The organism is Lactococcus sp. (genome assembly GCF_036648155.1).
Lineage (GTDB): Bacteria > Bacillota > Bacilli > Lactobacillales > Streptococcaceae > Lactococcus > Lactococcus cremoris.
Window position 1 is genome coordinate 1 of record NZ_JAVXIY010000006.1, and the last position, 57,671, is coordinate 57,671.

The following is a 57,671-nucleotide window of genomic DNA, read 5'->3' on the forward strand; positions in this document are numbered from 1 at the left end:
CAGAAGCACTTTCTGAAATCGCTCAAAACCTTGCTGTAAAACTTTATGAACAAGCAAACGCAGCTCAAGGAGAAGCGGGTGAAGCAACAGATTCTCAAGAAGGACCAAAAGATGCTAATACATTTGATGGCGACTTTGAAGAAAGCAAATAATATTTTAAAAAAGTACTGATCATTTCGTCAGTACTTTTTTTATATAAAAATATGGAGAATTTAGACAAAATGGACAAGGTGTCCAAAAAACGTTTCAGATTCTTGCAATCGTTTTACTCTTGTACTATGATGAAATTAGTAAGAGATTGGAGGAGAATTAAAAAAGAAAGGCTAAAATTTTAGCCGAAATATGTTGTTTAGAATTCGAGGAGGTTAATTATTATGCGTTATACAAATGGAAATTATGAAGCTTTCGTTCACCCAAGAAAACCAGAAAATGTTGATGGAAAATCAGCTTATATCATTGGGGCAGGTCTTGCTGGCCTTGCAACAGCAGTATTTTTAATTCGTGACGGTCAAATGTCTGGTGACCGTATTCATATTTTAGAAGAATTACCTTTGTCAGGTGGCTCCTTAGACGGTTCATTTATTCCACATGATGGCTTTGTTGTACGTGGTGGTCGTGAAATGGAAAATCATTTTGAATGTCTTTGGGATTTATTCCGCTCAGTTCCATCTCTAGAAGTGGACAATGCGTCTGTTTTAGACGAATTTTATCGTATTGACCGTGATGACCCTAATTCATCTAATTGTCGGATTATTCATAATCGTGGTGAACGAGTGGATGATGACGGGAAATTTACATTAAGTCCGAAGGCCCAAGAAGAAATTGTCAAATTATTTATGACAAAAGAAGAATTACTTGTAGGTAAAACCATTGAAGATTGTTTTACCGACGAATTTTTCGAATCAAATTTCTGGCTTTACTGGTGCTCAATGTTTGCTTTTGAAAAATGGCATTCAGCCATTGAAATGCGTCGTTATATCATGAGATTTATTCATCATATTAAAGGATTGCCTGATTTTTCAGCTCTAAAATTCACGAAATATAATCAATATGAATCCCTTGTTAAACCATTACTTTCATATCTGAAAGAACATAGCGTCGATTTTAAATATGGTGCTCAAGTCGAAAATGTTGAAGTTGATTTTTCAAATGGTAAAAAAGTCGCTAAGTCCATTATTTTTGCTGACAAAAAAACAATAGAACTGACAGAAAATGATTTGGTTTTCGTTACAAATGGTTCAATTACTGAAAGTTCAACACAAGGTTCGCCAACACAAGCTGCACCAAAAACAAATGAATTAGGTGGCTCTTGGAAACTTTGGCAAAATTTGGCTAAACAATCAGAAGAATTCGGACATCCAGATGTTTTTTGTAAGGATATTCCTAAAGAAGCTTGGGTTGTGTCAGCAACTGTTACTTGGAAAAATTTGAAAATCCAACCTTATTTTGAAAAATTAACACATCGTCAATTACGTTCAGGAAAAGTAGTGACAGGTGGTATCATCACTGTAAAAGATTCAAATTGGTTACTTTCATTTACAACACACCGCCAACCTCACTTTAAGGAACAAAATGACGAAGAATCAGTCACTTGGGTCTATGGTCTTCTTTCAAATACACCAGGTAATTACATCAAAAAACCTATTGAAGATTGTACAGGTGAAGAAATTACTCAAGAATTACTCTATCATTTAGGGATGCCAGAAGACGAGATTGAAGCATTTGTGAAAGAAAATACCAATACAATTCCAGTTTATATGCCTTTCATTACTTCATATTTCATGCTTCGTGAACCCGGTGACCGCCCACTTGTTGTACCTGAACAATCAGTAAATTTAGCTTTTCTAGGTAATTTTGCTGAAACAGCCCGCGATACCGTTTTTACTACAGAATATTCAGTGAGAACAGCCATGGAAGCTGTATATCAATTATTGAATGTTGATCGAGGAATTCCTGAAGTGTATGCTTCAGCTTATGATTTGCGAACTTTGGCTAGTTCAGTCTACTATCTATCAGATAAACAAAAATTAGAAGATTTGGATTTGTCATTCATCAAGAAACAAGCTTTGAAAGTTGGTCTCAAAAAACTCAAAGGAACCTATCTTGAAGAGGTTTTAGAAGAGGCTGGATTGATTTAAAATTTAAATGGGGTCAATAGAAATAGCGAAGTCTAATGCTTCGCTATTTTTGCTACAATTATTTTTATGATTAAAGAAAAATTATATAAGGAACTTGTTGAGATTCGTCATTACCTTCATGCTCACCCTGAAGTATCAGAAGAAGAATTCGAAACTACAAAGTTCATTCGTGAAAAATTATTAGACTGGCAAATCGAGATACTAGAAAGTAACCTAAAAACAGGACTTGTTGCCAAGATAGGTTCTGGAAAACCAGTGATTGCATTAAGAGCAGATATTGATGCCCTACCAATTTTAGAAGAAACAGGTCTAGAGTTTGAATCTAAAAATAAAGGAGCAATGCATGCTTGTGGTCATGATTTGCATATGACAAGTCTCCTTGGTGCAGCTCAATTATTAAAAAAACAGGAGCAGGAGTTAAAAGGGACAATAAAACTTATATTTCAACCTGCTGAAGAAATCGGTGAAGGGGCTAAGCAAGTTTTACAAACCGGTCTACTATCAGACGTACAAGCTTTTTTGGGTTATCATAATATGCCAACTTTACCAACCGGACTCATTGGATTGCGCGAAGGAGGGGTCATGGCTGCAGTCGAACGTTTCGAAATTATTGTTAAAGGACAAGGAAGTCATGCAGCGTATCCTCAAGAAGGAAGAGACCTTATTTTAGCCAGCTCTGCAATCGTCCAAAATCTCCAACAAATTGTATCCAGAAATATTTCACCTCAAAAAACGGCGGTTGTCTCAATAACCCATATTGAATCGGGCAATACTTGGAATGTCTTACCAAATAATGCCAGATTAGAAGGGACAATAAGAACGTTTGAGAATGAAGTGCGGACTTTGACTAAAAGAAGGTTTAGCGAAATTATTGAAGCAACCGCAAAAGCGTATGATGTTCAAGTAGAAATTAAGTGGCTTATGGAAGCAGAACCGACCTTTAACGATTTTGAACTGACAGAACAAATCAGGCAAAGAACAGAACAATGGTACGATAAAGTGATTTATCCTGAACCTTCGAGCGCTGGGGAAGATTTTGCTAATTATCAAAAACAAGCACCAAGTTTCTTTGCATTTATTGGTTCAAATGGACCGGAGGCTTCTGGTCTTCACTTTCCTGATATGCTTGTCCAAGATGAGACATTAAAAGTTGCTGTTGAATACTACATACAATCTGCTCAGCACTTACTCGAATATCTTAAATAAAGCCGTATTTTTGAACGGTTTTTTATTTTTGAACATTTTTGAAAGAAAATGATAGTTAATGATTGATTTTGATAGATAAAGGTGTTATAATAATTTTTGTAAACGAATTCAGGAGATGGAAATGTTAGCAAATGAAAGAAAAAAAAGGATTGTTGACTATCTAAAAATAAATAGGAGAGCAACAATAGAAGAACTTCTCACCCTGATGGATTGCTCTATTTCAACACTTAGGCGTGATTTGAATGAATTGGAGAAAGAAAAGAGTTTAAGGCGGGTCCATGGTGGAGCCGAACTTACACAGGATTTATCAGAAGAGTTAAGTATTTCTGAAAAAACGTCCAAAAACATTCAAGAAAAAGAAGAAATCGCGCAAATTGCCTTATCAAAAATTAAAGATGGAGATATTGTCTTTCTAGATGCTGGAACAACAACTGGTCTTTTAGCAGAACTTATCAATCAATCACATCTTTATCTAACGATTGTAACTAACTCTGTCACGCATTTAGCAAAATTGACAGATGACCGATTGATTGTTTATTTACTCGGTGGACGAGTGAAAAAGGTAACAGATGCAATCATTGGAAGTCAGGCCTTGGAACAACTATCTGCCTATCAATTTAATGTGGCCTTTGTGGGTGCGAACGGTTTTGATACCGAGCATGGCGCAATGACGCCAGACCATGAAGAAGCAGCAATTAAAGGATTAGCGGTTAAACAAAGTCAGAATGCTTATGTTTTGGCTGACTCTTCCAAATTAGGCCAAATGAGTTTCGTAAAATTTGCTAATTCTGAAGAGGTTGAATTAATTACCGAGAATAATTAGAGTATGTTTTTTTATAAATAAAAGTGAAAAGATTTCACTAAATGTTAATATTTCAAACTTACGTCTTAAATAAAAGGAGAACTATGATTTATACAGTAACACTCAATCCAGCGCTTGACTACTTCATGAACTATGAGGCTATATCACTGGGTGAGGTTAACAGAACAGGAAAAACACAGATTTCAGCAGGTGGTAAAGGAATTATGGAAAGCCGCATGCTCAGTCTTTTAGGAGCCGAGAGTAAGGCTTTGGGATTTCTAGGTGGTTTTTCTGGTCAATATATTAAAGATTTTTTAAATGAGAATCAAATTGATTCGGATTTTACAGAAATAGCAGATTTGACTAGAATTAATGTGAAACTTAAGAGTCAAGAAAATGAAACCAGCCTAGATGCTACTGGACCGAAACTTGAAGAAAAAGAAATCAATCATTTTCTTGAAAAATTTAATCATTTGACCCCAAATGATATTGTCGTTTTTGCGGGAACAATTCCTAAAACTTTAGGTGAAGATTTCTATGAGCGTTTGATTGAAAAAGTACAAGAGTGCGGGGCAACATTCGTTATGGATGTTGATGGTAAAAAACTACTTGATTCGCTCCCAGCTCATCCCTTGCTTATCAAACCAAATCGTGAAGAATTAGAAGCGATTTTTGGGACAAGCTTTGAAAATAATGAGCAAATTATACCTTATGGTAAAAAACTATTAGACATGGGTGCTCAAAATGTTATTGTTTCAATGGCTGGAGATGGAGCCCTCCTCTTTACGAATGAGAAAGTTTATTTTGCTCAAGGGATTAAGGGAGAATTAAAAAATTCTATTGGAGCTGGTGATTCGACTGTTGCAGGATTTTTGGCCGAATATAGTCAATCTAAAGATCCACTCTTAGCATTCAGACAAGCGATTGCTTGCGGAACTTCAAAGGCATTCTCAGATGATATGCCAAGCCGAGCATTTTTGGAAGATATTTATAAAAAAGTTAATATTTCAGAGGTGAAATGATGGAAATTAAAGATTTATTAAAAACAGAGGTTATGATTCTTGACCTCCAAGCAACTAGCAAAGAAGCCGTTATTGATGAAATGGTCAATAAATTAGTTTCTGAAGGTTATGTCAGTGATTTTGCAACTTTTAAAGCAGGAATTATGGCACGTGAAGCGCAAACTTCAACTGGACTTGGTGACGGGATTGCCATGCCTCACAGTAAAAATACCGCTGTTAATGAACCGGTTGTTCTATTTGCAAAATCAAAAACTGGTGTTGATTACGCGGCATTAGATGGTCAACCTGTCAATCTTTTCTTCATGATTGCAGCCCCAGATGGTGCTAATGATACTCACTTAGAAGCTTTGGCACAACTTTCCACTTATCTTCTTAAAGACGGTTTCCAAGACCGTTTGAGAAAAGTTGAATACCCACGCGAAGTCATTCAACTCTTTTCTGAAAAACAAGAAGAAGTTGCAACTCTTGAAAATGCTGAACATTACATTGTAGCTGTAACAGCATGTACAACAGGAATTGCCCATACTTACATGGCTGAAGAAGCACTTAAAAAACAAGCCTTGGAAATGGGTGTTGGTATAAAGGTTGAAACCAATGGTGCGCGTGGAATTGATAATAAATTAACTTCAGCTGATATTCAAAAAGCTGATGCTGTTATCGTAGCTGCGGACAAAAAAGTCGAAATGAATCGTTTTGCTGGTAAAGAAATGGTTCAAGTTCCAGTTGCACACGCCATTCGAGATACGGAAGAATTAATTAATCGTGCGCTTTCAGGAAATGCACCAATCTATGAAGCAGATGGAACGGATGAAGTAAAAGAAGAATCATCTGGTGGCTTAGGTAAAGCTTTCTATAAACACTTAATGGGTGGTGTTTCTGCAATGCTTCCATTCGTTGTCGGAGGTGGGATTCTTATCGCTCTTGCTTTCTTGATTGACCAAGCGATGGGGGTTCCTCAAAGTCAATTGGCCAACCTTGGAGTTTATCATCCTTTAGCTGCTTACTTTAAAAATGTTGGGGGCGCGGCTTTTGCCTTTATGTTACCTGTTTTAGCCGGTTTCATTGCAAACTCAATCGCTGATAAGCCTGGTTTAGTTGCTGGTTTTGTCGCTGGTTCTATGGCATCTTCTGGTTTGGCTTTTGGTCATTTAGACCCTGCTAAAATGATTCCGTCTGGTTTCTTAGGAGCCTTGGTTGGTGGTTTCCTTGCTGGTGGAGTGATTATTCTTCTTCGTAAAGTCTTCGCAAAACTTCCGCGTTCACTTGATGGGATTAAAGCCATATTGATTTATCCATTAGTTGGAACATTTATCACAGGTTTCTTAATGCTTTTTGTCAATATCCCAATGGCCGCAATTAATACCGGACTTTCTAACTTCCTAGCAAGCTTATCAGGCGCATCTGCCCTTGTTCTTGGTCTAGTCGTTGGTGGAATGATGGCTATTGACCTTGGTGGTCCAATCAACAAAGCTGCTTATATCTTTGCAACTGGTACTTTAGCAGCAACAGTTTCAACTGGTGGTTCAGTAACAATGGCAGCAGTTATGGCTGGTGGGATGGTTCCACCACTCGCAACTACAGTAGCTGTTATCTTGTTTAAAAATAAATTTACCAAAGAAGAACGTAATGCTGGTTTGACAAACATTGTGATGGGGCTTTCATTCATCACTGAAGGTTCAATTCCATTTGGAGCAGCTGACCCAGCACGCGCAATTCCATCATTTATGATTGGAGCAGCAGTAGCCGGTGGTTTGACTGGTATGGCAAACATTAAATTGATGGCACCACATGGTGGAGTCTTCGTACTTGCTTTGACAAATAATCCTTTACTTTATCTATTGTTCATCTTGATTGGAGCAATTGTTTCAGGCCTATTGTTTGGAGCTTTGAAAAAGGCTAAATAGAATTGAATAAAATGAAAAAAGCGGATAATCCCGCTTTTTTTTGTTTATAAAAGAACCAAAATAAACTTCAAAGAATGGGGACTCAGTTTTTTTATTGACAGAAATCAATTTTATTCTTTTGTTTTTGAACTATACTGTAATTATAAAAATAAAAGGATGATTGGAAAATGGCTTTTCAAAAATGGTTACAAAAAAATGCAAATCGCTTGATGCTGGTATCAGCAATATTGATTGGGTTTGGTTTCTTGGGGAAATATGTTTTTGCTAATGAATTAGCTTGGAATTTAACAATGCTCATCGCTTCAATTTTGGGTGGGTTACCGATTGGAATCCACGCTTATCAGGCTTTAAAATTCAAACAAATTTCGATTGACTTGTTGGTTACGATTGCGGTAGTGGGTGCGATTTTCATTAGAGAATTTGAAGAATCTGCTATCGTAACTTTCTTATTTACTTTCGGAACTTATCTGGAAAAAAGAACGCTTGAAAAAACGCGGTCATCAATTAAAGAACTGTCGCAAATGGCGCCGACAAGAGCGCTTTTTGCGGATGGAAGAGAGATTGATATTGACAAAGTCAAAGTAGGCGATAAGCTTCTGATAAAAACAGGAAGTCAGGTGCCTGTAGATGGTCGAGTTTACAGCGGTTCTGCTTTTGTCAATGAATCGGCTATTACAGGGGAGTCACAGGAAGTTAAGAAAAACAGTGGCGAGCAAGTATTTTCAGGGAGTATTTTAGTAAATGGAAGCCTCTATGTGACTGCTGAAAAAGTGGGCGAAGATACAACTTTTGGAAAAATCATCGAATTAGTTGAAGAAGCACAAGATACTAAATCACCTGCTGAAAAATTTATTGACCGTTTTGCAAAATATTACACACCAATCGTACTTTTGATAGCGATTATAACTTGGCTCATGAGTCAAAATTTGGAGCTTGCTATTACGATTTTGGTATTGGGTTGCCCGGGGGCCTTAGTGATTGGTGCGCCGGTATCTAATGTTGCTGCGATTGGTAATGGTGCGAAAAATGGTCTATTGATCAAAGGAGGAGAGGTGATGGACACTTTTAGTCGGACCGATACCTTACTTTTTGATAAAACAGGAACACTGACAAAAGGTGAAACAGAGGTTGTATTAGTAAAAAAATATGGCGAAATCTCAGAAAATTTACTGACGAAAATATCGACAATTGAAACTCAATCTAATCATCCACTCGCGACTGCGATTGTTAGATTTATTGGGAGTCAGAAAAAGGAAAAAATTAACGAGCTAGATGTGGTTAGAGGTCAGGGAATTATTGCTGATGACCTATTGATTGGAAATGAAAAATTACTGACAGCCCATGAAATTTTACTGACAGATTCTCAAAAACAAAGTTTGAGAGAAGTAGAAGAAAAAGGGATGTCGATCGTGCTTGTTGCAAAAGCTGGTCAGCTCAAATTAATCTATGGAATTGCTGACGAAATCCGTCCTGATGTTAAAAAAGCGCTGAGAGCCCTAAGGCGTAATGGAATGAAGAAAATGGTGATGTTGACCGGCGATAATGAAGTGACTGCCAGAAATGTTGCAAAGGAATTGGGAATTGATGAAGTTCATGCGAATCTGCTGCCAGAAGATAAAGCAAGAATTGTCAGTGAATTTAAATCGTCAGGACATAAGCTTGCTTTTATTGGTGATGGAATTAATGATAGTCCGTCGCTTGCCCTTGCCGATATTGGGATTGCCATGGGTTCTGGTACAGATATTGCGATTGAAACGTCTGACGTTGTGTTGATGAAGTCTAGTTTTGCTGAGTTAGTTCAGGCTTATGGATTGGCAAAAAATACTGTGAGAAATATGCGTCAAAATATTGGGCTTGCGATTGCTGTCGTTATTTTTCTACTTGTCAGCTTGATTTTAGGTGGGACAGGATTTGTTCCAAATTTTGTCAATATGGGTACGGGAATGTTTGTTCATGAAGCGTCGATTTTGGTGGTTATTTTAAATGGGATGCGTTTGATTTCTTATAAAAATAAAAAGATTAATTGATACAAATCAATTTTTTATGATTAGAATAGCGGTAAAATAAGAGAAAAGTTAAAGAAAGAAGGAAAGAAGATGTCTAAAATAATTATGAAACTTGGTGAGCTAAGTTGCCCATCTTGTCTTGCAAAAATCGAAGGGGCAATGACTGGGACAAAGGGAGTGATTTCTGCCAAAGTTTTGTTTAATGCCTCAAAAGTCAAAGCTGAGTTTGACGAAAATATCGTCAAATCTGACGAATTGGTCACTAAAGTTGAAAAGCTCGGATATCCCGTGCAAAGCTCAAAAGTTACGCTAGTTTGAGCAAGGAGGGAAAAATGATTGAAGTAAGTATTGATGAAAAATATGAAGCAGAAGTCAAAAAAACTGAGATTGACCACCATAAACCAACTGCTGGTGCGATGTTGAGTCATGTTTTGTCTAATATTTTTTATGAAAAAATAAGTTTGATGCAGGCAGGGCTTTATGCCAAAAGTGCAGATTATCGCATAAAATTTCGTGAAATTGCCCTAAAAGAAGACGAATGGTTTTATCTTATTTCTGAGCAGTTACTTGATGAAAATGAATTGGTCCCAACGACGCTTGACGAATTTGTCAGCAATCATAAATTCATTGAAAATGACCCCAAAGCCAAGTATTGGACAGATGAAGCATTGATAGAAAACTTTATCAATGATTTTCAGAACCAAAATTTATTTATCGGACGAGCGATTAAACTAGCACAAAAGGAAGAAAAATTTAGCTTAGAACTTGTAATTCGCAAGCTTTACGGCTATAATTTGTCTATTATTCGCTATTTTGCAGGAGAACTTGGAAAAATGATAGGCGAATTTATTGAGGAGGAAGATGACGATTAAAGATTTTGATGAGCATTTAAGTGACCACCATTGTATCCAGCTAGTCCCACTTTTTTCTGACTTGAGTCCAGATGAGCTTGCTCAAGTTGAAGAAATTGTTCAACATAAAAAAGTCAAAAAAGGTGAAACGGTTATTCAACCATCGGCAGAGCCACTTCTGACAATAGTTGCCAAAGGAAGTTTAAAAATATATCAAATCTCATCCACTGGAAAAGAACAGCTATTAAGAGTGATTGAACCTGGTGGATATGAAGGAGAAAAATCTATTTTCGGCCTTGTCAATAAAAACTTATTTGGCGAAGCGCTATCGGATAGTACGATTTGTTTTGTCAGAAAATCCGATTTTACAAAACTCTTACTCGCTAAACCTCAACTTTCCCTCCGTCTTCTTGAAATGAACGCTGTGAAACAAAATGAAACGGAGCAACAAGCCAAGTTTTTGATGATGGAATCTGTAGAAATGCGTCTTGCTAACTATTTATTGGATTTGGCTAAAATTACTGACGGATCTTATGTACAAATTCCAATGACTTTGAAGGATTTGTCAGCATTTATTGGCACGACTCATGAAACAATCAGCCGAAAACTTCGTCTCTTAGAAGAGAAGGGATTGGTCGAGCATTACGGAAAATCTTTCAAAATTTTAGATTATGAAAGACTTGAAGATGAATATGCTTAGACAAATTTCTGTCAGTAAATTTATTTACTGACGGAAAAAATATAATCAAAAAAATACTGACGAATTGATTCTGTCAGTATTTTATTTTTAATGAAAAAATGAAACCTAAGTAAACAATGAGGATTATCAACAAAAGGGCTTGTTTTTTGATATAATGGAAGGAGTAAACTGGGGGATTGGGAGAAATTATTATGAGTTTTATTGCACTTTTTGAGCTGGCACTTTTTTTTCTTAATGTTATTTTATCCTTTGTCATTATTTTTAGGGAAAGAAAATCAACAGCAGCAACTTGGTCATGGCTCTTTGTAGTTAATTTATTGCCGATTATCGGCTTTATTTTATATTTACTCATTGGTCGTGGAATTTCACATTATCGTATTTTTAAAGACCGTAAAAGGTTTCAACTTGGCTTTGAAAAACAACTTGAACATGCGGAAAAATCATATACAGATAGATTGTTTATTGAAAAAATGAGAAAAAATCATGTGATTGGTCAACTAATTCACATGCTTTATGTTGAAGAAAAATCGATTATTTCAACAAATACTGGTGTCAAAATTTTTAATGATGGACGCCAGAAATTTAACGCTTTGATAGAAGATATAAATCAAGCCAAGCATCATGTCCATATGGAATATTATATTTTTAGAATGGATCGAATGGGTCATGAAATCTACGATGCCTTACTGGCAGCCGCAAAACGTGGAGTAGAGGTGAAACTTTTAATTGACGCTTGGGGTTCAAATAAGACTAAAATGTCCAGCTTTAAAGAGCTTCAAGAAGCTGGTGGACATGTGGCTCAATTTTTCCCCTTGATTATGCCCTTAGTTAATCCCCGAACAAATTACCGTTTGCACCGTAAAATCGTTGTGATTGATGGTGTGGTTGGCTATACAGGTGGATTCAATGTCGGTGATGAATATGCTTCAATTACGAAAAAATTTGGATATTGGCGTGACAATCATTTACGATTGACTGGTGATATTGTTTATAGCTTACAGCATCGTTTTATTTTAGACTGGAATTCACAACATCATTTTGAAGTGACTGAGGGAGAGCCTTATTTTCCAGATTCTATTGTTGAAGGACATGTAGCGACTCAACTTGTGACTTCTGGTCCAGATGAGGATAAAGAGCAAATCAAATTGACTTACATGAAGATGATTTCTGGTGCTGAACGAGAAATTATCATTCAAACGCCCTATTATATTCCTTCTGATGCCTTGCATGAGTCAATAAAATTGGCCCTTTTATCAGGTGTACAAGTTAAAATGTTAATTCCTAACAAGCCAGACCATCCGCTGGTTTACTGGGCGACATATTTCCATGCCGCTGATTTAGTTAAATATGGTGCCAAGGTTTATACTTATGAAAATGGATTTGTTCATTCTAAAACGTTAATTATTGATGGAGAGTATGCCTCAGTTGGTTCGGCAAATTTGGATTATCGAAGCTTACAATTATGTTTTGAAGCAAATGTTGTTATTTATGATTATGATATTTCACAAAAATTGCGAAATGATTTTATGAAAGACTTGAAGTTAAGCCGTCCATTGACTTTAGAGCGTTATGAAGAAAGATCAAAACTGATTCGTTTTAAAGAAGGACTGGCTCGCTTAATTGCACCAATGCTTTGATTTAGAAACTAAGATAGAGCAAAAATTATCATTTGGAATGATAAGATGAAAATGGAGGAAAGAGATGGACAATAAACTCAATATTGTAATCATTACAGGAATGTCTGGCGCAGGCAAAACAGTTGCGATTCAATCCTTTGAAGATATGGGCTATTTTACAGTGGACAATATGCCACCAAATTTAATTGAAAAATTTGTTGGGCTATTGAATACACCTGATAATAAAATTGATAAAGTGGCCTTAGTCGTTGATATGCGTTCGCGTGCTTTCTTTGAAGATATTCAAAGTATTGTGACCGAATTGACAGATAACACGAGTGTGAACTTTAAATTGTTGTTTTTAGATGCCAATGATACTGAATTGGTTTCCCGTTATAAAGAGACTAGACGAAGCCACCCACTGGCAATTGATGGTCGAACACTGGATGGAATTACTAAAGAGCGTGAGATTTTAGCTGATTTAAAAAATTTATCAGAAGTAGTGATTGATACCAGTGAATTAACACCAAGAAATCTTCGAGCAAGAATTTTGCAAAAATTTGCGACAAGTACAGAATCAACTTTCCGAATTGAAGTGATGTCTTTTGGTTTTAAGTACGGTTTGCCATTGGATGCTGATTTGGTTTTTGATGTCCGTTTTTTACCGAATCCACATTATATTTCTGAATTACGTGATAAAAATGGAACAGATCAAGAAGTTTATGATTATGTGATGGAACATCCGCAATCTGAAGAATTCTATCAAAATTTGATGAAGATGTTGGTTCCGATTCTCCCTGCTTATAAAAAAGAAGGGAAATCAGTTTTGACAATTGCTTTTGGCTGTACCGGAGGTCAACACCGCTCAGTGGCCTTTGCTGAACGAGTTTCTGCTGCTTTAAGAGAAAAATGGCATCTAAATGTTAGTCATAGAGATAAAGACCGTAGAAAGGAAACGGTAAATCGTTCATGAGCAATCCTAAAGTTGTCGTTATCGGTGGTGGGACCGGAATTCCTGTCGTTCTAAAAGCATTACGTAAAGAAAAAGTTGATTTAACAGCGATTGTAACCGTTGCGGATGATGGAGGTTCTTCTGGACGGATTCGTTCAGCAGTCAGTATCGCTCCTCCTGGTGATTTGAGAAATGTATTGATTGCAATGTCAGACATGCCTAAATTTTATGCCGATATTTTACAGTATCGATTTGATAAATCTGATGGAGAATTGGCAGGACACCCTCTTGGGAATTTAATTATTGCCGCAATTTCTGAAATGCAAGGGTCAACCTATCGTGCGATTCAAACCTTGGCTCAATTCTTTCATGTTGAAGGGAAAATATACCCTTCATCTGATGCAGCATTGACATTACATGCTGTTTTTAAAGATAGTCATGAGGTAAGCGGTGAGAGCCAAATTGCAGGCTATAAAGGCTTGATTGACCATGTTTACCTGACTCAAACTGTCAATGGCGAAAGCCCAATTGCTTCACGAAATGTTGTTAAATCAATTATGGAAGCAGATACGATTGTTTTGGGGCCGGGTTCACTTTTCACTTCAATTTTACCCAATATTGTTATTCCCGAAATCTGTGAAGCTTTATGGAAAACGTCGGCTAAAATTATCTATGTTTGTAATATTATGACTCAACGTGGAGAAACAGAGCATTTCACGGATGCTGACCACGTTCGTGTTTTGAATGAACATATTGGAACAAAAGTGATTGATACAGTTCTTGTGAATATTCAAGAAGTGCCAGAAGAATATATGAATACAAATAAATTTGATGAGTATTTGGTCCAAGTTGATCATGATTTTGCAGCATTGAAGGCTGAAGAAGTCAATGTGATTTCTAATAATTTTCTGGAACTGCGTGATGGTGGGGCCTTCCATAATGGAGAAGCTGTTGCCAAAGAAATTGTTGCCATTTCTCAACGTCAAGAATTTAGACATTAAAAAATTACTGACAGGATTTGTCAGTAATTTTAAACGGATAAAGAGTTTAAGAGGAAGGAACAAGACAGGATTTTTTAACCTGAATAGAAAAAATTATGAGTTTCACAAGTGATGTAAAAAAAGAATTAACCCGTAATTTAGCCACAACTGGTGCCCTTCTTGCCCTTGTAAGAATGAATGGCTCTGTTGGGATTTTTAATGGTTTAACTTTATCGATTACGACGGAAAATGCTGGTACGGCTAAATACATTTATCAAATGCTTCAAGAACTCTATGAAATTCATGCTGAGATTCGTGTTCATCAAAAAACAACACTTTCTAAAAATCGGGTTTATACTGTTTTTATCACAGAGGGTGCTGGCGAATTATTAGATGAATTGAGTTTGGCTGATTCACTGATGCTGGATAATGGTGTCCCTGAATTTGTTAAAAATGATGAATTCATTAAAAAAGACTATTTGCGTGGCGCATTTTTGTCGGCTGGAGCTTTGCATAACCCTGAAAAAGGGGAGTATCAATTATCCATCGCCAATGTTTATCAGGAACATGCTGAGGATTTACAAGAAATATTTCGAGATTTTGGCTTAAATGCTCGAGTGATTGAACGAAAAAATCGGTGGATTCTTTATTTGTCAAAAGCAGAAGAGATAATGGATTTTTTGACTTTGATTGGCGCAATGAAGGCGAGATTGAAATTTGAAGAAGCTAAAATTATGCGTGAAATGCGGGGGTTAGCTAATCGTCAGTCCAATTTTGAAAATGCGAATATTGCTAAATCCGTAATGGCTGCTCAAGAAGCAATTGATGCCATTCAATTTCTTAATGAAAAAAAAGAATTGGAACAGCTTCCACCTTCTTTAAAAGAAATTGCTCGTTTACGTTTAGAAAATCCAGAAGCAACGATTAAAGAATTGGGCGAATTACTGGACCCACCATTGGGAAAATCTGGAGTCAACCATCGACTAAGAAAACTGGTTGAACGCTCGAATGATTTAAAAAAAGTTGAAAGTTAATAAAAACTGGCTTGATAATGAGCCAGTTTTTATTATTTCCAACCATTAAGAAAGAAGCGAGAAAGAAGTTCGGTTTTTTCTAAAAGCCTTTCTATTGACAAGCCCTTCATTCCAGAATTAAAAATATTTATGATGAAAAGAAAGTCTTCTTTAGTGTATTCGTTAGAAATTTTTTCTTCTTTTTGTCCTTTTTCAAAAAGGTTTTCGTAAATTTTTTCTTGAGGCAAAAGAGCATCAGTATCAAAAAAATCAGGACTTTCGGAATATTGGGTCATTAGATTTTCTGAAAAAACAGGACTGAACACTTTAAGTTGTTTCAATTCAAGATCAATGATAGCCTGAAAAGTATCTGTAAAATCAAGGTCGCCATGAATGATTTCCTCGATTTCATCGACCATGTGCTCAAAAGATTTTAGAAGAACATAGTTCATCAAATGACTTTTATTTTGATAGTATTTGAAAAGAGTTACCTTAGAAACAACCGCTTTTTTAGCAATTTCTTCGATTTTTATATCTTTTATTCTTTTTTCGTTTAGTAATTGAAAAGTGATTTCTAAAATTGCTTTTTTCTTTTGTTCAGTTTGATTCACTACAAACACACTTTCTAGCTGACAGAGCAATCTGTCAGTAAATTTTTTATAGAAATTACATATAACAAAATTATAACTTTTTTCTTGAACCATTTCAAATAAAAGAGTACAATATGAACTATAAAAATAAAATAGTTCATTTTTTAAAAAGAGGGATGTTAAAAGGTTTTTGGTTGTATTTTTAGATAACTTTTCTTGAACTCTATAAAAGTTAAGGGTACAATATGAACTATAAGTATAAGAATAGTTCAGAGTACAAATTTGTCAAGCTAATCAAGGAGGAACAAAATGGCGAAAATTGTCGAAGTCAGTGGACTTCAAAAGAATTTTGGAAAGTTTCAGGCCTTAAAAAATGTATCTTTTGAGGTTAATTCTGGTGAAGTTTTGGGTTATATTGGACCAAATGGTGCAGGTAAATCAACAACTATTCGGATTTTACTTGGAATTATTAAAGCAACAAAAGGGAAGGCTCAAATTTTTGGTAAAGAAGTCTGGCAAGATTCAATTGAAATCCATAAAAAAATTGCTTATGTGCCAGGAGATGTTTATCTTTGGCCCAATTTATCGGGTGGAGAGACGATTGATTTGTTTTTGAAACTTCATGGACAAATTAACAAAGAGAAGCGAGATGAACTGATAAAAAAATTTGATTTGAATCCAAAGAAAAAAGTCCGCTCTTATTCCAAAGGAAATCGCCAAAAAATTGCGCTTATTGCAGCTTTAGCAACGGAGGCTGAACTTTATATTTTTGATGAGCCAACCAGTGGGTTAGACCCATTGATGGAGGCTATTTTTCAAAAAGAAGTGGAAAAATTAAAAATAGCGGGAAAAGCAATCATTCTGTCCAGTCACATCTTATCAGAGGTTGAAAAGTTAGCTGATAGAGTTGCGGTTATTCGAAAGGGTGAAATCGTTGAGACGGGTTCTCTTGAAGATTTACGACATTTGACAAGGTATCAGTATAAGGTTATAACGGAAGAAGTTCCTCATGATTTAGAAAAATTAGCTTCTGTTCATGATTTGCAAATTACTGACAGAGAAGCAAGTTTTCAGGCTGATTCAGATTCAATTGATGAAATATTAAAAACACTTTTACAATACAGAGTACAGAAACTTGAATCAACTCCTCCAACGCTTGAAGACCTCTTTATGCGTCATTACCAGTAAGGGGGAAGCTTATGAAACAACCATTTTATAAAACAGGGGTTTTGTTTAGGGCCTTACTCAAAAGAGATTGGCTAAAATTACTTTTTTGGATTTTGGGAATGCTTGCATTTGCAGCTTCAGGGGCTGGAAAAATGGAAGTCGCCTCAAATCCAGCCACGGCAAATAGTCTTTATACAATGTTTGTCAAAAATCCAGCAATGATTGGCTTATTTGGCCCCACACCTGTAAATAGTCCAGCAAATTATAGTTTAGGTCCTATTTTTGGTCAAACGATGACTTTGATTACAGGTATCACCTTTGCTATTATTTCGATTATTTATGTTGTCAATCGAAGTAGAAAAGAAGAAGATGATGGAATTACTGAGCTTTTTCGTTCTTATTCTATCGGAAAATTAGCAAACACGACGGCCCTAGTAATTGAACTTATTTTTTTACATCTACTAATGGCTATTCTGCTCGCCTTTTCCATTCAAGCACAAAATGTGGCGGGTTTAAATGATTTGGGAAGTAATTTACTCTTTGCATTCACCACAAGCGCCCAAGGACTACTTTGGGGAATGTTTGCCTTACTTTTAGGGCAAGTTTTCTCTGATGCGAGTGCAACTAAAGGGGTGACCTTTGGTTTGTTTGGATTGCTTTATATCATTCGAATGGGGACAGATGCAACCAATCTTTCTTTGGGGTGGTTTAATCCACTATCATGGGTTTATCTGGCTTTTCCCTATGTCAAAGGACATGAAAATTGGACCAGTGTCATTTTGACATTTAGTTTATCCTTGATTTTATTGGTCATTTCTTACTTTTTAGAGCTTAAAAGGGATGTGGGAGCTGGTTATTTGCCTGAGGGACAAGGAAGAGCGCAAGGAAAAAAAGCTTTATTTGGTTTTCCTGGTCTTATTTTAAGTCTTGAAAAAAAGATGATTCTTGGCTGGCTTATTGGAAGTTTTGTGCTAGGTCTGGTTTATGGTTCGATGTTTGGCCAAATGGACCAATTTATTTCTAGTAATAAAACAGTTAAAGAAATTTTTGTGGGAAATGAAACCGCGGCCTCGGCGATTAGAGGAAACTTCATGGTTACTTTATTCTCTATTTTATCGATATTAGTTGCGGCCTTTGGAGTGATATTACTGATAAAAATGGTGGGTGAGGAAAGAAGAAATCGCTTAGAGGCACTCTATGCCTTGCCACTTTCAAGAGCGAAGGTCTATTTCACATATGTGCTGACAGCTATTTTTTCAGTTATAGTTGCACAATTTTTGGCCCTTTTAGGGATATTTATTGAACAATTGGGAAATGAGAATGTTCTTTCTTTTACAGAAATTATGAAATCTGGGATGATTTGGCTTGTTGCAGTCATCTTTGTCCTTGCTATCCTTAGTTTACTAATGGGTCTTGTTCCTCGGTTCGCTGATGTGATTTGGGTTTATCTAGGCTTCTTACTCTTTATGACTTATCTTGGAAAATTATTGAATCTGCCAAAATGGTTGGAGAATTTGAGCATTTACAGTCAGATTCCCAAATTACCAGTGGAGAAAATGAATCTTCCAACAGTCAGCTTGATATTAATATTAGCTCTTGTATTAATTCTGATTGGCTATAAAGCTTATGAAAGACGTGACTTAATTACAGGATAAACTTAAAAGCTATCTAAGCAAGATAGCTTTTTTTGTAAAATGAGCAACAAAATGTTGTCTAAACCCAGAAATACAGTATTTTTTAGCATTCTAATATAATTTATGATAGAATGAATGAGTTATTTTATAAATACGCTTTCAGGAGAAAAATTACATGATGAATCCGGCAGAAATTTTAACTGCGACCATTCACCACGGTCAGGAAAAAATAAAACGTCCTTTTTTAGAAAAAGCCGTTCTTGGTTTTATTGGTGGGGCAATGATTTCTTTTGGCTACTTGCTTTATATTCGGGCGATAGCTTCGGTAGCTGACGAACTAGGAAGTCTTGCAAGTTTGATTGGAGCGAGTGTCTTTCCAATTGGGCTAATCGTTATCTTGTTGGGTGGTGGCGAGCTGATTACTTCAAACATGACCGCTGTTTCGACTTCGTTTTTTGCTAAAAAAGTGACTTTGAGTGAATTACTAAAAAATTGGTTAATCATTACTGTATTTAATGTCCTTGGTGCTATTTTTGTCGCTTTTGTTTTTGGACATCTTGTCGGATTGACAGGTATTGGAGCTTACAAAACGGAGCTTCTTAGTTTAGCACAATCGAAAATAAATGCTAGTTGGTCCCAAGAATTTCTCTCAGGAATCGGATGTAATTGGTTTGTTGGTCTGGCAATGTGGATGTGTTATGGCGCTAAAGATGCTACTGGAAAAGTATTAGCAGTTTGGTTTCCGGTTATGGCTTTCGTTGCGATTGGTTTTCAGCATAGTATAGCCAATGCCTTTGTCATTCCAGCGGCAATTTTTGAAAATGGAGCAAGCTGGCTCGATTTTGCTCATAATTTTCTATTTGTTTATCTTGGTAATCTCTTTGGAGGGTCAATATTTGTTGCTGGATTTTATAGTTTAGGCTATCGAAGACAAGCAAGAGAACAAGAAGAACTAAAAAAATAAAGAAAAAAGTTACTGACAAAAAGTCAGTAACTATTTTTTTAACTGATGATAACGATTGTACCAAATTTCAACGTATTCTTTAGAAAAAGGTCCCTTTTCATTGTTAATCCAGTCAACAAGAATTTTGACATTTTCTTTTAGAATATGATCAATTTCTTTTGGATAGTGCATTTTGCGTCGGTGGCGTTCATATTCTTCAACATCGAGTAATTTCTTTTCTCCATCTTTGAAGACTTTCACGTCAAGGTCGTAATCAATATATTTCAGCGCTTCGTTATCGAGGACGAAGGGGCTCGCTAGATTGCAGTAGTAGCTAACGCCTTCCTCACGAATCATAGCAATGATGTTAAACCAAAACTTTTTGTGGAAGTAAACAATAGCAGGTTCGCGCGTGACCCAACGGCGATCGTCAGATTCTGTCACTAAAGTGTGATCATTTACTCCAATAATTGAATTTTCATTTGTTTTTAGAACCATGGTATCGCGCCAAGTGCGATGTAGATTCCCATCATGTTTATAGCTTTGAATCGTGATGAAGTCGCCTTCTTTCGGAATTTTCAAGGCTATTCTCTCTTTCTCAATTCAAAGTTCTCATCTATTAATATACCATTTTTTAAATGAAATTTACAGTAAAAATGTTTAGTTTAGGCAATAAATTGCTAATAAATGTTCGGTTTTTTAATTTTTATGTAGTAAAAGTGAGTTTTTATACTGATGGCTAATATTAGTCGTCTAAGTCAAAAATTGTCAAAGATGATTGAAATTCCTTCATCAAGTTTTCTCTTCGAAAATCTTGCCAATCAGAACTTTTACGAAGCGCATTATAACGTTTTCTCAAATGCCAATTTTCAGCAATCTGATATTGTGGATATTTAGCTAAAAATTCATTGATCATTTGCCATTCGTAAGGATATCCAAGTGGTCTCGCATGGTAAAGAATGTTATCAATCTTAAGGGGAGTTCGTCTTTGATGAAGATGTCCAAAAACGACATCCGTAACTTTTGGAAAATGGCTGAAAAGTTCATGGAAATGCTGAGAGCCCAAATAAGCATTAAAGCGAGCAAATTTTTCATAGCGGGTATTAATGATAAATTGCTGATGAGGAACAAAATGTGTGCTGACAATAATTCTCTCAATCTCTGGCTTTGCTGACAATTCTGTCAGTAAATTTTCTAGTTTCTCTAATTCGATAGCTGTTGTCTTGATATCATCAAATTGGCGATGGATTTTTCGGTCAAAATAAAAGGAATTTTTAAAAGCGATAATTTTTTGAAAATCGGCTTTTTCTTTCATAAAGGAATAGTCGTACCAACCATGAAAACTGACAAAGGCGGTTGATGCAAAAGTTTTCACTTTAAAATTACTGACAGAGATTTCTTCCTCAGAAAGTTCAACCATATCATGATTTCCAAGGTTAAAAGTGACTGATAAATCTGCCAGTGATTCTAATTGATGAAAAAAAGGTTCAGAGATATTATGTAAATCATTAGAAATATCTCCAGCAAAATGTAAATCTGTAATTTGTAAATCATTTAGAAGGGATATAAAAAGTTCAATTTCCTCTTTAGAAAAGTGATTACTGTCCAAATGAAAATCTGAAATTATAGCCAATCGTCTTTTTTTAGTCATAGTCAAATTATAGCATGTGTCAGTAATTCTATCTAATATATAATTTTTGAGATTCCTATTATAAAAAAGTTTAAGTCCATTTTCTATTGAATAGCTTAGGTTAGGCTTATAGGCGGTGAATATGGTATAATGCAACTATGGAATTATCAGAAATTAGAAATTTACTTGAAGGATATAGCGAGAAGATTAATGGCTTTCGTGACTCCTTAGATCTTGACCGTTTGGAAGAAGAAATTGCTTTATTAGAAAATGATATGGCGCAGCCTGAGTTTTGGAATGATCAAGCAGCGGCTCAAAAAGTAATTGACGAATCAAATGCTTTAAAAGCAAAATACGACAATTATCAGGCCATGAATAACATGCTTGAAGAAGCTCAAACCATGCTTGAAATGCTTCAGGAAGAAGCTGATGAAGACATGCAAGTCGAATTAGAAGAGATGACCACAGCTCTTGGTCAAAAAATTGAATCTTACGAACTCGAAATCATGCTTAATCAACCCTATGACCACATGAATGCGGTACTTGAAATCCATCCAGGTTCTGGTGGAACAGAGTCGCAGGACTGGGGCTCAATGCTCATGCGGATGTATACCCGTTGGGGTGAAGCGCATGGCTTTAAAGTAGAGATTTTGGACTATCAAGATGGAGATGTTGCTGGACTTAAATCAGTAGCCATTCGTTTTGTTGGGCGAAATGCTTATGGTTTTTTGCGCGGCGAAAAAGGAGTTCATCGTTTAGTTCGCATATCGCCATTTGATTCTGCTAATCGTCGTCATACTTCATTTACTTCAGTAGACGTGATGCCAGAACTGGATGATTCGATTGAAGTTGAAGTTCGTGATGCTGATGTGAAAATGGATACCTTCCGTTCAGGAGGAGCAGGTGGACAAAATGTCAATAAAGTATCCACAGGGGTTCGCTTGACTCACGTTCCAACAGGGATTGTTGTCCAATCAACAATGGATAGAACACAATATGGTAACCGTGACAAGGCCATGGCCATGTTGAAGTCAAAACTCTATCAATTAGAAATGGATAAAAAGCAAGCAGAAGTTGATGAACTTCGAGGAGACCAATCAGAAATCTCTTGGGGAAGTCAAATTCGTTCTTATGTTTTCATGCCCTATCAGTTAGTCAAAGACACACGGACTGGTTATGAAACAGGACAAATTTCAAACGTTATGGACGGAGAAATAGACGGATTTATCAATGCTTACCTTCGTTGGAACCTCTAAAGAAGCGCTAACCCTTAGAAGACATGAAACGCTTAAGAAATATTAATGTTATGAATGAAAAAATTATAAAATAAAAATGCTATCTAAAGAACTTTTATTTTGATATAATTGTAAGTAGTTCGGCTGATGGAAAAATATTTAAAACTGTCAGTAGAATAGAAAATGAGTTTTATTGAAAAAAAGAAGAGGTACAGTATTGTGCCCGTTTTCTTGTTTTTTGATAAAATCTCTTAAAAGCATCCATAGTGATTAAAATATGGATTTTACTAATAAGTTGCTGACTCATTCGTTAGTAATTGTCAGTCAAATCTAACACAGGAAAGGTACTATGAGTATTATAAAACTAAGCAACGTTTCCAAGAAATATTCTAATGGAACAACGGCTTTGCGTAATATCTCGCTCGAAATTGAGCCGGGAGAATTTACCTATATCGTTGGGCCATCAGGAGCTGGGAAATCGACCTTTATCAAACTACTTTATCGTGAATTAAAGATTGACCGGGGTTCTGGAACGGTTGCGCAATATGATTTATCTAAATTAAGACGTCGAGACGTTCCAATGTTACGTCGTTCTGTAGGTGTGGTTTTCCAAGACTATAAACTCTTATCAAAGAAAACAGTTTATGAAAACATTGCCTATGCCATGGAAGTTATTGGTAAAAGCCCGCGCGAAATCAAAAAACGGGTCAATGAAGTGCTTGACCTCGTTGGATTGAAACATAAGATTCGTTCATTTCCCAATGAACTTTCAGGTGGGGAACAGCAACGTGTAGCAATCGCCCGCTCGATTGCTAATGCACCAAAAGTATTGATTGCCGATGAACCGACAGGGAACTTAGACCCTGAAAATTCTTGGGAAATCATGAATTTGCTTGAAAAAATTAATCTTCAAGGGACAACCATTTTGATGGCGACCCATAATAGCCAAATTGTTAACACCTTAAAACACCGTGTTATCGCTATTGAAAACGGACGAATTGTCCGCGACCAAGAGGAAGGAGTTTACGGCTACGATGATTAGAAATTTCTTCAAACATATTTTGGAATCGCTCAAAAACTTAAAACGTAATGGATGGATGACAGTTGCTGCTGTTTCATCAGTAACCATTACATTGGTTTTGGTTGGACTTTTCCTCTCTCTTATCTTGAACACTCAAAAATTAGCTGATGGTATTCAAAACAATGTTCGGATTGTTGCCTATATGAAATTAGATGTGCATGATCAAGACACTCAAATTCAAGATCCAAAAAATAATAAAAAAATGATTGATAATTCAAATCATCTTAAGATTTATGATTCAATCAAAAAAGTCCCTAATGTTAAAACAGTCAAATTTTCTAGTAAAGAAAATCAATTAGATGAATTGACCAAGACTTTAGGAAATAATTGGAATCTTTTTAAAGGGGATGCTAATCCACTTTATGATGCTTACATTGTTGAAGCCGATAAACCAGAAGATGTTAAATCGGTAAGTGCAAACATTTCAAAACTTTCAGGAATTGAAAAAACCACTTATGGTGGAGCAAATACCCAAAAGATTTTCGAACTTGCTAAAGGAATTCAAACTTGGGGAACATTAATCGCTGCACTTTTAATTTTTGTTGCCGTTTTCTTAATTTCGAACACCATTCGGATTACTATTCTCTCAAGACAACGCGAAATTCAAATTATGCGTCTAGTTGGTGCTAAAAATGGATATATTCGATGGCCTTTCTTCTTAGAAGGAGCATGGGTCGGTCTTTTGGGAGCCATTGTTCCAAGTCTTTTGCTTGCCTGGGGTTATCGAATTGCCTTTGTTAGTCTGACACCAAGTCTTCAATCGCAAAAGCTGTCAATGTATATTCCACATCAATTTATTCCTGCAATGATAGGGTTAATGACCTTGATTGGTATTTTGATTGGTTCATTCGGGGCCCTCTTATCAATGCGTCGTTTCCTTAAAATTTAATAATAATAATGAAAGAGAAGATTTATCTTCTCTTTTTTTGTTCAAATAAAAAGTCTGTCAGTAATTAAGTTTTAAACTTGATTACTGACAGACTTTAAAATTTATTTAATTAAATGTCATAGTCCTCGTCAGACATTGCTTCCACTTCACCAAGGAGGTAAGAATTACCAACTTGTGAGAAGAAGTCATGGTTTGATGAAGAAGTTGAAATTCCGTTCATGACAACAGGATTAACATCGGCTGCAGTATCAGGGAAAAGTGGGTCTTGTCCGAGATTCATTAAGGCCTTATTAGCATTATAGCGTAAGAAAGTTAAGACTTCATCAGTCCAACCCACTTTATCATAAAGTAAATGAGAGTAGTTTTCTTCATTTTCGTAGAGCTTGTAGAGGAGCTCATACATCCAATCGCGGAATTCACTTTGCTCATCTTCAGATAATTCATTAAAACCAAGCTGGAATTTATAACCAATATAAGTACCATGTACAGATTCATCACGAATAATCAACTTGATAATTTCTGCTGAGTTAATCATCTTATTATTTCCAAGATAAAGTAAAGGTGTATAGAATCCTGAATAGAAGAGGCAAGTTTCAAGAAATACAGAAGCTACTTTCTTTTGAAGAGCGGTGCCAGATTCATAAATCTTATTGATAATTTCAGCCTTTGTCTGCATATAGACATTGGTATCCACCCAGTTAAAGAGTTCTTCAATTTCCTTTTTAGTATTTAAAGTTGAGAAAATTGTAGAATAAGATTTAGCATGGACTGACTCCATAAATTGGATATTATTGAAACAAGCAATTTCTTGAGGAGTTCTCGCATCATGTTTGAGGACTTCAGCCCCATCTACTGATTGTAAAGTATCAAGGAGAGTCAATCCAGCGAAGGCTTTAGCAAAAGTATCACGCTCAAGCTGCGGCAATTTACGCCAATCGTCCAAGTCATTAGAGACAGGAACACGTGTATCCAACCAGAATTGGCTAGTTAATTTCTCCCAAGTGTATTTATCGATTGAATCTTCAATAGAATTCCAGTCAATCGCACTATAATAAGTGGGGACAGTAAGATTTTCAGTTTCAGACATATTATTTCTCTCTTTTTAGCTACCGACAATTACTGTCAGTAAATTTTTTATCACTGACAATGTCGTCAGTAAAAATAGCTAGCTCATGACACCAAAAACTTTCGATAATTTATCAAAAGTTTGGCGTCAGTAAATTATTTTAGACCCTAGGTCAGGTTGATAGTTATACGTCACACTTTGACCGACGATTTTTCGGAAAAATGAAACAAGTAAGAAAATAGAAAGTCCGCTCTAGCGGCTTTCGTATAAACAATAGGTACTTTAGCATCATTGTTTATGTTGTTTACGTCGTTTCCATTCATTGACAATCCTTCAATGAATGAAAACAAGTAAGAAAATAGAAAGTCCACTCTAGCGGCTTTCGTATAAACAATAGGTGCTTTAGCATCATTGTTTATCTTTTATTAAATGACACAACTTTCACATTGGTTAGCGCCGACTTCCTCTTGGTCATCAGTAAATGTACGAATGTAATAAATTGTTTTAATTCCTTTTTTGTAAGCATAGTTACGCAAAATAGACAAGTCACGAGTTGTCATTTTATTATTTGCCACTTTCCATTCATAGAGACCTTCAGGTAAAGTTGAACGCATAAATAAAGTGAGTGACAATCCTTGGTCAACATGTTCTGTAGCAGCCGCATAAACATCAATGACTGCGCGCATATCAGTATCATAAGCGGATTTGTAGTAAGGAATTGTTTCAGTGGCAAGTCCAGCAGCTGGATAATAAATTTTCCCAACTTTCTTTTCTTGGCGTTCTTCAATCCGATTGACGATTGGGTGGATAGAAGAAGAACAGTCATTGATATAAGAAATAGAACCATTTGGAGCTACAGCCATCCGATAAGAATTGTAAAGACCAGAAGTTTTTACAGTATCGCGTAATTCAGTCCAATCAGCGATTGTTGGAACAGCAATTCCTTTGAAAAGTTCTTGAACTTTAGGAGAAACAGCTGCAAAATAATCATGAGTCAAGTATTTATCAAAATAAGAACCATCAGCATAGGCCGATTTTTCAAAATTCTTGAAGCTAGACCCTTTTTCGACAGCCAATTTATTTGAAGCCACCAAAGTGTAGTAATTCAACAACATGAAATAGACACTTGTGAATTCAACGGCTTCTTTACTATCATAATGAATTTGATTTTGAGCTAAGAAAGAATGTAAGCCCATTGCTCCAAGCCCAATGGCATGCATTTCATCGTTTCCTTTACGAACAGTTGGAACAGTATCCAAGTTTGAAGTTTCAGAAATGAAAGTTAAAGCACGAACCATTGATTCAACAGAAGTTCCAAATTCATCACTAGAAGTCATCATATTTAAGACATTAGTTGAACCTAAGTTACAAGCAACGTCAGTTCCAACGACTTTATAAGTTTGGTCATCATTCAAAACAGAAGGTGTTTGAACTTGAAGGATTTCAGAACAAAGGTTTGACATTGAAATCACCCCATCAACAGGATTAGCTTGATTGACCGTATCGACATTCACGATATAAGGATAACCAGATTCTTGTTGAAGTTTTGAAAGTTCTTGTTCAAGCTCACGGGCATTAATTGGTGTTTTACGAATTTCTGGGTTAGCCACCATCTTGTCATATTCAGCTGTAATATCGACTTCGGCAAAAGGTTTACCATAATATTTTTCAACGAAATATGGCTCAAAAAGATACATTGTTTCGCCTTTTTTAACCAATTCGTAGAATTTATCAGGAACAGTCACACCAAGTGAGAGTGTTTTAACGCGGATTTTTTCGTCAGCATTTTCTTTTTTAGTTGATAAAAATTCCATGATATCTGGATGGAAAAGGGATAAATAAACTACACCAGCACCCTGACGTTGCCCCAATTGATTGGCATAAGAAAAAGCATCTTCAAAAAGTTTCATGACAGGCACAACACCAGCGGCAACGCCATCATAGCCTTTGATTGGTGCACCAGCAGCACGCAGATTAGTCAAATTAAGACCAACACCACCACCATTTTTAGAAAGTTGTAAGGCAGAATTAATCGTCCGTCCGATTGAATTCATATCATCAGTCAATTGTAAAAGAAAACAAGAAACGAATTCACCACGACGTTTACGTCCAGCATTTAGGAAAGTTGGAGTAGCCGGTTGATAACGACGATTAATCATTGCAAAAGCAAGATTATTAGCTAATTTTTCATCGCCGTCAGCCATGTATAAAGCATTCATTAACACACGGTCTTCAAAATCTTCAAGATAGAGTGACCCGTCATTGTTTTTCATGGCATATTGATTATAAAATTTATAAGCAGCCATAAATGAATCAAAATGAAATTCAAATTTACTCAATTCCTTACGAAGATTTGTGATAAATTCTGGCTTATATTTTTCTAGAAATTCAGCTTCTAGATACTCTTCTTTAACTAACCAATTAAGTTTATCGATATAAGTGTCAGCTTCATAACGATTAGGTTCAACATTCTCTTTGAAAAAAGCGGTAATTGCTTCTTTATCTTTGGCAAGAGGAATGCTACCATTCACGGGGATGTTAATCTCGTTATTGAGCTTGAAATAAGTTACATCTTTAAGTTGTTTTAGAGACATAATACTCCTTTTAAAAGGATTCACTTACTTTTAAAAATAAGTGAATCTGAAATGTATGATGAGTTCAAACTTGTTATTATAAAATAAAAGTTAAAATAAAGAAGCTTCACTCAAATAGGGTGAAGCCATAAAAAATCACAGCGGATTTTTAAAGGTGACTTTCGCTCCTTGATCAAGCTGTGCAGCGAGTTTTTCAACGGCAGCAACATCAGCTGGCGTACCATTAAACTCAAAATCATATAAAAGTGGAATTTGATATTTTGCTGAAACTTCTTTAGCGGTAAAAATATAGATGCCAGCAAAATTACGATTTCCAGTGCCGATAATTCCACGACAATGTTTATAATTATCATTATAAGCCATAAAGTCAAAAACCGGGTCCATAACGTCTATTGATTTGGAAACGGTTGGTGATTCTTCGGCATAAGAGGGAGTTATCAAAAGGAAAGGCTCGTCCATCTCTAAATCATCGTCAGGTGTAATTTCGATATTCGGCAAGTCTGTTTTAGAAGCAAAACGACGCGTTTGTCCAGTCACACTGAAATAAGCAAGTTTCATATTAAGCCAACTTTGCTAATTCAGAAGGACGGAAACCAGAAAAGGCGAAATCATCTTTTGTGATTACAGGAGCAGCTCGAAAACCCATTTCAATTACTTTTTCGACAAATTCAGGCTGTTCATCAATATTGATTTCGTTAAATGCAATTTCGTGTTCAGAAAGCCATTTTTTGACCATTTTGCATTGCATACAATTGTTTTTAGAATAAACTGTAACCATTTTAAATCTCCTTTTGGGGCCAATATATTTTTTAGACGGGAGTAAAAAGTCCTTGACTTTTTCTCGAGTATTTATAGTCTTATTTTAGCGTAAAAAAAATATCTAGTCAAATTAAAGATACTAGATATAGTGTTAAATTATGTAAAAAAAAGAAAAAAACACAATATATTGTGCTATTTTTCTTTTTGTCCCGATAAGTTTAAACCAAAGGGGACAAGGGATTCACAATGATTTTTGATTCTTTTGAGGTTCGTTTTATGTCGAAAAATGATAATAATTGCCAAAGCAAAAATAATAATCGAGAATAAAAGATCATAGGAAGTGAGAATAAATCCAAAGCTAGGAAAAATAAGAATTCCAAGCAGAGCAAAAATTGCGGCTACAACACTTGAGAGGCTAATCATACTAAAGAGCCAGAGAACAAGAATAAAAATAACGAGAAGATAAAGAAGAAAGAATGGGCTAAATCCAAGGACAACACCAGCAGAAGTAGCCACAGCTTTCCCACCTTTAAAATGGTCGAAAATAGATAAAGTATGACCAATGACAGCCAACAATCCAAAAATTAAAGGAGAGACTCCATTAATATGGAAGATCAGTGGAAGAAGCGTTGCCAAAGTTCCTTTAAGCAAGTCAAAAATAAAGACCGCAATCCCGGCTTTTACACCAAGAATACGAAAAGTATTGGTCGTTCCAGTATTTCCTGAACCATAATCATGAAGATTTTTTTTGAAAAAAATCTTGCCAATCCATAGTCCAAAAGGAATTGCCCCTAAAAGATAGCTAGCAATGAGAAGAAGAATAATAATAAGCATAAGTTCTCCGAAGTTTATTTCGTTTAAAATCGATAATCTCTTTTAACTGTACAATTATACCATATTTTTATTAAAGATTACTGACAATATTGAAACTTATTGGCTTAATTGAAGCAAATATCTTACGATTAGCTTTTGAAATTCTCAGCAGTCCTTTGACAAAGCGTTCTGAACAAGGTACAATAATCAAGATGAATATTTTTTGTCAGTAAATTGCGAACAAAGCGAGTGATGATCTTGCTGATAAAAGATATGGGCTTTCGATGAGAGGAAAATAGATGGTAATAGATATTAATAATTACGATGACAGTGCAATTCAGGTCCTTGAAGGTTTGGACGCGGTCAGAAAGCGCCCAGGGATGTATATCGGATCAACTGATGGAACAGGTTTGCACCATTTGGTTTGGGAAATTGTAGATAATGCAGTCGATGAGGCCTTATCTGGTTTTGGGAATAAAATTACAGTGACCATTAATGCTGATGGTTCTTTATCTGTAGAAGATGAAGGACGTGGAATGCCTGTTGGAAAACACGCGATGGGAATTCCAACTGTTGAGGTTATTTTCACTATTCTTCATGCTGGTGGTAAATTTGGTCAAGGGGGATATAAAACTTCTGGTGGATTGCATGGTGTAGGATCTTCGGTGGTAAATGCTCTTTCTACTTGGTTAGAAGTTGAAATCACTCGTGATGGGACTGTTTATCGCCAACGTTTTGAAAACGGAGGACATCCAGCAACTACTTTGGAAAAAATAGGGAAAGCTCCGAAATCAAAAACGGGGACAAAAGTGACTTTCATGCCCGACTCTACTATTTTTTCAACAACTGAATTTAAATACAATATAATCTCTGAACGTCTAAATGAATCGGCCTTTCTTTTAAAAGAAGTAACGATTAGTCTTGAAGATAAACGTACGGATGAAAAAGAAGAATTTCATTATGAAAATGGAGTTCAGGATTTTGTAGCCTACCTGAATGAAGACAAAGATAGCTTAACTCCAGTTCTTTATTTTGAAGGAAAGCAAGATGGTTTTGAAGTTGAAGTTGCCCTCCAATATAATGATGGCTATTCAGAAAATATTCTTTCGTTTGTCAATAATGTTCGGACTAAAGATGGCGGAACACACGAAGCAGGTTTAAAAACAGCCATCACTAAGGCAATGAACGAATATGCTCGTAAAGTCAATTTGCTTAAAGATAAAGATAAAAATCTGGAAGGGTCTGATTATCGTGAAGGTTTAACGGCAGTTTTATCTGTATTAATTCCAGAGGAACATCTCCAATTTGAAGGACAAACCAAAGATAAATTGGGTTCACCTTTGGCTCGTCCAGTGGTGGACAGCCTCGTTTCTGAAAAATTAAGTTTTTATTTGATGGAAAATGGTGAATTGGCTCAAAACCTGATTCGTAAAGCAATCAAAGCGCGTGAAGCACGTGAAGCAGCTCGTAAAGCACGCGAAGATTCTCGAAATGGTAAAAAATCTAAAAAAGATAAGGGTCTTTTGTCAGGAAAATTAACACCTGCCCAAACAAAAAATCCAAATAAAAACGAACTCTATTTGGTCGAAGGGGATTCAGCGGGCGGCTCTGCCAAACAAGGACGAGACCGAAAATTCCAAGCCATTTTGCCTTTACGTGGGAAAGTAATTAACACCGAAAAAGCAAAAATGCAAGATATTCTCAAAAATGAGGAGATCAATACCATGATTTATACGATTGGTGCTGGTGTTGGTGTAGATTTTACTTTGGCTGACCGTAATTATGATAAAGTGATTATCATGACCGATGCGGATACTGATGGGGCACACATTCAAACACTTTTATTGACTTTCTTCTATCGCTATATGAAACCTCTTGTAGAAGCTGGACATGTTTATATTGCGCTTCCTCCACTTTATAAAATGAGTGAAGGAAAAGGGAAAAAAGAGAAGATAGAGTACGCTTGGACCGATGGCGAGCTAGCAGAACTTCGTAAGCAGTTCGGTAAAAATGCAAATCTTCAACGTTATAAAGGACTTGGGGAAATGAATGCTGACCAACTTTGGGAAACAACGATGGACCCAGAAACTCGGACACTGATTCAAGTAAGAATTGATGATGCCGCACAGGCTGAAAAACGTGTTTCCGTGCTGATGGGAGATAAAGTTGAACCACGTCGTAAATGGATTGAAAATAATGTGAAATTTACGATGGAAGAAGATACAGCTTTCTAAACAATTTTATTCAAATAATTACCTCGATTTTTCGAGGTTTTTTGCTCAATTTTGTGATAAAATGGAAGAAATTCAGGGTTGAGAGGGTCAAGCGAGGAGGCATGTAAGTGGAATTGAAAAGTGAGCGGATAAGCATTCGTGAATTCAGAGCTGATGATGTGACTGACCTCTATGAAATTCTTGGCGATGAGAAAGTGATGTTTTATTGTGAACCTGCTTATTCATTTGAAATGACAAAGGCGTTCTTGATAGAATTTTGTTTAGGGAAACGACCTGTTCCTGATTTTGCTCTGGTTTTGAAAACGAGTGGAAAAGTCATTGGCTATCTTTTGTTCAAATCCTTAGATTCTAAAAATGAAAAACTTTTTGAGCTTGGTTGGTGGATTAATCAAAAGTTTTGGCGTCAGGGCTTTGCTTATGAAGCTTGTCAGCTTCTAATCAATCACGCATTTACTGAAAAAATTGCTGACAGAATTGTCAGTGAAACAATTGACCAAAATCGGACGAAATCTCTGATGGAAAAATTGGGCATGACGAAAATTGAACTTGAAAAAAGGCAGGAAAAGGATAATTCTGGTCTTCTACATGACGTCATTTGGTACGAACTGAAAAACAAATAATAATAACGAAAAGAGAAGCAATGCAAAATTCAGCATTAATTATTATTGATTTACAAGCATTCATTAAAAAATTAGCAAAAAAAGCTGAACCTTATGGTTGGGATAAAATCATTGAGAACAATCGAGCGCTGATTGCCGCTTTTGACCAAGCAAATCAGCCGGTTTATTTAGTGACAGTTGAGCCAAAAATACTTTGGAAATCCGCTAAAGAAGCTTTTTCTCGCATGATTCTACAAGATGAATTAGATAATAATTCAAGATTGCATAAGTTAGTAAAATTTGGCCCATCAGCATTTAAACAATCAGACGATGGCTTAGCTGATGAGCTAAAAAAACTTTCTGTCAGTAAAATCTATGTTACAGGGGTTTCGTTGAGTAATGGTGTCGTCAAAACAGCCAAGGATGGAGCTGAATCTGCTTTTGAGTCTTTCATTATCGAAGATGCTTGCGCTGACAGAAAGTTAAAAAACTTCCAGAAAACGCTGACAGAAATTCCTAAATTTGGGAAAGTCATTAAAACAAAAGAAATTATTGAGGAACTAAATAAAAATGTCTGAGAAATATGTCGTATTTGACTTTGAAACCACAGGATTTTCTGCACAAAAAAATGAAATTATTCAAATTGGTGCGGTAAAATATGATGAAAATAATCAAGAACTTGCCAGATTTAATCAATTAGTAAAAAACCAACGTTCTTATGTTTCGACAGAAATTACCCAATTGACTGGGATAAAACCAGCGGATTTATTGAATCAACCAACGATTGAAGAAATCTTACCTGATTTTTTAGATTTTATCAAAGGTCATTTATTAGTGGCACATAACGCACCTTTTGATATTTCATTCCTCTATCAAGCGATTATTGATTGCGCCATCACCGATGTTGAAGCTTTTCGTGTTTATGATACTTTAGCAGAAAGTAAAAAACTTCTGACCATGTCCTCTTATGCTTTGGAAAATTTCAAAGATTTACTGGAAATGAATGATTTACGTTCGCATGATGCCCTTAATGACTGTCTAATTACAGCTAAACTCTATCAATATTTACAAAAAATTGAAGAAGTTGAGCGGTCAGTAGAATCAGAAGTTGCTGACGAACTTGGTCAGTTAGATTTATTTGGTGACAGTTCTGATGAAATTACTGACAGCATTCGTCGAAAGTTAAACTTACCCATTACCAAGGCTTTGGTCTACTATCAGCAAAATTTGGAACGAAAATGGGAACGGTTTGAAGTTCTAGGAATTTCGGTTGAACGAGAATATTCTACAGGTTCAAGTCTAAAAATTCGTTTACATAATTCAGAAAAAGTGAAAATTCATTCTGATTTTCTAAAAGAAATGCAAAAAGCCAATTTCGTCACGATTATGGAGGAAGAGAAATGACAGCAATTTGGAAATTAAAAAAATTTAATCAATTAACAACAGACGAGATGTATCAACTTTTGAGTTTGCGTACGGCTGTCTTTGTTGTGGAGCAAAATTGTCCTTACCAAGAACTTGACGGTAAAGACCAAGAGGCGCAACATCTTTGGTTAGAAAATGACAAAGGAGAATTGATGGCTCTTTGTCGCCTTCTTCCACAAGGGATTTCATTTAATGAAGCCTCGATTGGTCGGGTCCTTGTTAATCCTGAATTTCGTGGACAAAATCTCGGACGGGGTCTTATTGATAAGGCTTTGGAAGTTCTCAAAGAAAATGGGGAAGCAGCAGTAACTATCGAGGCCCAATATTATTTACGAGATTTTTATGCTTCATTTGGCTTTGTTGAAAATTCAGAACCCTTTTATGAAGACGATATTAAACATGTAAATATGATATTGAACTTCTAACGTAAATCTTTTGCTGACAGCTTTGTCTAAAAATGCCGTTTGTGTTTTTTGCACCTTACGGGTTTTTTACTGTTTTCGTCAGTAATTTTTTTGCTTGAAATCAATCTGTCAGTAGCTTTAAAAATGATAAACACTTTCCTTCCTTTTGCCCAATAAATAATGTGTCAGTTTTTTTCGTTTTAATTTTGTGGTAGAATAGGAAAAGTGATTTTATATTATAGTCTGATAGACTAGAAGAACTGTCAGTAAAAATCATTCTTATTATAAGTTAATAAAAAAATTAGTATAAAAATTAAAGAAATTTTCTAAAAAGAAAGTTGAAATATGTCAAACATTCAAACCTTACCATTAGAAGATATAATGGGCGACCGATTTGGTCGATATTCAAAATATATCATTCAGGAGCGGGCGCTACCCGACATCCGTGATGGTTTAAAACCCGTACAGCGTCGAATTCTTTATTCGATGAACAAAGACGGAAATACCTTTGATAAGTCCTACCGTAAGTCAGCCAAATCGGTCGGGAACGTCATGGGTAATTTCCACCCACATGGAGATAGCTCAATCTATGAAGCGATGATTCGGATGAGTCAAGACTGGAAAATGGGCGAACCTTTAATTGAAATGCACGGGAATAACGGTTCAATGGATGGTGATCCACCTGCCGCAATGCGTTATACAGAAGCTCGTCTCTCAGAAATTTCTGGTTACCTTTTATCAGATATTGAGAAAGATACCGTAAGTCAGGCTTGGAACTTTGATGATACAGAGAAAGAACCAACCGTTTTACCAGCTGCTTTTCCAAATCTTTTAGTCAATGGTTCAACCGGGATATCAGCCGGTTATGCCACGGATATTCCTCCTCATAATCTTGGCGAAGTGATTGATGCCACCATTCACATGATTGACCACCCTAAAGTCGATGTTGACAAAATCATGGAATTTTTACCTGGACCCGATTTTCCTACTGGCGGAATCATTCAAGGGAAAGGCGAGATTAGAAAAGCTTATGAAAAAGGTAAAGGCCGCATTGTTGTTCGTTCAAAAGTTGATATTGAACCAATGAAAGGTGGGCGTGAGCAACTTATCGTCACTGAAATTCCATTTGAATTAAATAAAGCAAATTTGGTCAAGAAAATTGATGATGTTCGTGTCAATGCAAAAGTCCCAGGTATTGCTGAAGTTCGTGATGAATCTGACCGCGAAGGATTGCGGATTGCAATTGAATTGAAAAAAGAAGCCGATAGTCAACTTGTTTTAAATTACTTGTTTAAAAATACTGATTTACAAGTGAATTATAACTTTAACATGGTTGCTATTGACAACATGACACCTGTCCAAACCGGCGTTTTGCAAATGCTACGTTCTTACGTAAAACATCGGGAAGATGTCATCATCAAACGCTCGCAATTTGACCTAAATAAAGCGGAAAAAAGACTTCACTTAGTTGAAGGATTGATTCGTATGGTTTCCATTTTAGATGAAGTGGTGGCGACGATTCGTGCTTCTGAAAATAAAGCAGACGCTAAAGAAAATATTAAAGTTTCATTTGGATTTACTGAAGAACAAGCCGAAGCTATTGTTACTTTACAACTTTATCGTTTGACAAATACCGACATTGTCACTTTGCAAAATGAACAAGCAGAGTTAGAACAAAAAATTCTCGAACTTAAAGCAATTATTAATGACGAACGGACACTCTTTAATTTAATGAAGCGCGAACTGCGTGAAGTGAAGAAAAAATTTGCCAGACCACGCCGTAGTGAACTTCAAGATGAAGTGCAAACCATTGAGATAGAAGCTAGTGAATTGATTGTCGCTGAAGATACTGTCGTTTCAGTAACTCGTTCAGGTTATATCAAACGAACATCACCTCGGTCATTTGCTTCATCAGCACTTGAAGAAATCGGGAAACGTGATGATGACGAGTTGCTTTACTATGCTAATGCTAAAACAACACAACATCTCTTGATTTTCACAAATCTTGGTAATGTGATTTACCGTCCAATTCATGAACTTTCTGACGTTCGCTGGAAGGATATTGGAGAACATTTGTCACAAAGTCTTTCTAATTTTTCATCTGATGAAAAAGTAATTTATGTTCAAATTGTTGATGCATTTGCAGGTGAAAATCTAGTCGTGGCTACACGAAATGGACAAATTAAACAAATTGAACGTGAAAGTTTTTCACCATGGCGAACTTACCGCTCGAAATCAACTCCTTATGCTAAACTTAAAGGAAATGATGATGAAGTTGTGCTCATTAGTCCTGTTCAATTTACTGACCTCATGCTTATTTCTGAAAATGGCTATGCCCTCCGCTTTAATCTTGATGATGTTCCAGTCTTGGGTGCTAGAGCAGCAGGTGTGAAGGCAATGAATCTTAAAAATGATGATAAGATAAAAGCAGCTTTCTTTGTCAACTCAAATAGTTGGTATCTGTTGACTCAACGGGCATTTATCAAACGAGTTAAAACAGAGGATATTCCAGCCACATCACGAGCAAATCGAGGGCTTCAAGTTTTAAGAACATTGAAGACAAATAACCATACCGTATTTGCGGCTGGCTTAATCAAGTCAACTGCTGATTTATCAGCATTGACCGAAGAATTAGATTTGTTCAGTCAAGCTAAAGCACCAGCGACAAAAGAAACTGATGAACAAGTATTAGAAGTTATCAGTGAGACTGGCAAGAAATATGATATTAATTTGTGCGATTTATCATTATCAGATCGAACAAGCAATGGACATCCAATTGCTGATGACCTTGAAAAAATTGCAAGCGTAAAAATAAAATAAAAAAATCAGCTTTTGCTGATTTTTTTTATTGTCTTCGACCAATAATATAACGAAAGAGGGCGGCATATAGTAGCCAAAGAATGATACATGCGCCAATAATCCAGACCCAAGCATCTTTTTGATGAGTGAGCGGAAGCGGAACATTCATTCCAAAAAAACCAGTAATGACGGCCAAACCAGCTAAAAGAACTGATACGATAGTTAAGGTCGTCATATTATCATTTAGATTATTATTAAGGACATTATTATAAGTTCCGGCCAACTGTTCAAGAATTTGTGCATTGAGCTGAGTCATACTTGCAAGCTGTTGGGCTTCGATTATCGCATCTTCAAGCTGTTCTTTTTCAGTTTCATTGAACTGTCTGTAAATACTTTTAGTTTTAAGCTGCTCAAGTAGTAAAGTATTTTGATTGGCACTAGACACAATGTAGAGCATTCCCGTTTCAATATCAGAAAGTGCGAGCAAATTTTTCTTGGTTGTTTTTTCACGCAATTTTTGATTAATTTCTTCTTTAGACTTATCAATTTTTTCCAAATAAGGAAAGAAAGCCTCGGAAATTAAAAATAAACTGATAAAAAGAAGTTGATAGACCGTTTGTGGCTTATTTTGTAAACAATAACTTTTTATTTGATTAATTAAGTATTCATTTTCTGGATGATAGAGTGTAATTAATCGTTTTTTTTGTGCTACAAAGGTAACGGGAACTGTCTTGTAATGAGCTTCTGACTTGAGTAAATCTAAACTATTAAAAATAAGCACAAAGTCTTGGCTGTCAGGAATAAATTCTGTATGGGGACGTTCGTTTTTATCTTCGGCATATTGAAGTGTTTCTAGGTCAATGCCATAAGTAGCAAGCTCAGAAGTATTTCTAAGGTCCTCAACATTAAAAGAAAGCCAAGTGAGCTGATCATTTATTTTTATTTCTTGCATGATATTATCCTATTGTTCTAATAGAGCCATTTTAGCAAAATTGTAATTTTTGAGCAAATATATAAATATAATATTATTTGATAAATAAATATATCATTAGACTTTTGATAGGACCTTCAAAATAATTATTTTAAAGAATACGTTTTTATATCTTGACAATCTTTAAAATTAAATGCTATACTTTAGCTACAATTTAATAAATCTTCAGGGCAGGGTGGAATTCCCTACCGGCGGTATAGCCCGCGAGCTGCTAGCAGCATGATTCGGTGAAACTCCGAGGCCGACAGTATAGTCTGGATGAAAGAAGATAAAAACCCATAATACTCATGATAGTATTATGTCTATTTAGCCTTAAACTCTGGAGTGAATCTATCTAATTCACTCCATTTTTGGTTTTTTTTGAGCTGTTTTTTTGCTTGAATAAAATAGAAAATTATCCTAAGCCCTTGAAATATTATTTTGGGGCTTATTTTTTTTAGAAAGGATAAATGGATGGAAAATGATGAGCATTTTATGAATTTAGCAATCCTACTAGCTCGAAAAGGCGAGGGAAACGTTAATCCAAATCCTCAAGTAGGAGCGATTATTGTCAATGATGGTCGAATTATTGGTCAAGGTTATCATGAGAAATATGGAGAAGCACATGCGGAAATCAATGCATTTAAATCTTGTATAGAATCACCGAAGGGGTCAACCATTTATGTGACCTTAGAACCTTGTGCCCACCAAGGCAAGCAACCGCCTTGTTTTGAAGCAATCATCAAAAATAAAGTGAAGCGTGTAGTCATTGGGAGTCTAGACCCAAATCCTTTAGTAGCTGGTAAGGGAATTGAAGCAATGAAAAAAGCTGGAATTGATGTTTCATTAAAAGTTCTAGAAAAAGAGTGCAAAGACTTAAATAAGATTTTTTTTCATTACGTCACTCAAAGAACCCCCTACGTCATGATGAAGTATGCGATGACTCTTGATGGAAAAATTGCGACTTATAAAGGTCAATCCAAATGGATTACAGGTGAAAAAGCAAGACAAAAGGTACATGAAGACCGTTCACGTTTCATGGCAATCATGATTGGTGTTGAAACACTTCTGAAAGATGACCCACAATTAACTGCCAGAATAAAAAATGGGATAAATCCAATTAGAATTATTTGTGATACTCAACTTCGAACTCCTCTTACGTCTAAGATTGTTTCTACTGCATTTAAAATTCCAACAATCATTGCTACCTCAAATGAAAACATTCAAAAACATCAAGCTTTTATTGAAGCTGGTTGTGAGATTTTACTAGTTTCTTCCATATCTGAACATTTGGATTTGAAAGATTTAATCACTAAGTTAGGAGAAAGAGAAATTGATAGTCTTATTTTAGAAGGGGGAGCAAGACTCAACGCTTCAGCATTAAAAGCAGGAATTGTTCAAAAAGTTCAGGCCTATATTGCCCCTAAAATATTTGGTGGGAAAGAAGCTCGAAGTCCTGTTGAAGGACAAGGAGTAGAGCATCCCAATCAAGCCTATTTACTAGACCGACCGAAAGTGGTCTATTTAGGAGAAGATATATTATTAGAAAGTGAGCTCATTTAATGTTTACAGGAATTATTGAGGAAATAGGAGAAGTAACTCAAATTCAAAAGAGAGATAAGTCGTCTAAATTAAGCATTCGAGCTTCCAGCATCTTCGAAGATTTAAAACTTGGGGATTCTATCTCAACAAATGGTCTCTGTTTGACTGTTTCCGCATTTAATCATAAAGAATTTACAGCAGATGTTATGCCAGAGAGTTTCAAGCGTTCAAATTTAGGGGAATTAAAAGTAGGAAGTAAAGTTAATTTAGAGCGAGCAATGGCTCTAAATGGTCGATTTGGCGGGCATATTGTTTCAGGGCATATTGATGGCACAGGAAAGATTTTATCAATCAAGAAGGAAGAAAATGCGGTTTGGTTTGAAGTTCAAACAACTGTAGACTTAATGAAATATGTTGTTGAAAAAGGCTCTATTACGATTGATGGCATCAGTCTTACGGTGGCTCATGTGACTTCAAAATCTTTTAGTGTGTCAATAATTCCTCATACTATCAAAGAGACCATATTGTCTGGAAAGAAGGTTGGAGATAAAGTTAATTTGGAGAACGATATATTGGGTAAATATATCGAAAAATTACTTACTGGGAAAGATTCTTTTACAGGGCCTTCCTTGCTGACAAAGGATAAAATAATTGATTATGGATTTTAAGAGGAGATAAAATGTTTCAATATAATACAGTAGAAGAAGCCTTAACAGCCCTTAAAGCAGGTGAAATAATTATTGTCACTGATGATGAGAATAGAGAAAATGAAGGAGATCTGATTTGTGCAGCCGAAATGATTAGTCCAGAAAAGATAAATTTCATGGCCAGTCAGGCAAAGGGATTAATTTGTAGTCCGATGAGTGAAAAATATGCTAAGAGTCTGCATTTGTCAGCAATGACGGAGAGAAATACAGACAACCACGGGACAGCTTTTACTGTTTCTGTCGATCATGTAGAGACAAGTACAGGGGTATCAGCCTTTGACCGTTCGCTGACTATTAGAAAACTTGCTGATGAAGAAAGTTCAGTCGAAGATTTTCGAAGACCTGGTCATGTCTTTCCTCTGATTGCAAAGAAAAATGGAGTCTTAGAACGCAATGGACACACAGAAGCAACAGTTGATTTGTTACGACTTGCTGGTCTAAAGGAAGTGGGAGTTTGTGTTGAAATAATGGCCGAAGATGGCAGCATGATGCGCACAGAAGAACTTCAAGAAAAAGCAAAAGAATGGGACTTGAATTTTATTACAATCAAGGCCATACAAGAATATCGAAAACAAAATGAACAACTGGTTGAGCAAGTTACCAGAGCGAAACTTCCAACAAAATATGGTTATTTTGAAATCTTTGGGTTTGTCAATAAAACAAATGGTGAGCATCATGTCGCCCTAGTTAAGGGGGACATTGGAGAGGGAGAAGCAGTGCTTTGCCGAGTTCATTCGGAATGTTTGACTGGAGATGCTTTTGGCTCAATGAAATGTGATTGTGGTGAACAATTAGAACAAGCTCTAACACAGATAAATGCCGAGGGACGAGGGATTTTATTATATCTTCGGCAAGAAGGGCGAGGAATCGGTTTAATCAACAAACTTCGTGCTTATTCACTTCAAGATGAGGGGCTTGATACAATTGAAGCAAATTTAGCCCTGGGTTTTGAAGAAGATGCGCGTGAATACTCCATAGGTGCTCAAATTCTGAAAACACTTGGTGTGAAGTCTTTAAGATTAATGACTAATAACCCACAAAAAATCAATGATTTTTCAAAATATGGACTACCAGTTAAAGAAAGAGTTCCAATTCAAATTAAAGAAAATGAATTTGATCAGGATTATTTAAAAGTAAAGCAAACTAAAATGGGACATTTGTTCGATTAAAATAAAAAGAAAGCATGGATAGAAAAATGACAGTATTTGAGGGAAATTTAACAACAGGAAATGCCAAATATGGAATTGTAGTTGCACGTTTTAACGAATTCATCAACGCAAAACTCTTAGCAGGGGCCTTAGATGCTCTCAAAAGACATGGTGTTCAAGAAGAACAAATTGATATTGCTTGGGTGCCAGGAGCATTTGAAATTCCACTTATTGCGCAAAAAATGGCGAGTTCAGATAAATATGATGCCATTATCTGCTTAGGTACGGTGATTCGAGGTTCTACTTCACATTATGATTTTGTTTGTAGCGAGGTTTCTAAAGGGATTGCCCATGTTTCACTGAACTCAAATATCCCTGTTATGTTTGGAGTACTGACGACAGAGAATATTGAACAAGCGATTGAACGTTCAGGAACAAAAGCAGGAAATAAAGGATTTGAGGTAGCAGTTGGTGCGATTGAGATGGTTGATTTGATGGCTAAAATGTCTTAAGGTGTTTAAAATTTGAAATCAGACAAAATTCAAGAGTTCTGCAAAGAAAATCAATTAATAAAAAATAAAAGGAAAGCTCCATATTGGGTTTCCTTTTATTTTTTATTAATACTTTTTTTGTTTATATGTTTTAGAAATCATTTTCTAGGAAGGTTTATTAAAAAAATATTATTTTAAGAGTCTATCACCCGAATGGTTCTTAGCTTCTTATTTTAGATAAACATAAGACACATGAAACTTAAAAAAAAACAGTAATTATGGTAAGCTTATGTTAGAAAAGATAGTTAAAGTTGGTACATGATATGGTAACGATTAGAGAAGTCGCAAAAAAAGCTGGTGTTTCTATAGGAACAGTCTCTAGGTATTTGAATGGTCATCAATTAAAAAAACAAAATATGATAAATGTTAAGAATGCTATTGAGACCTTAGGATTCGAAGAGAACATTATTGCAAAGGGTTTAAAAAATAATCGAAGTCATTCAGTTGGAGTACTTGTTAACTCGTTAACTGATGTTTTCGCAACTTCTATTGTGTCCGATTTGGAAAACTACTTAGAAGAAAACAATTATAGTCTTTTACTAGGCGATTATCAAAATGATTATCAAAAGTTGGAAAGAAAATTAGAATTCTTAAGATCTAGATCAGTTGATGGTATTGTAGTATTTCATTTAGAAGAAAATTTACAAATCTTAAATAAATTAAGAGCAGAAGGTGTAGCAATTGTCGCAGTAGATTCTCCAATCAAAGGTTTTAAAAGTGATACTGTATTGGTAGATAATTATCAAGCCTCTTTTAATGTAGTAGATAAGTTATATGAAAATGGACACAGAAATATAGGGATTGTTGCGGGAACAACAGATAGATATATTGGTTCAGAACGTTTCAAGGGTTATGAAGATAGTATGAAAGCTAAAGGGATATTTTCCAAAAATCTAATTGTTAGTGGAGACTATACAAAAGAAGCGGGTTATGTTGGGGCTTTGAAATTGATAGAAAATAAAGAACTAACAGCGATTTATTCAACGAATTACTATATGACTCTGGGAGTAGTTCAGGCTCTATTTGAAAAGAGAATCAAAATTCCAGAAGATATTTCTATTATTGGATTTGACCATTTTGAGCTCAGTGATATTATTGAACCTAAACTAACGGTAATCGAACAACCAATTAAGGAGATGGGAAATAAAATTGGTGAATTAATTTTAAAGAGAATCAAGGATAAAAATCAGGGACAGACAACGACAGTAGAAATTAATACAAGTTTATTATGGAGAAAATCTGTAAAAAAAATAAATTAAGCTTGAAATTAAATCGCTTTCATGATATACTGTTCTTGTAAAATTAAAACGGTTCAAAAAGGAGGACATTTATGAAAATTTTACTTGCGTGTGGTGGTGGTATGAGCTCTTCTATCTTAGCTGAAAATCTGGTTGAAGAAGCTAAAAGACAAGGGAATACTGACTTTATGATGGAAGCAACAGGTACGGAAGAAGTTTCTTTAAAAATGCAACAGGATAACTGGGACGCGTTGTTATTGGCTCCACAGGTTAGCTTCCGAAAAGAACACTTACAAAAAGACGCTGATAGTTATGGGATTCCATTAATTCCAATTGAAGGAATCCTATATACACCTATGGGGATTCCAGATTTATACAAATTGATACAAGAAAAAGTTCATAAATAAAGGAATTCTTTATTTAATTTAAAATTAAACCGGTTCAAAAATAAAAGGAAATAAAAAAATGAACAAAATAAATTTTAATAAGATCGTTCAGACAATGGGGAACATTGCTAATAACCGCTATCTAACAGCTGTTAGAAATGGGATGAGCGTTATTATTCCCGTAACCATCATTGGTTCAATTTTTATCATCATGTTGAACTTACCTATTGATGCTTGGAAAGATTTTATTACTCCCTATGCTGATAAGTTGACGATTCCAATGGACTTTACAATGAACTTCATGTCTGTCTATGTGTGTATAGGTGTGGCTTCAAGTTTATGTGAAGTTTATAAGATTGATAAAGTGTCTACGAGTGTGTTAGCAGTCCTTGCTTTCTTAATTGCAGCAATTTCTCCTGCTACAATTGCTGAAGATGTGGCTAAAAAAGCTGGATTATCTGTGAGCGGAACTTTTTTACCAATGGGTAATTTTGGTGCTGGGGGGTTGTTCACAGCAATCATTGTTTCAATTTTTACTGTAGAAGTGGTTCGTTTCTGTATAAAAAGAAATATGGTCATCAAGATGCCACACGGTGTCCCAACTTCTGTCATTAATTCGTTTGCTGCCTTGATTCCTGGAGCACTTGTTATTGTTGTTGTTTGGATTATCAAAGTAGGTCTAAATTTCGACATTAATAGTGCTTTACAGTGGGTGTTTTCTCCAATAAGATATTTTGCTGGAGATAATGTACTATCCGTGATTGTTCCAATTCTATTAATTACAATTGTTTGGGTATTTGGTATTCACGGCATGATTATTGCAACACCTATTCTATATCCATTTTGGTATGATAATTTGAATGCCAATATCAATGCGGCAGCTACAGGACAAGTGGTTCCTCATTTTATGACAGAACAGTTTTTCCAATGGTTTATTTGGATTGGTGGAGCTGGAGCAACACTTTCCCTTGCTTTTCTAATGGCCTTCTTTGGAAAATCTGAATTTAGTAAAAAAATGGGGCGTTTTACTTTAGTGCCAGGTATTTTCAATATCAATGAGCCGCTTATCTTCGGTGTTCCAATAGTAATGAATCCGTTTTTCGCCATTCCATTTGTATTGGCTCCTGTAGTTATGGGGATTATTACTTATTTAGCAATGGGAGTTTTCCATTTGGTAAATTACCCGATTGCGATTGCTCCATGGACACTTCCTGCTCCGATCGGGGCAATGATGGCAACAGGTTTAGATTGGAGAGCAGCAGTACTTGCGATTATAAACATTATTGTAGCAGGATTAATCTACTATCCATTCTTTAAGGCTTTTGATAAAAATATGATTGCAAAAGAACAAGAAGCTTGAAAAGAATAAAGCATTTCAACAAGCTTTTCAGGAAAAAATGAAGAATTAAAAAGGAAGAAAAATGTTAGGAATTTCTATTTATCCTTATAAGGAAAAAATAAATGAGACATTGGCATATATCGACTTAGCCTCTAAATATAATTTTAAAAGAGTATTTACCAACTTATTGATGATTGAGCAAGGAAAGGAAGAAGAAACATTAGAAAGTTTAAAAGTTTCAATCAAACATGCTAGAAAATATGGAATGGAAGTGATATTAGATTTAAATCCAGCTGTTTTTGAACAATTAAATATTAGCTATCATGATTTGACTTTCTTTAAAGAGATGGGAGCTACAGGGGTACGCTTGGATTCCACTTTTGATGGACTCGTTGAATCATTAATAACTTTTGATGATTCACAACTAGATCTAGAGATAAACATTAGCAATGATACTTATTACTTAGAAAATGTCATTTCTTATCAGCCTAATATGAAGCGAATCATTGGTTGCCACAATTTTTATCCACAAAGGTTTACAGGGCTGGATTATGATTATTTCATAAAATGTTCAAAAAAATATAAAGAAATGGGACTACGTACAGCGGCATTTGTAAATTCTCATTCAGCAGATCATGGGCCTCATGTGTATACAAATGGTCTTTGCACCTTAGAATTGCACAGAGACTTACCAATAGAAATACAAGCAAAACATCTAATTGCAACGGGATTGATTGACGATATTATCATCGCTAATGCATATGCAAGTGAGGAAGAACTTAGCTTACTGAGTAATTTGAGAGATGATCAAATTGAACTTGACGTTATATTTGATTCGAAAACTACTTCTTTAGAAAAAGAAGTGATTCTTAATAACCAACATTTTAATCGGGGAGATATCAATAGTTATAGTATTCGTTCAACATTTGTTAAACTAAAATATCAAGAACAAAGTATTCCGGAACACAATACCAAGGAAAAGATTGAATTTGGGGATATTACAATAGGGAATAATTCCTTTGGCCAATACAAGGGTGAAGTGAATATTGTTAAAAAAGAAATGCCAAATGAATCCCATGAAAAAAATGTAGTTGCAAGAATCAGTGAGGATAATCAATTTTTAGTAGAGTATATCAAACCTTGGACTAAATTTAGATTTAGAGAGGTAAAAAGAGAAATTGAGTAATTTACCCTATCGCCAAATTCATCTTGATTTCCACACACCTGCTCTTCCATTTACATTAGGGAGGCATTTTGAAAAGAAAAAGTTTCAAAAAATTCTAAAAAGTGCTCGGATTAATTCAGTAACTTTAACAGGAAGATGCCATCATGGCCATATTTATTATGATACTAAACTTCCAGCGAAACATCCTCAGTTAGCTAATGATTTTCTTATGATGGAGGTTGATGCCTGTCATGAAGTAGGAATTAAAGCTCCAATTTATCTCACGGTGGGCTGGGACGCCTTCTCAGCAGATCGTCATCCGGAATGGTTGGAAAGAAAACCAGATGGTAGCCTCTACGGATTTGATGATTATGGTCAACTTTCTCCGGGATGGAAAACTTTATGCTTTAATACTCCTTACCTTGACTATCTTAAGTATCAAATTGTTGATACAATGAAACATTTTGGATCAAAGTTAGATGGTTTATTTTTTGATATTGTTTGGCAAGATCCTTGTTCATGTAATTACTGTATTGAAAAAATGCTGAATCTTAATTTAGATCCAACTAATGAAAAGGATAGGATATTATTTTCAAAAATAACAGAACAATTTTTGAAAGATGAGATATCTGCTACTGTAAAGGGTGAATCTAAATACTGTCCAGTATTTTTTAATGAAGGAAATATTTTACCTTCAATTCGTAAAAATTTATCGGAATATAGCCATTTGGAAATTGAGTCACTTCCAAGTGGAGAATGGGGTTATCAACACTTTCCAACAACAGTAAGGTATGCTAAAAATCTTGGCAAAGAATATGTGGGCATGACAGGTAAATTTCACAAGGTTTGGGCCGATTTTGGAAGCTATAAAAATAAGGCTGCACTTGAATATGAAACATTTCTTGCCTTAGCTCATGGAGCAAAATGTTCAATTGGAGATCAGATGTACCCTGATGGGACCCTACAGAGGGCGACCTATGAATTAATTGGTTCTGTTTATCGTCAGGTAGAGAAGTTGGAAAAATATAATGATGGTAGTCAAGCGTTGACTGAAATTGCCATTGTCCATCCAGGTATAGTTGCTGATAGTGAATTAAAAGTCGATTTATCCTTAGCTGGAGCAGTCAATATGCTAAATGAAAAGCATTATCAATTTGATATTGTGGATCAATGGATGGATTGGACTAAGTATAAGCTAATCATTCTTCCTGATAAAATTATTATATCAGAATGGCTTAAGAGAAAAATACAAGAGTACTTTGAGAAAACTGATGGAAAAATTTTGGCAACTTATAAAAGTGGTTTAGATGCAGAAAATAGATTTTTGCCAGACTGGGGAATTAATTATATTGGTAAAAATACATTTGTTCCAACTTATGGAAAATACCATGGGCTTTTTGAAAATCATTTGCCCAATGGAGAACTTGTTCTTCATGGTGAGGGGCTTTTAGTTTCTCCACAAGGAGCACAAGTTTTGGGTGATGAATATCGACCTTTATTCCAGAGAAACTACCAGCATTATTATTCACATTTTCAAGCACCGGTTTCTGAGAATAAAGGAAATCCTGTGGCAACAAGCAGTGACCGTGTTTATTACTTTAGTCATCCCCTATTTGAAATGTATAAACGCCAAGGAGTTTTGCAATATAAACAAATGATAAATCTTATCGTAGATGAAGCATTGGGACAGCCGGTTTTAAAAACAAACATGCCTTCTAGTGGAGATATTATTTTAAATCATAATGAGGAGAGAGGAGAGTTAATTTTAAATCTTTTGCATTATATTCCTCAAAGAAAAGCGATAGAATTGGATACAATTGAAGAAGTTATCCCTCTTTATAATGTAAAAATTGTTTTGTCAGTAGAAAATATCAGTAAACAAATCAATACTGATATTAAAAAAATTAAAAGCGTCAAAGCAGTTCAAAATAATGATGAAATTGAATATAGAGTAAAAGATAACTCTCTGGAATTTGTTGTCCCAGAAGTTAAGGGTTATGAAATTGTGACATTAAAATACTAAAGGAGAAGAAATGGAAGGTTTAGAGTTGATTGCTTTCAATATTATTGGAATGGTTGGAAGTGCAAAATCAAAAGTAATGGAAAGCATGGCAAAAGCAAGAACTGGCGAATTTGAAGCAGCAGAACAGTTAATCAAAGAAGCCAATGAATTCCTAGTTCAAGGTGAAAAAGAACACTTTCAAGTTATTACGCAAGAAGCCAAAGAGAAAAATGTTGAATTGACTCTTCTTTTCATGCATGCAGAAGATCAGCTGATGTCTACGGTGACTTTGAGAGATATTGCTAATGAAATGTTAGAAAATTATCGAATGATGTATGAATTAAAGGCTTTTATTGATGGGAAGCAAGCAGTAAGATGATTATTATAGGATTGATTGCAGGCGGCTTAACGAGTATTTCTTTTATTCCTCAAGCTGTTAAGACGATAAGGACAAAAAACACAAGTAGTATTTCGATTGCAACTTATATCTTATTTACGATAGGCGTAGCATTATGGGTTATTTATGGTTATTTCTTGAAAGATTTTGCTATTTTAATGACAAACTTAGTGACGATAGTTCCTTCTTTAATAATCCTGTTGATGAAAATACGTAGTGGCAAGAAACAGTTAAAGTGACTCATTTGATTAACGACTTGAACTTATAGTGCTAGAAGGCATTATAAGTTTTTTATTAGTGCTAGAGGATTCATTGACTGATAGAAAGTATTTTTAAAGGAATTGTCTGATTTTTGGGGAATTTCTATTTCTGAAAAGGACTAAAAGTCTATTTTATGATACTTATTGACCCTCGTTGACGCGGTGTGGTATAATTAAAATATGAAAAAATTACTGTCACTTGTAATTATCGTTGTTGGAATTATTGCTGACCAAGTTTTCAAAAATTGGGTTGTTGCTAATATTCAACTTGGAGATACAAAAAAAATTTGGCCAGATGTACTGAGCCTGACTTATATTAAAAATGATGGGGCTGCTTGGTCATCATTTTCTGGTCAACAATGGTTTTTCCTTGTTTTGACACCTATTGTACTCATTGTTGCACTATGGTTTTTGTGGAAAAAAATGGGACAAAATTGGTATTTTGCTGGCTTAACTTTGATTATTGCGGGAGCTTTAGGGAATTTTATTGACCGCGTTCGTCAAGGTTTTGTTGTCGATATGTTTCAAACGGAATTTATGAATTTTCCAATCTTTAATATCGCAGATATCTTACTATCTGTCGGTTTTGTTGTTCTATTTATTGCAATTTTGACGGACAAAGAAACAAAATAAGCTTTTTAAAAAACGAGTGACAGTAAGTAGCATTAAAACCTCTATGAAAAAGGAAAAATCAATTGCCTATAATAAAAATTACTGAAGAAAATAAAGATTTGCGTCTTGATAAAGCACTTGCAAATCAAACAGAGTACTCTCGAAGTTTACTGACAGAGCTTATAAAAAATGACAAAGTTTTTGTCAATAATGCAGCAAAAAAAGCAAAATATAAAGTGAAAACGGGAGATAGAATCGAATTTGAGATTCCGCAAGCCGAGGTCCTTGATGTTGTGGCTGAAGATTTGCCCTTGGAAATTATTTATGAAGATTCAGATGTTGCAGTCGTCAATAAGCCACAAGGAATGGTCGTTCATCCTGCGGCAGGACATGCTTCTGGAACCTTAGTGAATGCAATTATGTATCATATAAAAGATCTTTCAAGTATCAATGGAGTCATTCGCCCAGGAATTGTACATCGGATTGATAAAGATACTAGTGGTCTTTTGATGATTGCTAAAAATGATAAAGCACATGAAAGTTTAGCTGCTCAATTAAAAGACAAGACCAGCAAACGTCGCTATTTAGCAATTGTCCATGGAGAGCTTGCCAATGATAAAGGGACAATTGAGGCCCCAATCGGTCGTAATCTTAAAGACAGAAAAAAACAAGCGGTTGTGTCTGGTGGAAAACCTGCTGTGACTCATTTCGAGGTTTTAGAACGTTTTGTTGGTTATACTTTAATTGCTTTACGCTTGGAAACTGGACGAACACATCAAATTCGAGTTCATATGCATTATATTGGTCATCCTGTTGCAGGTGACCCGCTCTATGGCCCGAATAAAACTCTAACACCCAATAAGGGGCAGTTTCTTCACGCAGAAACGCTAGGATTTGAACATCCAACAAGTGGAGAGCTTATGGAGTTTCAAGTTGATGCTCCTGACCTCTTCAAGGAACAATTAGAAAAACTCAGAGAACAAGGTTAAACTTGTTCTTTTTGTATTTTTCATTTAAAATTCATGTTAGTTTTATGATAAAATTTCTTTATTTTGTCAGCAAATAATGTAATATCCAAAAGGCTTATATAGTATAATAAGAGTAGTAAGTATCGGATTTTAATTTAGGGGAAATTAAGGAGGGGTTATGAATTTTTTTAGTCAGATATTGCATAATCAAATTCTACTGACAGCAATTGTGAGTTGGGCAATAGCACAGCTAATTAAAATAGGGATTGAACTCATCCGAACACACCGAATAAATTGGCAATTAATTTTTGCGACCGGAGGAATGCCTAGTTCTCACAGTTCATTAGTGGTAGCTTTGGCAACCGCAACAGGATTAAGACAAGGTTTTGATTCTCCTCTTTTTGCGGTTGCAACTGTGTTAGCTTTTGTTGTTTTATATGATGCCCAAGGAATTAGACGACAAGCAGGGAATCAAGCAAGAATTATCAATCGTATGTTGCAAAATGTTGAAAATGCTGGAATTAAAGTGGACAAAAATCTAAAAGAATTATTGGGGCACACACCGATTCAAGTTCTTGGTGGAACTCTTTTAGGGATAATTGTTGCACTAATAATGAATTAAAAAAAGCTACAATTATAAAAATAAAACTTAAAATTTGTTTTTATTGTACTTTTTAGATTCAAAGTTAAAAATGAGAATTTATCATTTGAAAATTAAGGTTATTATAAGAAACAAAGGCCAAGCTATGGTAAAATAGTAATATGAATAATATAGTATTTATTAAGTATAAAAAAAGATTCTGTCTTTCCCTAATGATAGGACTCTTTATTTTAATTAATGGGATTGCTGTCTCAATTACGAAGTCGTGGAATAGTGATCATATTATTGCACTTGTGTTAGGAAATCTTCTTTTAGTAGCAGCTTATTTTTATTTTATTGGGATTTTTAGATTATCAAAAAAACTTTTTGCTCCAAAAAATGAAATGGAAATCACTGACGAGTCTGTCAGTAAAATAGAAAGTAAATCTTTTTTGCTGACAGATTTGTCAGTAAAAAAATATTATCAAATAAGTTTTTGGGCAGTAGCGCTCGTGACCTTTATTTTGCCCTTTCTTTTTATGATTCATGTTCCTGATAGCAAGCATGCTTGGGATTACTTTGTCATTTTTAATTCTACAACAGAGTTGCATGGTCAGTCTTTTGGCCTTCTCCCAGAAACAGCCTCACGTTTAGGTTACTTCCTGAGATATCCTAATAATCAATTTTTAGGAATCTTATTTAATCAGATTTTTTCTCCTTTTGCTGAGAATGTTCAGTTGAAAATGTGGGTTGTTACAGCCGTTTCTGCTTTGCTGACAAGTCTTGGTGTTCTAGCTGGAACTTTGAGTGTTAAAGCTTTAAGTGGGAAAAGACATGCCATTTTATATAATGTTTGTGCACTTGGTTTCTTACCTTTTTATGTATATGGCGCGCAACTTTATAGTGATACGATTACTTTGCCTTTTGTATCTTTCGGATTGTTATTTTTCATTTATGCAATTAAATCAGACAAGTTAAATCGACAAATTCTCTGGTATTTCTTGGCTACTTTACTGACAGTTTTAGGTTATGAATTTAAACCGACTGTCTTAATTGTACTTATTGCTGCATTGGTTTTCTTAGGCCTTAATAAAAAGTGGAAGCAACTTTTACTTTTAATCCCTATGTTTGCTCTCTTATTTGTTGGGGGACATTTCATGGTCAAAGCAACAATTGCGACAGAGCCTGCTTTTTCACAGGAAGCCAATGAACGTCATAATCTCCCGATGATGCATTGGATTGCCATGTCTTGGGCGCCTAGCAATAAAACAGGGGGATTTAATAAAAAGATTCGTCAGTATTCTGAATCTTTCCCCACTTATGAGGCGAAAAAAGAGGCAGATAAACAACTTTTCATTGATAATATTAAGAAAATGGGACCTGCTGGTATTGTTAGACAAATAGGACGGAAATTGTCCTATACTTGGCTATATGGCGACTTGAATAGTGCTTTCTATACTAATCATCATGAAAATAAATTCATTAATCGTTACTTTGATTATCTCTCAGGGACTTCATTTTCTTTAGATGGACCGGGGAATATTACAGGTTGGTTTATGCTTAAAGCTGTTCAAACGCTGTATTGGATTGGCTTAGTTGTATTGCTTTGGCGACAAATTTGGCGGATTTTAAGTCGTAAGAAGAACTGGTCAAATCCTTGGTTTGTTCCAGCTTTAGCCTTTGTTGGACTGAGTTTTTTCCTTATTCTTTGGGAAACAAATTCACGTTATCTTTATCAATTTGCACCAGTAATGATTGCCTTAGCAAGTCTAGGTTTAATAGATAATCAATTTAAAAAGAAAAAAAGAGTTAAGGAGTGAATATGACTAAGATTCTTTATATGGTCGTGCCATGTTACAATGAAGAACTGGTACTTGATGAAACTTCCGAACGCCTCAAGGCCAAATACGAACAATTAATTTCGAATGATATCATTAGTCCAAAAAGTAGAATCGTTTATGTTAATGACGGGTCAAAAGATAAAACTTGGGAAAAAATAAAAGAAAAACATGCAGAAAATTCAATGTTTAGTGGAATTAATCTTACAAGAAACCGCGGACATCAGAATGCTTTGCTTGCTGGCCTATTGACGGTTAGAAATCTCGCAGATTGTGTTATCTCAATGGACGCGGATTTACAAGATGATATTAATGCCATCGATGAAATGCTCGAAAAATTTGAAAATGACGGCTGTGATGTTGTTTATGGAGTACGAGATAATCGTGAAACGGATACTGTCTTCAAAAGAAGAACAGCAGGAGCTTTTTATAAATTGATGCAAGGATTGGGGAGTCAAAGTGTTCCTAACCATGCGGATTTTCGTTTAATGAGTCGTCGTGCTTTAGAAGGTTTAGCACAATTTCCTGAGCAAAATCTTTTTTTGCGAGGCATGGTTCCTTTAGTTGGCTACAAATCTGAGATTGTATACTATAAACGCGGCGAGCGTTTTGCCGGAGAAAGCAAATATCCTTTGAAGAAAATGATTAGTTTTGCTATCGACGGAATTACTTCTACCTCGGCAGCACCTATGCGTCTAATTTTTTGGATTGGCTTAATTTGGTTTATTTTGGCCATTGTAGGAGCAATTTATATCATTGCTCGTCATTTTGTCAATGGTTCTGATGTTGCTGGTTGGGCCTCAATCATGCTAGTTGTTGTTGGTTTTGGTGGAGCGAATTTGTTGGCCTTGGGTGTAATTGGTGAATATATCGGGAAAATTTTCCTTGAAGTTAAACAACGTCCGCGTTATTTAATTGAAGACTTCATTAACGAAGATTAATTTAAAAAATGATAAAATATCATTAATTATTCAGAAAAACCGTATGGTTTTTTTGTTTTAGGCTTGATATAATAAATTGGCAGTTAAAACTTAAATAAAGAAAGCTGTTAAAGAGAAAGGGGAGGAAATGACTTATCATGTATTAATTGTTGAAGATGAACCTAGTATTTCTGATTATGTTAAAAAAGAATTAGTCTTTGAAGATTATCAAGTATCAACAGCTTTTGATGGTCTTGCTGCCTTAGAGGTGTTTGAGCAAGCAAAACCAGCGGTAGATGTCGTCTTGCTTGATTGGATGATTCCCAAATTAGATGGTTTGACCGTCTTACGACGCATGAAGAAAATTCAGCCCAATACACCGATTATATTTCTAACGGCACGTGATTATATTGGTGATAAAGTTGCTGGTTTAGATGCTGGGGCGGACGATTATATCACTAAACCCTTTGAAATTGAAGAACTTTTAGCTCGTCTGAGACTTATCTTTAGAAAGTGGTCAACTTCTCGCTCAAAAGTATATGAACTTGATTATCTAAAGGTAGATTTAACGGCTCATACAACGGAAGTAGCGGGAAAAACAGTGAATTTGACTCAAAGAGAATTTGCTTTGTTAAGTTATTTTTTAGAACATCGTGGTATAGTGATTAGTCGAGCAGATATTTTGGATGATGTTTGGGGAATGGATTTTGATGGTCAGGAAAATACAGTAGATGCCTATGTGCGTTATCTGCGTGCTAAAATTGATCTTCCAAATCATAAATCTCTGATTGAAACAGTTCGTGGAGTAGGCTATCGCTTGAATGGCGAAGGTTGAAAAATGAAAAGAGGTAGACCATGGAAAAAGTAAAAAACAAAGAAGAATTATTGGATGTCAGCTTTAACGCCATGCTTCTTGGGAAAAGTATTTTTGCATTCGTTGAATTTTTATCTGGTTTACTTTTGATTTTTATTCCACTTGATTTGATAAAATCAACAATTCGACATTTAGCAGCATCGATTGCTTTTGCTCCACTTTCAAGCATGATTACAAATGCAGGAGAGAGATTGACAAGTGATGCGACTCTATTTGCTGTTATTTATCTACTCCTACATGGTGCCTTAAAATTGGTGACGCTCGCTTTGCTCTGGCGCAAGATTTTATGGTCATACCCTTTATCAATCGTGCTTTTGGTTGGTTTTATCACTTATCAAATGTTCGAATTTTTCAATCATGGGGCGATTTCAATGCTTGTCCTGTGTGTGGTTGATTTGGTGATGATTGCCTTGACTTTATTAGAATATCGAAAATTGAAGGCACAACTTTCAAAGGGGCAATCATATTCATCTTTGAAAAATATTAAAATAAATTAACGAATGAAAAAAACAGAATCTAAAACAAGTGCCAACATCATCACAGCAACTTTTGTCCGTATATTTTTGATTTTTACACTCCTTGTTACGATAATTGTCTCAGGAATTGTTGCTTTTACAAGTTTACAAATCCGAGAGAGTGAGGGGACGTCTCTGATTTCTTCGGTACAAGAAGCAGCAGAAAATGGTAACGTAAACTGGGATGAATTTAAACTGGATAGTGAAAAAGATGAAAAATCTACTTTTGTTAGACTAACAAGGGCTTCTGGAGATATTGATGAAAGTCATGGCACATCACATTTTTTAAAGTCACGGCTTTCTTGGGGCAATTTTAGTCTGTCAAAAGATGTTATCTTTTGGTATAGCTCAGAAACGGCCAAAAATGGGAACAAAGTAGAATTATGGTTAAACATAAATATTGTTGTAAAATCAATGATAAGGGCGATATTAGTCATTGTTGCTGTCATGATTATTCTCTTTTTTATCGCTCTAATTTTAATTCGAAAGGCCGCAAATACAATTAGCCAGCCTTTGACTGATATGATGTTAGCGACTGATGAAAAAGAAGTTAAACAATTACCAGTCAGTAAAAATCCAATTGAGGTTCGTCAGCTAAGTCAAAGTTTTAATCGCTTATTAAACAGATTAAATCAAAAAATTGAGAATGAGCAGCAGTTTGTTTCGGATGCTTCACATGAACTGAGGACGCCCGTTGCTGCAATTCGTGGACATGTCACTTTATTAAAAAGAAGATGGCATGAGCATCCCGAAATTATTGATGACTCGCTTTCTTATATTGATGAAGAGTCCCTGAGAATGAAAGGGCTCATTGAAAATTTACTGACAATTTCTCGAGGAAATCATTTGGAAGTAAATAAAGAAAAATTTAACTTGACTGAATTTACTGACAAAGTGGTCAGTGAAATTCAACCTGCTTTGAGCCAAAAAATTACATTTAATGGAAAAAGCGAGATTTTTGTCAGGGCTGATAAAATGTCACTTTATAAAATCATCATTGTTTTTATTGAAAATGCTGGAAAATATTCACCCCAAGATTCAGAAATTAAAGTAAAAATTAGTTCTGAAAATCATCAAGTTGAGCTGCAAGTTGCTGATGAAGGAGTGGGTATTCCAGAAGAAGAAAAAATTAATATTTTTGAACGATTTTATCGCATTGATAAATCCCGTTCAAGTGAAATTCCTGGCACAGGTCTTGGGCTTGCGATTGCTAAACAATATGCGCAATTAAACCATGCTGAAGTCTTTGTCACAAACAATACTCCGAAAGGATCAATTTTTCATCTCCTCATGGAGTCTATAGAAAACTAAACTTATATTATGAATAAAAAAAATTACTATATTTTGGGTACTTTGACGACCCTCGCCTTTTTAATTTTAACTGTACTTGTGAAAATATATTATACACACGCTCCTCTCCCGTTTGATTCTCCGATTCAAAACTGGGCTTTTCACTTACAAAGTTCTTCGGGACTCACATTCTTTTTTTCTCACATGACAAATATTTTTGGGGATAAGGGTGGTATAATTGTAGCCGTCTTACTTGCTTTGGTTCTCTATTTGATATTTAAAGAAAAGAAAGCAACGATTTGGTTTGCTACAATGGTCATATCAAGTTTGCTTATCAATACAGCGATTAAGATGATTATTGGGCGTGACCGTCCAGAAATTCATCGTCTAGCTGCTTTTGCGAATGAAGCTGGAAAAAGTTTTCCGAGTGGTCACTCTATATTTGCAACAATTATTTTTGGAAGTATTTTCTTTATTTGTCTTAGAAAATTAAAAAATAAATCTTCTAAGATTGCCTTAGGAATTCTCTGTTTGATATTGATTGCAACAGTCATGTTTTCAAGAATTTTTGTAGGGGTCCATTATCCGAGTGATACAATTGGTGGTTTCCTAGAAGGAATGAGTCTATTGTTGTTCACTTATCCGACATTTATTAAATACCAAGAAGCAGCTAAAAAAGCCAATTAATTATTAATTGGCTTTTATTATTGTTGCAATTCAAGTTATACCAATTTGCGTTTTTTAGGTAAAATTAGATTATTTTTCCTTGACACGAACCTAAAAGTGTATTATAATGCTATTTATAAATAAAAAATTAGAAAATAATTAACTGTACCAATTTAATTGGTGAGTTAAGTGGAGCTTTATTATGTGTGGGATTGTTGGTGTTGTAGGTAGCAAAAATGCAACTGATATTTTGATGCAAGGACTTGAAAAACTCGAATATCGTGGATACGATTCAGCAGGAATTTTTGTAAATGGTCAAAAAACGGCTGCAAAATTAGTTAAATCAGTGGGACGTATTGCAGATTTGAGAACTAAGCTTGGGATTGACGTTTCGGGGACAAGTGGAATTGGACATACCCGTTGGGCAACTCATGGAAAACCAACAGAAGACAACGCTCATCCTCATACTTCAAGTTCTGGTCGTTTCGTTTTGGTTCATAATGGGGTCATTGAAAACTTTGTAGAACTTAAAAATGAATTTTTGATGAATGACAGCTTTAAAGGACAAACTGATACTGAAATTGCTGTTCACTTAATTGCTAAGTTTGCAGAAGAAGAAAATTTGCCAACTCTTGAAGCGTTCAAAAAAGC

Annotated in this window: 55 protein-coding genes and 1 riboswitch (1 of these 56 running past the window's edge); of the genes, 46 read left to right on the forward strand and 9 right to left on the reverse strand. The window is 35.4% G+C overall.

Annotated features, from left to right (window positions below; genetic code table 11):
- The first annotated feature begins 374 nt into the window (after positions 1–374).
- The 13 genes from RSC39_RS06825 to whiA all read left to right on the forward strand — a co-directional run bounded on the left by RSC39_RS06825 (position 375) and on the right by whiA (position 15,211).
- Positions 375–2,138, forward strand: coding sequence for an oleate hydratase (locus RSC39_RS06825; protein WP_332536074.1), 1,764 nt, complete (start codon positions 375–377; stop codon positions 2,136–2,138).
- 66 nt (positions 2,139–2,204) lie between these two features.
- Complete coding sequence (locus tag RSC39_RS06830) at positions 2,205–3,344, forward strand: amidohydrolase (RefSeq protein ID WP_332536076.1); 1,140 nt, start codon at positions 2,205–2,207, stop codon at positions 3,342–3,344.
- A 121-nt stretch (positions 3,345–3,465) separates the two neighbouring features.
- On the forward strand, positions 3,466–4,167 hold the full coding sequence (locus tag RSC39_RS06835) for a DeoR/GlpR family DNA-binding transcription regulator (RefSeq protein WP_332536078.1): 702 nt from the start codon (positions 3,466–3,468) through the stop codon (positions 4,165–4,167).
- Positions 4,168–4,250: 83 nt separating this feature from the next.
- Positions 4,251–5,168 (forward strand): 1-phosphofructokinase, encoded by a 918-nt coding sequence (pfkB, locus tag RSC39_RS06840; RefSeq protein ID WP_332536080.1) that lies wholly within the window; start codon positions 4,251–4,253, stop codon positions 5,166–5,168.
- Entirely contained in the window at positions 5,168–7,072 is a 1,905-nt protein-coding gene (locus RSC39_RS06845; protein ID WP_015082323.1) for a fructose-specific PTS transporter subunit EIIC, read from the forward strand. Before pfkB ends, RSC39_RS06845 begins: the two co-directional genes overlap by 1 nt.
- Positions 7,073–7,239: 167 nt before the next feature.
- Positions 7,240–9,099, forward strand: a complete 1,860-nt coding sequence (locus tag RSC39_RS06850; protein WP_332536083.1) for a heavy metal translocating P-type ATPase — start codon at positions 7,240–7,242, stop codon at positions 9,097–9,099.
- Between the two features lie 69 nt (positions 9,100–9,168).
- The gene (locus tag RSC39_RS06855) at positions 9,169–9,396 is read left to right on the forward strand and encodes a heavy-metal-associated domain-containing protein (RefSeq protein ID WP_332536085.1); all 228 of its coding nucleotides are present in this window, start codon (positions 9,169–9,171) and stop codon (positions 9,394–9,396) included.
- Between the two features lie 14 nt (positions 9,397–9,410).
- Entirely contained in the window at positions 9,411–9,950 is a 540-nt protein-coding gene (locus tag RSC39_RS06860) for a DNA-binding protein (RefSeq protein WP_332536086.1), read from the forward strand.
- Positions 9,940–10,629, forward strand: a complete 690-nt coding sequence (locus tag RSC39_RS06865) for a Crp/Fnr family transcriptional regulator (protein WP_332536088.1) — start codon at positions 9,940–9,942, stop codon at positions 10,627–10,629. The genes RSC39_RS06860 and RSC39_RS06865 overlap by 11 nt, the downstream gene beginning before the upstream one ends.
- 191 nt (positions 10,630–10,820) lie before the next feature.
- Complete coding sequence (gene cls, locus RSC39_RS06870) at positions 10,821–12,266, forward strand: cardiolipin synthase (RefSeq protein ID WP_042748054.1); 1,446 nt, start codon at positions 10,821–10,823, stop codon at positions 12,264–12,266.
- A 64-nt stretch (positions 12,267–12,330) separates the two neighbouring features.
- Positions 12,331–13,218, forward strand: coding sequence for an RNase adapter RapZ (gene rapZ / locus RSC39_RS06875; RefSeq protein WP_011675972.1), 888 nt, complete (start codon positions 12,331–12,333; stop codon positions 13,216–13,218).
- On the forward strand, positions 13,215–14,198 hold the full coding sequence (locus tag RSC39_RS06880; RefSeq protein WP_021037104.1) for a YvcK family protein: 984 nt from the start codon (positions 13,215–13,217) through the stop codon (positions 14,196–14,198). The genes rapZ and RSC39_RS06880 overlap by 4 nt, the downstream gene beginning before the upstream one ends.
- A 95-nt stretch (positions 14,199–14,293) precedes the next feature.
- Positions 14,294–15,211 (forward strand): DNA-binding protein WhiA, encoded by a 918-nt coding sequence (gene whiA / locus RSC39_RS06885; protein WP_011675974.1) that lies wholly within the window; start codon positions 14,294–14,296, stop codon positions 15,209–15,211.
- Positions 15,212–15,243: 32 nt separating this feature from the next.
- On the opposite strand, the gene RSC39_RS06890 is transcribed toward whiA, so the two are convergent.
- Positions 15,244–15,801 carry a TetR/AcrR family transcriptional regulator gene (locus tag RSC39_RS06890; protein ID WP_332536093.1) on the reverse strand — a complete coding sequence of 186 codons (558 nt, stop codon included), beginning with the start codon at positions 15,799–15,801 and terminating at the stop codon, positions 15,244–15,246.
- A gap of 288 nt (positions 15,802–16,089) precedes the next feature.
- On the opposite strand from RSC39_RS06890, the gene RSC39_RS06895 reads away from it, so the two are divergent.
- The 3 genes from RSC39_RS06895 to RSC39_RS06905 all read left to right on the forward strand — a co-directional run bounded on the left by RSC39_RS06895 (position 16,090) and on the right by RSC39_RS06905 (position 19,545).
- Positions 16,090–16,968: an ABC transporter ATP-binding protein gene (locus RSC39_RS06895; protein ID WP_063281302.1), complete on the forward strand. Its 879-nt coding sequence runs from the start codon at positions 16,090–16,092 to the stop codon at positions 16,966–16,968.
- A gap of 11 nt (positions 16,969–16,979) precedes the next feature.
- On the forward strand, positions 16,980–18,602 hold the full coding sequence (locus tag RSC39_RS06900; RefSeq protein WP_332536096.1) for an ABC transporter permease: 1,623 nt from the start codon (positions 16,980–16,982) through the stop codon (positions 18,600–18,602).
- A 154-nt stretch (positions 18,603–18,756) separates the two neighbouring features.
- Positions 18,757–19,545, forward strand: coding sequence for a formate/nitrite transporter family protein (locus RSC39_RS06905; protein ID WP_063281300.1), 789 nt, complete (start codon positions 18,757–18,759; stop codon positions 19,543–19,545).
- Between the two features lie 30 nt (positions 19,546–19,575).
- Here the strand turns inward: RSC39_RS06905 and RSC39_RS06910 are convergent, their stop codons facing one another.
- Positions 19,576–20,106 (reverse strand): DUF402 domain-containing protein, encoded by a 531-nt coding sequence (locus RSC39_RS06910; protein ID WP_003130958.1) that lies wholly within the window; start codon positions 20,104–20,106, stop codon positions 19,576–19,578.
- Positions 20,107–20,269: 163 nt separating this feature from the next.
- A complete protein-coding gene (locus tag RSC39_RS06915) occupies positions 20,270–21,175 on the reverse strand; it encodes a metallophosphoesterase (RefSeq protein ID WP_332536098.1) in 906 nt (301 codons plus the stop codon).
- A gap of 137 nt (positions 21,176–21,312) precedes the next feature.
- On the opposite strand from RSC39_RS06915, the gene prfB reads away from it, so the two are divergent.
- The 3 genes from prfB to ftsX all read left to right on the forward strand — a co-directional run bounded on the left by prfB (position 21,313) and on the right by ftsX (position 24,359).
- Positions 21,313–22,410, forward strand: coding sequence for a peptide chain release factor 2 (prfB, locus tag RSC39_RS06920; protein WP_011675981.1), 1,098 nt, complete (start codon positions 21,313–21,315; stop codon positions 22,408–22,410).
- Positions 22,411–22,738: 328 nt separating this feature from the next.
- Complete coding sequence (gene ftsE / locus RSC39_RS06925) at positions 22,739–23,431, forward strand: cell division ATP-binding protein FtsE (protein ID WP_063281298.1); 693 nt, start codon at positions 22,739–22,741, stop codon at positions 23,429–23,431.
- Complete coding sequence (ftsX, locus tag RSC39_RS06930) at positions 23,424–24,359, forward strand: permease-like cell division protein FtsX (RefSeq protein ID WP_063281297.1); 936 nt, start codon at positions 23,424–23,426, stop codon at positions 24,357–24,359. Before ftsE ends, ftsX begins: the two co-directional genes overlap by 8 nt.
- Positions 24,360–24,468: 109 nt before the next feature.
- Here ftsX and nrdF read toward each other — a convergent pair whose 3' ends face one another.
- The 5 genes from nrdF to plsY form a co-directional block, all read right to left on the reverse strand.
- Positions 24,469–25,446, reverse strand: coding sequence for a class 1b ribonucleoside-diphosphate reductase subunit beta (gene nrdF / locus RSC39_RS06935; protein WP_011675984.1), 978 nt, complete (start codon positions 25,444–25,446; stop codon positions 24,469–24,471).
- A gap of 404 nt (positions 25,447–25,850) precedes the next feature.
- Entirely contained in the window at positions 25,851–28,019 is a 2,169-nt protein-coding gene (nrdE, locus tag RSC39_RS06940) for a class 1b ribonucleoside-diphosphate reductase subunit alpha (protein ID WP_011835383.1), read from the reverse strand.
- Between the two features lie 135 nt (positions 28,020–28,154).
- Positions 28,155–28,577 (reverse strand): class Ib ribonucleoside-diphosphate reductase assembly flavoprotein NrdI, encoded by a 423-nt coding sequence (gene nrdI / locus RSC39_RS06945; RefSeq protein WP_332536102.1) that lies wholly within the window; start codon positions 28,575–28,577, stop codon positions 28,155–28,157.
- Between the two features lies 1 nt (position 28,578).
- Entirely contained in the window at positions 28,579–28,797 is a 219-nt protein-coding gene (locus tag RSC39_RS06950) for a redoxin NrdH (protein WP_011675987.1), read from the reverse strand.
- 173 nt (positions 28,798–28,970) lie between these two features.
- Entirely contained in the window at positions 28,971–29,612 is a 642-nt protein-coding gene (gene plsY, locus RSC39_RS06955) for a glycerol-3-phosphate 1-O-acyltransferase PlsY (RefSeq protein ID WP_011675988.1), read from the reverse strand.
- A 278-nt stretch (positions 29,613–29,890) separates the two neighbouring features.
- On the opposite strand from plsY, the gene parE reads away from it, so the two are divergent.
- The 6 genes from parE (at position 29,891) to parC (ending at position 37,073) form a co-directional block, all read left to right on the forward strand.
- Complete coding sequence (parE, locus tag RSC39_RS06960; RefSeq protein WP_332536105.1) at positions 29,891–31,825, forward strand: DNA topoisomerase IV subunit B; 1,935 nt, start codon at positions 29,891–29,893, stop codon at positions 31,823–31,825.
- A gap of 107 nt (positions 31,826–31,932) precedes the next feature.
- A complete protein-coding gene (locus RSC39_RS06965; protein ID WP_332536107.1) occupies positions 31,933–32,445 on the forward strand; it encodes a GNAT family N-acetyltransferase in 513 nt (170 codons plus the stop codon).
- 20 nt (positions 32,446–32,465) lie between these two features.
- Positions 32,466–33,002: an isochorismatase family cysteine hydrolase gene (locus RSC39_RS06970; protein ID WP_063282278.1), complete on the forward strand. Its 537-nt coding sequence runs from the start codon at positions 32,466–32,468 to the stop codon at positions 33,000–33,002.
- Positions 32,995–33,828 (forward strand): 3'-5' exonuclease, encoded by an 834-nt coding sequence (locus RSC39_RS06975; RefSeq protein ID WP_011675992.1) that lies wholly within the window; start codon positions 32,995–32,997, stop codon positions 33,826–33,828. The genes RSC39_RS06970 and RSC39_RS06975 overlap by 8 nt, the downstream gene beginning before the upstream one ends.
- Positions 33,825–34,274, forward strand: coding sequence for a GNAT family N-acetyltransferase (locus RSC39_RS06980; protein WP_332536110.1), 450 nt, complete (start codon positions 33,825–33,827; stop codon positions 34,272–34,274). The genes RSC39_RS06975 and RSC39_RS06980 overlap by 4 nt, the downstream gene beginning before the upstream one ends.
- Positions 34,275–34,598: 324 nt before the next feature.
- Positions 34,599–37,073: a DNA topoisomerase IV subunit A gene (gene parC / locus RSC39_RS06985; RefSeq protein WP_332536112.1), complete on the forward strand. Its 2,475-nt coding sequence runs from the start codon at positions 34,599–34,601 to the stop codon at positions 37,071–37,073.
- 25 nt (positions 37,074–37,098) lie between these two features.
- Here the strand turns inward: parC and RSC39_RS06990 are convergent, their stop codons facing one another.
- Complete coding sequence (locus tag RSC39_RS06990) at positions 37,099–38,004, reverse strand: magnesium transporter CorA family protein (RefSeq protein WP_332536114.1); 906 nt, start codon at positions 38,002–38,004, stop codon at positions 37,099–37,101.
- A gap of 196 nt (positions 38,005–38,200) precedes the next feature.
- Positions 38,201–38,317, forward strand: a riboswitch (FMN riboswitch).
- A gap of 179 nt (positions 38,318–38,496) precedes the next feature.
- On the opposite strand from RSC39_RS06990, the gene ribD reads away from it, so the two are divergent.
- The 21 genes from ribD to glmS form a co-directional block, all read left to right on the forward strand.
- Positions 38,497–39,585, forward strand: a complete 1,089-nt coding sequence (ribD, locus tag RSC39_RS06995) for a bifunctional diaminohydroxyphosphoribosylaminopyrimidine deaminase/5-amino-6-(5-phosphoribosylamino)uracil reductase RibD (RefSeq protein ID WP_332536116.1) — start codon at positions 38,497–38,499, stop codon at positions 39,583–39,585.
- Positions 39,585–40,232: a riboflavin synthase gene (ribE, locus tag RSC39_RS07000; RefSeq protein WP_332536118.1), complete on the forward strand. Its 648-nt coding sequence runs from the start codon at positions 39,585–39,587 to the stop codon at positions 40,230–40,232. Before ribD ends, ribE (RSC39_RS07000) begins: the two co-directional genes overlap by 1 nt.
- An 11-nt stretch (positions 40,233–40,243) precedes the next feature.
- A complete protein-coding gene (locus RSC39_RS07005; RefSeq protein WP_332536120.1) occupies positions 40,244–41,440 on the forward strand; it encodes a bifunctional 3,4-dihydroxy-2-butanone-4-phosphate synthase/GTP cyclohydrolase II in 1,197 nt (398 codons plus the stop codon).
- 26 nt (positions 41,441–41,466) lie between these two features.
- Positions 41,467–41,931 (forward strand): 6,7-dimethyl-8-ribityllumazine synthase, encoded by a 465-nt coding sequence (gene ribE / locus RSC39_RS07010; protein WP_011835371.1) that lies wholly within the window; start codon positions 41,467–41,469, stop codon positions 41,929–41,931.
- Between the two features lie 302 nt (positions 41,932–42,233).
- On the forward strand, positions 42,234–43,229 hold the full coding sequence (locus RSC39_RS07015; protein ID WP_332536122.1) for a LacI family DNA-binding transcriptional regulator: 996 nt from the start codon (positions 42,234–42,236) through the stop codon (positions 43,227–43,229).
- A gap of 71 nt (positions 43,230–43,300) precedes the next feature.
- Positions 43,301–43,615: a PTS diacetylchitobiose transporter subunit IIB gene (locus RSC39_RS07020; RefSeq protein WP_063282286.1), complete on the forward strand. Its 315-nt coding sequence runs from the start codon at positions 43,301–43,303 to the stop codon at positions 43,613–43,615.
- 58 nt (positions 43,616–43,673) lie between these two features.
- Complete coding sequence (locus RSC39_RS07025; RefSeq protein ID WP_231105849.1) at positions 43,674–44,954, forward strand: PTS transporter subunit EIIC; 1,281 nt, start codon at positions 43,674–43,676, stop codon at positions 44,952–44,954.
- A 61-nt stretch (positions 44,955–45,015) separates the two neighbouring features.
- Positions 45,016–46,119, forward strand: coding sequence for a MupG family TIM beta-alpha barrel fold protein (locus RSC39_RS07030; RefSeq protein ID WP_332536128.1), 1,104 nt, complete (start codon positions 45,016–45,018; stop codon positions 46,117–46,119).
- Entirely contained in the window at positions 46,112–48,121 is a 2,010-nt protein-coding gene (locus RSC39_RS07035) for an alpha-amylase family protein (protein WP_332536130.1), read from the forward strand. Before RSC39_RS07030 ends, RSC39_RS07035 begins: the two co-directional genes overlap by 8 nt.
- Before the next feature lie 10 nt (positions 48,122–48,131).
- Positions 48,132–48,479: a PTS lactose/cellobiose transporter subunit IIA gene (locus RSC39_RS07040; protein WP_063282289.1), complete on the forward strand. Its 348-nt coding sequence runs from the start codon at positions 48,132–48,134 to the stop codon at positions 48,477–48,479.
- Positions 48,476–48,736 (forward strand): SemiSWEET transporter, encoded by a 261-nt coding sequence (locus tag RSC39_RS07045; protein WP_063282290.1) that lies wholly within the window; start codon positions 48,476–48,478, stop codon positions 48,734–48,736. The genes RSC39_RS07040 and RSC39_RS07045 overlap by 4 nt, the downstream gene beginning before the upstream one ends.
- Before the next feature lie 201 nt (positions 48,737–48,937).
- Positions 48,938–49,390 (forward strand): signal peptidase II, encoded by a 453-nt coding sequence (lspA, locus tag RSC39_RS07050; RefSeq protein ID WP_021037119.1) that lies wholly within the window; start codon positions 48,938–48,940, stop codon positions 49,388–49,390.
- 62 nt (positions 49,391–49,452) lie between these two features.
- Complete coding sequence (locus tag RSC39_RS07055) at positions 49,453–50,358, forward strand: RluA family pseudouridine synthase (RefSeq protein WP_332536134.1); 906 nt, start codon at positions 49,453–49,455, stop codon at positions 50,356–50,358.
- 157 nt (positions 50,359–50,515) lie between these two features.
- Positions 50,516–50,959, forward strand: a complete 444-nt coding sequence (locus tag RSC39_RS07060; RefSeq protein WP_332536136.1) for a divergent PAP2 family protein — start codon at positions 50,516–50,518, stop codon at positions 50,957–50,959.
- A 140-nt stretch (positions 50,960–51,099) separates the two neighbouring features.
- Positions 51,100–52,737, forward strand: a complete 1,638-nt coding sequence (locus RSC39_RS07065) for a glycosyltransferase family 39 protein (protein ID WP_332536138.1) — start codon at positions 51,100–51,102, stop codon at positions 52,735–52,737.
- Positions 52,738–52,739: 2 nt separating this feature from the next.
- Positions 52,740–53,696, forward strand: coding sequence for a glycosyltransferase family 2 protein (locus RSC39_RS07070; RefSeq protein ID WP_332536140.1), 957 nt, complete (start codon positions 52,740–52,742; stop codon positions 53,694–53,696).
- A gap of 127 nt (positions 53,697–53,823) precedes the next feature.
- Positions 53,824–54,510: a response regulator transcription factor gene (locus tag RSC39_RS07075; RefSeq protein ID WP_332536142.1), complete on the forward strand. Its 687-nt coding sequence runs from the start codon at positions 53,824–53,826 to the stop codon at positions 54,508–54,510.
- A 20-nt stretch (positions 54,511–54,530) separates the two neighbouring features.
- On the forward strand, positions 54,531–55,046 hold the full coding sequence (locus tag RSC39_RS07080; protein ID WP_332536144.1) for a DUF2127 domain-containing protein: 516 nt from the start codon (positions 54,531–54,533) through the stop codon (positions 55,044–55,046).
- A gap of 3 nt (positions 55,047–55,049) precedes the next feature.
- Positions 55,050–56,375 carry an ATP-binding protein gene (locus tag RSC39_RS07085; protein WP_021037125.1) on the forward strand — a complete coding sequence of 442 codons (1,326 nt, stop codon included), beginning with the start codon at positions 55,050–55,052 and terminating at the stop codon, positions 56,373–56,375.
- 9 nt (positions 56,376–56,384) lie between these two features.
- Positions 56,385–57,041 (forward strand): phosphatase PAP2 family protein, encoded by a 657-nt coding sequence (locus tag RSC39_RS07090; RefSeq protein WP_021037126.1) that lies wholly within the window; start codon positions 56,385–56,387, stop codon positions 57,039–57,041.
- Positions 57,042–57,222: 181 nt separating this feature from the next.
- A protein-coding gene (glmS, locus tag RSC39_RS07095) for a glutamine--fructose-6-phosphate transaminase (isomerizing) (protein ID WP_332536147.1) crosses the window boundary here: on the forward strand, positions 57,223–57,671 show its beginning. 1,369 nt of this gene lie beyond the right edge of the window; only the first 449 of its 1,818 coding nucleotides appear in the window; its start codon is at positions 57,223–57,225; its stop codon lies off the right edge, out of view.

What these genes read in the sequence shown, in the direction of transcription:
- whiA (WP_011675974.1), top strand. Translation starts at nt 14,294, where the DNA reads ATGAGTTTCACAAGTGATGTAAAAAAAGAATTAACCCGTAATTTAGCC.
- RSC39_RS06950 (WP_011675987.1), bottom strand. Translation starts at nt 28,797, where the DNA reads ATGGTTACAGTTTATTCTAAAAACAATTGTATGCAATGCAAAATGGTC.
- RSC39_RS06855 (WP_332536085.1), top strand. Translation starts at nt 9,169, where the DNA reads ATGTCTAAAATAATTATGAAACTTGGTGAGCTAAGTTGCCCATCTTGT.
- RSC39_RS07025 (WP_231105849.1), top strand. Translation starts at nt 43,674, where the DNA reads ATGAACAAAATAAATTTTAATAAGATCGTTCAGACAATGGGGAACATT.
- parC (WP_332536112.1), top strand. Translation starts at nt 34,599, where the DNA reads ATGTCAAACATTCAAACCTTACCATTAGAAGATATAATGGGCGACCGA.
- RSC39_RS07005 (WP_332536120.1), top strand. Translation starts at nt 40,244, where the DNA reads ATGTTTCAATATAATACAGTAGAAGAAGCCTTAACAGCCCTTAAAGCA.
- RSC39_RS06860 (WP_332536086.1), top strand. Translation starts at nt 9,411, where the DNA reads ATGATTGAAGTAAGTATTGATGAAAAATATGAAGCAGAAGTCAAAAAA.
- RSC39_RS07040 (WP_063282289.1), top strand. Translation starts at nt 48,132, where the DNA reads ATGGAAGGTTTAGAGTTGATTGCTTTCAATATTATTGGAATGGTTGGA.
- RSC39_RS07085 (WP_021037125.1), top strand. Translation starts at nt 55,050, where the DNA reads ATGAAAAAAACAGAATCTAAAACAAGTGCCAACATCATCACAGCAACT.
- RSC39_RS06980 (WP_332536110.1), top strand. Translation starts at nt 33,825, where the DNA reads ATGACAGCAATTTGGAAATTAAAAAAATTTAATCAATTAACAACAGAC.
- ftsE (WP_063281298.1), top strand. Translation starts at nt 22,739, where the DNA reads ATGAGTATTATAAAACTAAGCAACGTTTCCAAGAAATATTCTAATGGA.
- RSC39_RS07045 (WP_063282290.1), top strand. Translation starts at nt 48,476, where the DNA reads ATGATTATTATAGGATTGATTGCAGGCGGCTTAACGAGTATTTCTTTT.
- RSC39_RS07030 (WP_332536128.1), top strand. Translation starts at nt 45,016, where the DNA reads ATGTTAGGAATTTCTATTTATCCTTATAAGGAAAAAATAAATGAGACA.
- RSC39_RS07020 (WP_063282286.1), top strand. Translation starts at nt 43,301, where the DNA reads ATGAAAATTTTACTTGCGTGTGGTGGTGGTATGAGCTCTTCTATCTTA.
- RSC39_RS06835 (WP_332536078.1), top strand. Translation starts at nt 3,466, where the DNA reads ATGTTAGCAAATGAAAGAAAAAAAAGGATTGTTGACTATCTAAAAATA.
- RSC39_RS06845 (WP_015082323.1), top strand. Translation starts at nt 5,168, where the DNA reads ATGGAAATTAAAGATTTATTAAAAACAGAGGTTATGATTCTTGACCTC.
- RSC39_RS06990 (WP_332536114.1), bottom strand. Translation starts at nt 38,004, where the DNA reads ATGCAAGAAATAAAAATAAATGATCAGCTCACTTGGCTTTCTTTTAAT.
- RSC39_RS06970 (WP_063282278.1), top strand. Translation starts at nt 32,466, where the DNA reads ATGCAAAATTCAGCATTAATTATTATTGATTTACAAGCATTCATTAAA.
- RSC39_RS07070 (WP_332536140.1), top strand. Translation starts at nt 52,740, where the DNA reads ATGACTAAGATTCTTTATATGGTCGTGCCATGTTACAATGAAGAACTG.
- RSC39_RS06895 (WP_063281302.1), top strand. Translation starts at nt 16,090, where the DNA reads ATGGCGAAAATTGTCGAAGTCAGTGGACTTCAAAAGAATTTTGGAAAG.
- pfkB (WP_332536080.1), top strand. Translation starts at nt 4,251, where the DNA reads ATGATTTATACAGTAACACTCAATCCAGCGCTTGACTACTTCATGAAC.
- RSC39_RS06900 (WP_332536096.1), top strand. Translation starts at nt 16,980, where the DNA reads ATGAAACAACCATTTTATAAAACAGGGGTTTTGTTTAGGGCCTTACTC.
- RSC39_RS06915 (WP_332536098.1), bottom strand. Translation starts at nt 21,175, where the DNA reads ATGACTAAAAAAAGACGATTGGCTATAATTTCAGATTTTCATTTGGAC.
- RSC39_RS07090 (WP_021037126.1), top strand. Translation starts at nt 56,385, where the DNA reads ATGAATAAAAAAAATTACTATATTTTGGGTACTTTGACGACCCTCGCC.
- ribE (WP_011835371.1), top strand. Translation starts at nt 41,467, where the DNA reads ATGACAGTATTTGAGGGAAATTTAACAACAGGAAATGCCAAATATGGA.
- nrdF (WP_011675984.1), bottom strand. Translation starts at nt 25,446, where the DNA reads ATGTCTGAAACTGAAAATCTTACTGTCCCCACTTATTATAGTGCGATT.
- RSC39_RS07075 (WP_332536142.1), top strand. Translation starts at nt 53,824, where the DNA reads ATGACTTATCATGTATTAATTGTTGAAGATGAACCTAGTATTTCTGAT.
- lspA (WP_021037119.1), top strand. Translation starts at nt 48,938, where the DNA reads ATGAAAAAATTACTGTCACTTGTAATTATCGTTGTTGGAATTATTGCT.
- cls (WP_042748054.1), top strand. Translation starts at nt 10,821, where the DNA reads ATGAGTTTTATTGCACTTTTTGAGCTGGCACTTTTTTTTCTTAATGTT.
- parE (WP_332536105.1), top strand. Translation starts at nt 29,891, where the DNA reads ATGGTAATAGATATTAATAATTACGATGACAGTGCAATTCAGGTCCTT.
- RSC39_RS06850 (WP_332536083.1), top strand. Translation starts at nt 7,240, where the DNA reads ATGGCTTTTCAAAAATGGTTACAAAAAAATGCAAATCGCTTGATGCTG.
- RSC39_RS06830 (WP_332536076.1), top strand. Translation starts at nt 2,205, where the DNA reads ATGATTAAAGAAAAATTATATAAGGAACTTGTTGAGATTCGTCATTAC.
- RSC39_RS06880 (WP_021037104.1), top strand. Translation starts at nt 13,215, where the DNA reads ATGAGCAATCCTAAAGTTGTCGTTATCGGTGGTGGGACCGGAATTCCT.
- RSC39_RS07015 (WP_332536122.1), top strand. Translation starts at nt 42,234, where the DNA reads ATGGTAACGATTAGAGAAGTCGCAAAAAAAGCTGGTGTTTCTATAGGA.
- rapZ (WP_011675972.1), top strand. Translation starts at nt 12,331, where the DNA reads ATGGACAATAAACTCAATATTGTAATCATTACAGGAATGTCTGGCGCA.
- RSC39_RS06865 (WP_332536088.1), top strand. Translation starts at nt 9,940, where the DNA reads ATGACGATTAAAGATTTTGATGAGCATTTAAGTGACCACCATTGTATC.
- RSC39_RS06975 (WP_011675992.1), top strand. Translation starts at nt 32,995, where the DNA reads ATGTCTGAGAAATATGTCGTATTTGACTTTGAAACCACAGGATTTTCT.
- RSC39_RS07080 (WP_332536144.1), top strand. Translation starts at nt 54,531, where the DNA reads ATGGAAAAAGTAAAAAACAAAGAAGAATTATTGGATGTCAGCTTTAAC.
- nrdI (WP_332536102.1), bottom strand. Translation starts at nt 28,577, where the DNA reads ATGAAACTTGCTTATTTCAGTGTGACTGGACAAACGCGTCGTTTTGCT.
- RSC39_RS06825 (WP_332536074.1), top strand. Translation starts at nt 375, where the DNA reads ATGCGTTATACAAATGGAAATTATGAAGCTTTCGTTCACCCAAGAAAA.
- ftsX (WP_063281297.1), top strand. Translation starts at nt 23,424, where the DNA reads ATGATTAGAAATTTCTTCAAACATATTTTGGAATCGCTCAAAAACTTA.
- RSC39_RS06905 (WP_063281300.1), top strand. Translation starts at nt 18,757, where the DNA reads ATGATGAATCCGGCAGAAATTTTAACTGCGACCATTCACCACGGTCAG.
- nrdE (WP_011835383.1), bottom strand. Translation starts at nt 28,019, where the DNA reads ATGTCTCTAAAACAACTTAAAGATGTAACTTATTTCAAGCTCAATAAC.
- ribD (WP_332536116.1), top strand. Translation starts at nt 38,497, where the DNA reads ATGGAAAATGATGAGCATTTTATGAATTTAGCAATCCTACTAGCTCGA.
- ribE (WP_332536118.1), top strand. Translation starts at nt 39,585, where the DNA reads ATGTTTACAGGAATTATTGAGGAAATAGGAGAAGTAACTCAAATTCAA.
- RSC39_RS07060 (WP_332536136.1), top strand. Translation starts at nt 50,516, where the DNA reads ATGAATTTTTTTAGTCAGATATTGCATAATCAAATTCTACTGACAGCA.
- plsY (WP_011675988.1), bottom strand. Translation starts at nt 29,612, where the DNA reads ATGCTTATTATTATTCTTCTTCTCATTGCTAGCTATCTTTTAGGGGCA.
- prfB (WP_011675981.1), top strand. Translation starts at nt 21,313, where the DNA reads ATGGAATTATCAGAAATTAGAAATTTACTTGAAGGATATAGCGAGAAG.
- RSC39_RS07065 (WP_332536138.1), top strand. Translation starts at nt 51,100, where the DNA reads ATGAATAATATAGTATTTATTAAGTATAAAAAAAGATTCTGTCTTTCC.